This window comes from Micromonospora sp. NPDC047465, from assembly GCF_040643125.1.
Classification (GTDB): domain Bacteria; phylum Actinomycetota; class Actinomycetes; order Mycobacteriales; family Micromonosporaceae; genus Micromonospora.
Genome location: NZ_JBEYTP010000036.1, coordinates 1 through 54,762, shown reverse-complemented (window position 1 = coordinate 54,762; position 54,762 = coordinate 1). Strand labels below are relative to the sequence as shown.

Below are 54,762 nucleotides of genomic sequence, written 5' to 3'. Positions count from 1 at the left end.
CGATGCCGGCGGTCGGGCGGCCCCGGGCGCCGCTCCCCCAGCCCAAGCCCCTGCGCGGGGCGGACACCCCGGAGCAACTGCTGGCCTCGGTGGCGCGGCAGGAGGGCCGGCAGCGCGACCCGTGGCCGGAGCGGGACGTGGCGGTGCTGGCGTTGGCGCTGTGCGCGGGGCTGCGGCTGTCGGAGCTGCTGGCGTTGCGGGTGGGTTCGCTGGCGGGTCGCCCGGGTGAGCGGCGCGTCGACGTCGCCGGCAAGGGCGGGCGTCCACGCGTGGTGCCGGTGGAGCCGGAGCTGGACCGGGTGCTGGTGGACTACCTGGACAGCCGCGCCCGCCGGTTCGGGTCGCGGACGGTGCGGCCGGACGCGCCGCTGCTGGTGGACCGCCGGGGTGAGCCGCTGCGCCGGGGCGGACTGCAGTATCTGGTGGAGTCCTGCTACCGGCGGGCCGGCATCACCGACCGGGTGCCGCGCGGGGCGCGGTTGCACGCGTTGCGGCACACGTTCGCGACGCGGTTGGCGGAGGACGGGGCGAGCGCGGCGGAGATCATGCGGCTGCTGGGGCACGCGTCGCTGGCGTCGTCGCAGACCTACATCGAGGTGACGGCCGGGCAGCAGCGGGAGGCGGTGCGGTCCAACCGTACCAACCGGGCGTTGGCGGCGCTGGCCCCGGCGGAGCGGGGGGCGGGGTTGTGAGGGCGGGTGCGGCGCGCGCGGTGGCGGCGGCGTGGGTGCGGGCGTACGCGGCGCGGGAGCCGGGTGTGGAGGGCGCGGTGCTCAGCGGGTCGGTGCTGGGGATGGCGGCGGGCGAGGTGGTGCCGCCGTGGTCGGACGTGGACGTGCTGGTGGTGCGGTCGGAGCCGGCGGAGAAATTGGGGAAGTTCCGCTGGGGTGGGGTGCTGCTGGAGGTCACGTTCGTGACGTGGGAGGACCTGGGGTCGCCGGAGGACGTGTTGGGCTCGTTCGTGTTCGCGGGGTGTTTCCGGGGCGACGGGGTGCTGTTGGATCCGACGGGGCGGCTGGCGTGGTTGCGGGCGCGGGTGTCGGCGGGGTTCGCCGACGCGGTGTGGGCGCGGCGGCGGTGTGCGGGGGTGCGGGCGCGGATCGAGGCCGGGTTGCGGGGCGTGGGCGACTCGGGGGCGTTGCACGAGCAGGTGACGGGGTGGTTGTTCCCGACGTCGTTGACGGCGGTGTTGCCGCTGGTGGCGGGGTTGGTGGAGCCGACGGTGCGGCGGCGGTACGTGGTGGCGCGGGAGGTGTTGGCGGCGTACGGCCTGGTGGACCGGTATGGGGCAATGCTGAACCTGTTGGACGGTGGTGGGGTGTCGGCGGGCCGCGTGGCGGGGCATCTGGCGGGGTTGGCGCGCACGTTCGACGTGGCGGCGGAGGTGGCGCGGACGCGGTTCTTCTTCAGTGCGGACATCACGCCGGCGGCGCGGGTGGTGGCGGTGGACGGCAGTGCGGCGTTGGTGGCGGCAGGGCGGCACCGGGAGGCGATGTTCTGGATCGTGGCGACGTACGCGCGGTGTCATGCGGTGCTGGCGGTGGACGCGCCGGAGCGGGGGGTGGAGTTGGCGCCGGCGTTCGAGGCGGCGGTGGCGGATCTGGGGGTGTCGTCGGCGGCGGATCGGCGGCGGCGGGCGGACGAGGTGTTGGCGTTCCTGCCGGGGTGGTGGGCGACGGTGGAGCAGATCGTGGGCCGGTGAGCGCCTCGCGGCGGGTCAGCGGGTGGCGCTGCGGTGTCGGTCGTCCTGGCCGGGGCGGGGTTGGTCGCCGCCCTCGGTGGTGGCGAGCAGGCTCAGTGCGGGGCGGAGCGGGGGTCGGCGGGGTCACCGAGCTGGTGTGCGGGGCCTGCGTGGAGCGGGACGAGTTCCCGCTCCCCCGGCGCTCTGATCCGGGAACCGGGGTGCCGGCGCCGGGTGCGGCCCGAGGGTGGTCGGGGTGGACCGGGGTCACGGCGGCCGGTCCACCCGGGGTCCGTCGTGTCGGGCCCGGCGGCGAGGGCGTTCGCCGCCGGGTCGGACGGTGTCAGAGGTGGCCGGTGGCGCGGCGGGCGGCGTCGAGGGCGTTACGGAAGAGCATGGCGACGGTGGTGGGGCCTACTCCCCCGACGCGGGGGGTGATGGCGCCGGCGACGTCGGCGCAGGTCTCGTCGACGTCGGGCAGTAGGCGGCGTCCTTCGTAGCGGACGCCGCCGCCGATGACGGTGGCGCCGGGGCGGACGTGTTCGGGCTGGATGATGCCGGGGACGCCGGCGGCGGCGATGAGGATGTCGGCGCGGCGGGTGTGGGTGGCCCAGTCGGGGACGCCGGTGTGGACGACGGTGACGGCGGCGTTGGCGGTGGGGCGTTTCTGGGTGAGCAGCAGGGCGAGGGGGCGGCCGAGGGTGGCGCCGCGGCCGAGGATGACGACGTCGCGGCCGGCGACGGGGATGTCGTGGAAGGCGAGCAGGGCTTCGATGCCGGCGGGGGTGCAGGGCAGCGGGCCGGGCAGGCCGAGGGCGAGTCGTCCCATGTTGAGCGGGTGCATGCCGTCGACGTCGAGGTCGGGGTCCATGGTCTGCAGGGCCCGGTCGTAGTCGAGGTGGCCGGGGATGGGGTGTTGGATGAGCAGGCCGTGGACGTCGGGTGCGGTGTTGAAGTCGGCGATGGCGCGGTGCAGGTCGGCCTGGGTGGCGGTGGCGGGCAGGTGGACGTGGGGTGAGTCGAAGCCGAGTTCGGCGGCCTGGCGCTGTTTGATGCGGATGTAGCCGGCGCTGGCGTCGTCGTCGCCGACGAGGATGGTGGCGAGGCTGGGGGTGATGCCGGCGGCGCGTAGGGCGGTGACGCCGGCGGCGACGTCGGTGAGGATGCGCTCGGCGACGGGGGCGCCGGGCAGGAGTCGGGCGGTGGGCATGGTGCTCCTCTGTCAGCGGAGGCCCAGGCGGTCGACCTCTGCTCGTGGAGCTCCCCGATGGTTGTTGCCATCCCCTGGCCGCCAGTCGCGTCGGGTTCAGCTTGCCACAGGTGGTCAGCCGAGGTCGACCAGGAGGGGGCGGTGGTCGGAGATGGCGGACAGGGGGGTGTGTACGGCGGTGACGGGCGGGAGCCGGTCGATGGCGTGGCGGTCGGCGAGGATGTGGTCGAGTTGCACGCGGGGTTGCCCGGCGGGGTAGGTGGGGCGGCGGCCCAGGGGGCGCCAGCCGGTGAGGAGTCGGGCGGGGCCGGCGGGGAGGTTCAGGTCGCCGAGGAGGATGCGGGGCGCGGGCAGGGTGCGTAGGGCGCGGATGGTCTGGCGGAGTTGGTGGGCGTTCCAGCCGGGGACGAAGGACAGGTGGGTGGCGGCGACGGTGAGGGGGCCGTGTGGGGTGTCGAGGACGGCGGCGAGGACGACGCGGGGTTCGTCGTGCAGGAGGGTGAGTCCGCCGCCGGGTCCGGGGACGTAGACGGGTGAGCGTACGGGGGCGGGGCGCAGGCGGGTGACCTGCCAGCTGCGGACGCGGTGGCGGGTGACGAGGCCGACGCCGTAGCAGGGTTCGCCGTGTCCGTCGTCGTCGTGGCGCAGGGGGCGGAACTGTTCGCCGGGGGTGCCGACGACGGCGGCGGCGAAGCGGTGTTCGTCGGCGCCGAGGGCGCGGGCGGCGATGGCGGTGAGGTCGAGTTTGCCGCTGCGGCTCTGGTCGCGGTCGACTTCCTGCAGGGCGAGGACGTCGGCGTCGAGGGCGGTGACGGCGGCGGTGAGCCGGTCGGGGTCGACGAGGCCGTCGGTGAGGGACCGGCCGTGCAGCAGGTTGAAGGTGGCCAGGCGCACGTTTGCACCCTACGTGGCCGTGGGAGTGTTGCCGGGTGTTGAAGGTGCTGTGGTGTTCGGTGGTGCTGTTCGTGGCGTTGGGTGCGGTGGGTGTGTGGTTGCGTCGGCGGCGGGGTCGGTGACGGTGGTGCGGGCCGGTGGGTCCGGGGTGCCGGTCGAGTTTCTGGCGGATGGGCCGAGTTGCGGCGTGACGCCGCGGCGCAAATCGATGTCCTGGGACGGCGTGGTGCCGCGATCATGGAGCGGACACGGACCCGTAACCGATGGGAGTCCGTGCCTGTGCCTGCCGACCCGACGGTCCTCCATCCGATGCCTGAGCAGCCGCGGGTGGTGCTGCTCCGGCCGCATGAACGCCGACCGGCTCGTGGAACTGGGCGTGGCGCGCCGTATCGACACCCCCGAGGCCACCGCCGAGGCTCTACGGGCGGCCCTGAACGACCTGGTCACCGACGCGCAGGTCGCCCGCCGTTCGGCACTGCTACGCGTCGGCGCGCAGGCCGAGGGCGGCACCCCGCGCGCCGCCGACCTCATCGAGAACATGCTGGCCTGAGCCTTGCCCGTCACGGCCGGGGCTCGGGCTCTTTGTGCCGTGGCTGCTGGTGAGGCTGGCCACAAGGGGTCTCGTGGGGCGGTCGGCGGTGGGAAGAATGGCGGCCCGTGGACCCCCTGTCGCTGACCACCCTGCTCGCTGCGGCCGCCATGGCCGGTTGGGTCGATGCCGTGGTGGGGGGTGGGGGGCTGTTGCTGTTGCCGGCGTTGTTGGTGGCGGCGCCGGGGATGCCGGTGGCGTCGGCGTTGGGGACGAACAAGCTGGCGGCGATCGCGGGTACGACGACGGCGGCGGTGACGTACGCGCGGCGTACGAAGATCGATTGGGCGGTGGCGGGGCCGTCGGCGGGGTTGGCGGTGTGTTGCGCCGGGTTGGGTGCGGCTCTGGCGGGGGCGGTGCCGGCGTCGGCGTACCGGCCGGTGGTGTTGGCGGTGCTGGTGTCGGTGGCGGTGTTCGTGGTGCTGCGGCCCCGGTTGGGGGTGGTGGCGCAGCCGGAGCGGCGGACGCGGTGGCGGGTGGCCACGGTGGTCGCGGTGGCGGGTGTGGGGATCGCCCTGTACGACGGGTTGATCGGGCCGGGCACGGGGACGTTCCTGGTGTTGGCGTTCACCGCGTTGGTGGGTGCGGACTTCGTGCACGGTTCGGCGATGGCGAAGATCGTGAACGCGGGCACGAACCTGGGGGCGTTGGTGGTGTTCGCGGCGACCGGGCACGTGTGGTGGCTGCTGGGTGCGGCGATGGCGGTGTGCAACATCGCCGGAGCCGCGCTCGGGGCGCGGATGGCGCTGCGGCGCGGCTCCGGCTTCGTGCGGATCGTGTTGTTGGTGGTGGTGCTGGCGCTGGTGGGCAAGCTCGGCTACGACCAGTGGGTGGCGTCGACCTGACCGCTTCCCCGGGTGCGAGGCCGGCCCCGGTGCCGGTTTCCGCGGACTGGCCGCTTCCCCGGGCGCTACGGCCGGCCTCGGCGCCGGTGGGTGGTGTCAGGCGTGCCGGACGACGTCGGTGTAGCCGAGGCGGGGCAGGCGCGGGAACCAGGCGTTCTCGGCGGGCCGGCCGATGTTGACCACGAGCAGGCTCTTCCAGGTGGAGTCGGTGAAGAATTCCCGGTCGACGCCGGCGGCGTCGAATCCGCCCATGGGGCCGGCGGCGAGGCCGGCGGCGCGGACGGCGAGCAGGAAGTAGCCGATCTGCAGGGTGGCGTTGAAGCGGGCCATCTGCTCGCGGGACTCGGGGTTGCCGGCGAGGTCGTCGCGCAGCTGCGGCCGGATCGGGAACACCTGCGGGATGAACTCGTGGAAGTCGGTGTCGGCGGCGAGCACGGCGACCATGGGCGCGGTGCTGGTCTTGGCCTGGTTGCCCTCGCTCATGTGGGCGACCAGGCGCGTGCGGGCCTCGCCCGGGCCGACGAAGAGGATGCGCAGGGGCTGGGCGTTGACGGCGGTGGGCGGGAACTTGGCGAGTTCGAAGATCGCCTGGAGCTGCTCGTCGGTGACGGGTTCGTCGGTGAAGGCGTTGGCGGTCCGGGCGTCGGTGAACAGCTGTGCCTGGGCCTCGGGGTCCAGGGTGATCAGGGGCGAAAAGACGTCGGTCATCGGGGGCATCTCCATGCAACGGACTAGTTGGCTACGACGACAGTAGCAGCTAGCTTTTTAGTAGTCCCTGGTTCTGTCGGTCCCCGCCGTATCCTGGGACCATGACGGTCGAGCGGGAGGTCGACGGCGCGCGCCGGGCGTGCCACGGGGGCATCACCCGGGCCTTCGCGTTCCTCGGCAAACGGTGGAACGGCATGCTCCTGGGCACCCTCGCCGACGGCCCGGCCGGGTTCGCCGAGCTGGGTCGCGCCCTGCCCGGGATCAGCGAGTCCGTCCTGTCCGACCGGCTGGGCGAGCTGGTCCGGGTCGGGCTGGTCAGCCGGACGGTGCGGCAGGGCCCGCCGCTGGGGGTGAGCTACGAGCTGACCGAGCGGGGCGCCGCGCTGGTGCCGGCCCTCGACGCGCTGGCCCGCTGGGCGGACGAGAACCTCCCCGCCGCGCCGTCCACGGGCTGCTGACCCGCGCCACCGCGCCCACGGGACCGGCCACGGGGCCGCCCGAGCGGATGTGTGATCATCAGCGGATGCCGGTACGCGCCGAACACGACCGGGCCGTCCTCGCCGGGCTGCTGGGACGCGACCCGGTGCTGCACGCCTACCAGCTGGGCGACCTGGACGACTTCTTCTGGCCGTACACCTCCTGGTTCCGCCGGGGCGAGGAGGTGGCGTTGCTGTACCACGGGGCCGACCCGCCCACCCTGTTGGCGTTCGCGGCGCCGCCGCGGGTCGCGGAGCTGGCGGCGCTGCTGCGGGAGCTGGCGCCGGTGCTGCCGGCCCGGCTGTGGGCGCACCTGTCCCCCGGCCTGGAGCCGGCGCTGGCCGGGGCGTACCGGATGGAGCCGGCCGGCCCGCACCACAAGATGGCGCTGACCGACCCGGCCCGGCTGGCCGCGACCCCGCCCGCCGGGGTGGTGCTGGACGCCGCGGACCTGCCGGCGCTGCACCGGCTGTACGCGGACGCCTACCCGGGCAACTGGTTCGACCCGCGGATGCTGGACACCGGCCAGTACGTGGGCATCCGCGAGGGCGGCGAGGTGGTGGCCGTCGCCGGGGTGCACGTGTTCTCGCCGGCGTACCGGGTGGCGGCGCTGGGCAACGTGACCACCCATCCCCGGGCCCGGGGGCGCGGGCTGGCCGCGGCGGCGGTGGCCGCGCTGTGCGGGCGGCTGCTGACCACCGTCACGCACGTCACGCTCAACGTGAAGGCGGACAACGGGCCGGCCGTGCGGCTCTACGAGCGCCTGGGCTTCACCCGCGTCGCCGACTACGGCGAGTACGCGTTGACCGCACGCGGGCGGTGACGGCCGGTCGTCCGGCGATCCCCGGCCGCGCGGCCCGGCGCCCGCGCCGGCCGGCGCGGCGGTGCGACCGTCCGGCGCCGCGGCCCGAACGACCGGCCGAGGGCCGACGTGAGAAGCCTTTCACCTGCATGTTCGGTCGTCCAGGGGGGTCGGGAACCCGACGCTGGACGCTGCTGGTGTCGGACCGGCGGGGACCCGTGACGGCCCTAGCGTCTCCCGGCAGAGGTCGCGCGTGCGACGCGCGGCGGAGCTGAAGGAGCGACGCATGGCAACAGCAGCAGTGCCCTGGCGGCGAACACGGACGGTGAGCCTGCTCGCCGGCGTCACGGCGGTGGTGACCGCGCTGGCGACACCCGCCGCGGCGGCGCCCGGGGTGAACCCGGCCCTCGTGGACCGCGACGCCGACCCCGGCACGTCGATCGGCGTCAGCAAGGTGGTGTCCACCCCGCCGATCCCGCCGAAGCCCGACGTGGTGCTGCTGGTCGACACGACCGGCAGCATGGGCGGGGCGATCGCCAACGTACGGACCAACCTGCAGCAGGTCATCACCGACGTGCGCGCGGCGCAGCCGTCGGCGCAGTTCGCGGTGGCCTCCTACCGGGACACCGGGGACGGCGCGGAGCTGTTCCGGGTGCGGCAGGACCTGACCGACGACGCGACGGCCCTGCAGAACGCGGTGAACGCGCTGGCCGCCGGCGGCGGCGGGGACACCCCGGAGGCGTGGGTGAACGCGCTGGTCGAGGTGTCCGAGGGGGCGATCGGCTACCGGTCGGGCAGCAGCCGGATCGTGGTGCTGGTGGGTGACGCGCCGAGCCACGACCCGAGCAACGGGCGCACCCTGGCGCAGGCGACGGCGGCGTTGCAGGCCGACGAGGCGCGGCTGCTGGCGGTGAACGTCAGCGGCGGCGGTGGCGGCCTGGACGCGACCGGGCAGGCCACGGCGGTGGTGTCGGCCACCGGCGGGCAGCTGGTGGGCAGCTCCCCCGACACGGTGACCGCCGCGATCCTGGCGGGCCTGCGGGACCTGGACGTCACGGTCACCCCGACGGTGACGTCGTGCGACGCGGGCCTGTCGGTGGGCTTCGACGCGGCGTCGCGGACGCAGCAGTCGGGCACCGACGTGCCGTTCGCCGAGACGATCACGGTGGCGGCGGACGCCGCGCAGGGCGCCGAGCTGACCTGCACGGTGGACTTCCTGCTCAACGGCCTGTCCGGCGGGCCGGCGTTCACGCAGCAGATCCGCGTGCGGGTCAACGACGTCACCCCGCCGACCGTGGTCGTCGACGACCGGACGGTGGAGGCGACCAGCCCGGCCGGCGCGGTGATCGACTACCCGGCGACGGCGACCGACAACGTCGACGGTCCGCTGACCCCGACCTGCGTGCCGCCGCCCGGCTCGACGTTCCCGCTGGGCGCGACGACGGTGACGTGCACGGCCACCGACGCGGCCGGCAACACCGGCAGCGACACCGCCGTGATGCGGGTGGTGGACACCACCCCGCCGGCGACGGCGTGCGTGCCGACGAACAACCCGAGCGGCGGCACCATCCCCGGCTCGTACAACCCGGACGGGTTCTACGAGCTGACGTCGACGGACGTGGTGGACACGGCCGTGCAGGTGTTCATCGGTGACGCGGCGGACCCGAGCGTGCGGTTCGGGCCGTTCCCGGCCGGTACGAAGATCAAGCTGGTGCAGGCGCCGGGTGCGCAGTCGCGGGTGAAGGACGGCACCGGCGACATCGACTACAAGGTGACGTTGCGCGGCGACGCGCTGATCGTCGGCGTGGACGACGCGGGCAACGCCTCGTCGCCGGCGGTGTGCCTGGTGGCTCCCCCGCCGAAGTGACGACCGCCGCGCGCGGGGTCGTGCCCCGCGGGTGACGTCCCGGCCGCCGGGCCCCGTCGGGGTCCGGCGGCCGTTCGCGTACGCGTCTGAGCCGCGCCGGGTCGCAGGCGCGTACGCCGTTCAGGCACGGTGGGTCGCCACGCCTGAACGGGTTCAGCCGCGGCGGCTGGGCGAGTCGAAGCGGCCGGCGCGCATCTCGCGCAGTGCCCGGCGGCGGGTGTCCCCGCGCAGCGTGTCGACGTACAGGCGGCCGGCCAGGTGGTCGGTCTCGTGCTGCAGGGCCCGGGCGAGGAATCCACTACCGGAGATCGTCAGCGGCTCGCCGTGCTGGTCGAAGCCGTGGGCGGTGGCGTGCATCGCCCGGGGGGTCGGGAAGTAGAGCCCGGGGACGGACAGGCAGCCCTCGTCGTCGTCCTGCAACTCCTCTGACAGCTCCAGCGTCGGGTTGACCAGGTGGCCGCGGTGGCCGTCGGCGTCGTAGACGAAGACCTGCGCGTTGACGCCGATCTGGGGTGCGGCGACGCCGGCGCGGCCAGGAGCGCCGAGCAGGGTGTCCATCAGGTCGGTGACCAGGGCGCGTAGTTCGGCGTCGAAGCTGGTCACCGGCTCGCTCGGGGTGCGCAGCACGGGGTCGCCGATGATCCTGATGGGCCGCATCGTCATGTCGGCAAGGTTATCTGTCGTCGCCGGCGGTGTCGGCGCCCGGGCGGGCGGCCACGAGCACCTCGACGCCGTCGAGGATGCGGGCCAGGCCGAACTCGAACGCGCGGGCGGGGTCGCCGGCGGCCTGGTACTCCTGACCGGCGGCGCTGCCGACCCGCGCCGCGAGGGGGTAGCGGCGCGGGTCGAGGGCCTTCTCCAGGTAGGGGGCGTGGGCCTGCCACCACTGTTCCTCGGTCATGCCGGTGTGCGCGGCGGCCTGGGCGGCCTCCACGGCGCTGCGCACGGCCCCGTGGACGTACCCGGAGACGAGGGTGACGACGGCGTCCATCTCCAGGTCGGTCAGGCCGATGCCGTCGACGGCGCGCAGCTCGTACTCGTAGCGGGCGATGACGTTGGGGCCGAGCGGGGGGCGGGTGGTGGCGACCTGCAGCAGCCAGGGGTGACGCAGGTAGAGCGCCCAGGTCTCGCGGGCGATGTGTGCGAGGCGGCCGCGCCAGCCGCCGGGCACGTCGTCGGGGCGGGCGGTCTCGCCGTAGACGGTGTCGAGCATGACGTCGAGCAGTTCGCCCTTGCCGGGGACGTACGTGTAGAGGCTCATGGTGCCGACGCCGAGGCGTTCGGCGACCCGGCGCATGGACAGGGCGGCCAGCCCGTCGGCGTCGGCGACCTCGATGGCGGCGCGGACGATCCGGTCCACGGACAGGTCGGGCCGGCCCTTGCGGCTGGCGCGTTCGCGGGTGCGCCAGAGCAGGGCGAGGCTGCGCGCGGGGTCGCCGGTGCCGCTGTACTCGGTCGTCATGCCCCGGAACTCTACCGTGCGCCGTACCGTATGATGTACGGTACGCCGTACGGAACGAGCGGACGGGGGCACGGATGCACCGGGACGGACCGGCCATCGAGGCCGAGGGACTACGCAAGCGCTACGGCGACACCGAGGCCCTCGCCGGCCTCGACCTGACGGTGCCCGCCGGCACGGTCTGCGGCCTGCTCGGGCGCAACGGCGCGGGCAAGACCACCGCGGTGCGGGTGCTGACCACCCTGCTGCGGCCCGACGCCGGCACCGCCCGGGTGGCCGGCGCCGACGTGCGCCGACACCCCGACCGGGTGCGCGCCCGCATCGGGCTGGTCGGTCAGCACGCCGCCGTCGACGAGGTGCTCAGCGGCCGGCAGAACCTGGTGCTCTTCGGCCGGCTGCACCACCTCGGTGGCGCGCGGGCCCGCGTCCGGGCCGCCGAACTGCTCGCCCGCTTCGACCTGACCGACGCCGCCGACCGGCCCGCCGGCACGTACTCCGGCGGGATGCGCCGCCGCCTCGACCTCGCGGCCAGCCTGGTCCTCGACCCGCCGGTGCTGTTCCTCGACGAGCCCACCACCGGCCTCGACCCGCGCGCCCGGGCGCAGGTGTGGGACGCCGTGCGGGGCCTCGTCGCCGACGGCACCACCGTGCTGCTGACCACCCAGTACCTGGAGGAGGCCGACCAGCTCGCCGACAGCGTCCGGGTCGTCGACGCCGGCCGGGTGATCGCCGACGGCACCCCCGACGAGCTGAAGGCCGCGCTCGGCGGCGACCGGGTCGACGTGGTGCTGTCCCGCGCCGACGAACTGGACCGGGCGGCACGGGCCGTCGGTGCCGCCGTCGCGGCGAGGCCGCACGTCGACCCGGCGGCCCTGCGGGTCAGCGTGCCCGTCTCCGGGCGAGTCGCCGCGCTGGCCGCCGTGCTGCGGGCGCTCGACGACGCCGGCATGACCGCCGTCGACATCGCGGTGCGCCGCCCCACCCTCGACGAGGTGTTCCTGAAGCTCACCGACGAGGACTCCCCCGCCGAAAAGAAGGTGACCGCGTGACCGTGACCGTCCACCCGCTGCCGCACCGCCTGCGCTGGGCCGTCGCCGACGGCGTCACCCTCACCGGCCGCGCGCTGGCGCACTGGGTCCGGCAACCCGCGCAGGCGATCGTCGGGCTGTTGTTCCCGGTGCTGCTGGTACTGATGTTCGGCTACCTCTTCGGCGGCGCGATGAGCGTGCCCGGCGGCGGCGACTACCGGGAGTTCCTGCTGCCCGGCATGTTCGCCATGACGATGGCCTTCGGCATCGAGTCGACGTACGCGGCCGTGGCCACCGACACCGCCCGCGGCGTCACCGACCGGTTCCGGTCCCTGCCGATGGCGCCCTCGGCGGTGGTCACCGGCCGGGCCGCCGCCGACCTGCTGCACTCCGCCGCCGGCCTGGCCGTCATGCTGGCCTGCGGCCTCGCCGTCGGCTGGCAGTGGCACGCCGGCGCCACCGCGGCCCTGGCCGCCGTCGGGCTGCTCCTGCTGCTGCGCTTCGCCCTGATCTGGGTCGGCATCCACCTGGCGCTGGTGCTGCGCCGACCCGAGTCGGTCGTGGTGCTGCAGATCCTGGTCTGGCCCGTCGGGTTCACCTCCAACGCGTTCGTCGCCCCCGACACCATGCCCGGCCCGCTGGCGGCGGTCGCGCAGTGGAACCCGCTGTCCGCGACCGTCGCGGCCTGCCGGGAGCTGTTCGGCAACCCCGGCTGGGGCGGCGAGTCCTTCGCCGCGCAGCACGCCGTCGCCCTCGCCGTCGCCTGGCCGCTGCTGCTGATCGCCGTGTTCCTGCCCCTCGCGGTGCGCCGCTACCGCAGGCTCAGCCGGTGACCGGACGGACCACCCCGATCCACGCCGACCGGGCGCGCGAGGCCCTGCACGCCGCCACGGCGGTGCCCCCTCGCCCCCGCCGAACGCGGTCAGGTCCGCGACGACCTGCGCCGCGCCGAGAACCTGACCGTCGACCCGCACCCGGAAGGACGCCCGTGACGATCGGCTCCCACGCCGTCACGTTCACCCCCGCCGACCCGCCCCGCGCCGGGACGCTGCTCGTCTGGTCGCCCGACGGCGGCCCACCGCCCGACGGGATCGGCGAACCCGCCCAGGTGACCCTGGCGGCGCCCCCGCACGGCCACCCCACCCCGGTGTCCGCCCGGCGGACGTCGCTGGCGGCCGGCGTACCGCTGCTGCTCGCCGCGCCGGCCACCGACCCGGCGGCCGCGTTCTGGGCCGCCGCCACCCGGGAGGCCCTGCACCTGGCCGCCCACGGCCTGCTGCTGCCCGCGGTGACCCCCGCCGGGCACGACACCTGGCGCGTCGGGCCGCTCACCGCCGACGACGAGGCCCGGCAGGCGCGGCTCGCCGCCGCGATGCCCGCCACCGCGCGCGCGGTGGCGGTGCCCGGACGCACCCCCGCCTGGCTGCCCGACCCGGCACGGCTGCTCCGTGACTTCCTCGACGCCGTCGCCGACACCCTGCCCCGCGCCGACGGCGCCACCGGGGCGTGGGCCGCGCCGACACCCACACCCGTCGGGCGGCTGCGCCACTGGGCCGCCCGGGTCGCCGCCCACGCCGATGCGGCGGTACGGCTGTCGCTGCGCCTGGAACACGACGACACCGCCGACGAGCCGTGGCGGCTCGTGGCGCAGGTGCACCGCGCCGCCGCGCCGGGGCTGCTCACCGACGCCGCCGCGCTGTGGCACGCCACGGTCCCCGGGTTCCCGCCCGGCGCCCGCGACGCCGCGCTGCTGGCCCTGCGACACGCCGCGCGGGTGTGGCCGCCCCTGGCCGGGCTGCTGGACACGGCCGTGCCCGACGCGCTGGCGCTGACCGACGCCGACGTCGTCGACCTGGCCGGCGGCGCGGCCGCCCGCCTCGCCGGCGACGGGATCGACGTGCACTGGCCGGCGGGGCTCGACCGCGACCTCACCGCCTCGGCCGTGCTGCGCGCCCCGGCCCGCCGCGCCGCCGGGCCCGGGCTGCTCGCCGAGCCCGGCGACCTGGCGCTGCACTGGCGGCTGAGCCTGCACGGCGCGCCGCTCACCCCGGCCGAGCTGGCCCGGCTCGCCGACGCGCACCGGCCGGTGGTGCGGCTGCGCGAGCGGTGGGTGCTGGTGCCCCCGGAGCTGGCCCGCCGCGCCCGCGAACCGCACGCCGCGACGCTGGCCGCGATGCCCGCGCTACGGGCCGCGCTGACCGGCGCCACACACGTCGACGGCGAACGCGTCGACGTGACCACCGAGGGCTGGCTGGCCGCCGCCGCGCGGCGGCTCGCCGACGGCGCGACCGCGCCCCCGGTGCCCGCACCGCCCGGGCTGGCCGCGACCCTGCGCGACTACCAGCGGCACGGGCTGCGCTGGCTGGCCCGGCTGACCGCGCTCGGCCTCGGCGGCTGCCTCGCCGACGACATGGGGCTGGGCAAGACCGTCACCCTCATCGCCCTGCACCTGCACCGGCAGGCCGACCCCGCCACCGCCGGCCCGACCCTGGTGCTGTGTCCCGCGTCGCTGCTCGGCAACTGGGAACGGGAGATCCGGCGCTTCGCCCCCGACACCCCCGTACGCCGCTTCCACGGCCCCGACCGCCACCTCGACGACCTCGACGGCGGGTTCGTCCTCACCACCTGGGCCACCCTGCGCCGCGACGCGACCCGGCTGGCCGCCCGGCGGTGGCCGCTGCTCGTCGCCGACGAGGCCCAGCACGTGAAGAACCCCCACTCGGAGACCGCGACGGCGCTGCGCGCGATCCCCGCCGCCGCCCGGGTCGCCCTGACCGGCACCCCCGTGGAGAACGACCTCACCGACCTGTGGGCGATCCTGGACTGGACCACCCCCGGACTGCTCGGCACCCTCACCGAGTTCCGCGCCCGCTGGGTCAAGCCGGTGCAGACCGACCGCGACCCCGACGCCGGGCGGGACCTGGCCCGGCTGGTCGGGCCGTTCCTGCTGCGCCGCCGCAAGAGCGACCCCGGCATCGCCCCGGAGCTGCCCGGCAAGACCGAAACCGACCAGCCCGTCGCGCTCACCGCCGAACAGGCCGCCCTCTACCAGGCGTGCGTCGCCGAACTGCTCGACCTGATCGCCGGCACCGACGGCTTCGCCCGGCACGGGCTGGTGGTCAAGCTGCTCACCGCGCTCAAGCAGATCTGCAACCACCCCGCCCAGTACCTGCGCCAGGCCGCGCCGCCGCTGGCCGGCCGCTCCGGCAAGCTCGACCTGCTCGACGAGCTGCTCGACACGATCCTGCCCGCCGGCGGCGCGGTGCTCGTGTTCACCCAGTACGTGGCGATGGCCCGGCTGCTGCACCGGCACCTGACCGACCGGGGCGTCGGCGCGCTGCTGCTGCACGGCGGGTTGCCCGTCGCCACCCGCGACGACCTGGTCCGCCGCTTCGACGCCGGCGAGGCCCCGGTGTTCCTGCTGTCGCTGCGCGCCGCCGGCACCGGCCTGAACCTCACCCGCGCCGACCACGTCGTGCACTACGACCGCTGGTGGAACCCGGCCGTGGAGGACCAGGCCACCGACCGGGCGTACCGGATCGGGCAGACCCGGCCCGTGCAGGTGCACCGGCTCATCGCCGAGGGCACCGTCGAGGACCGCATCGCCGCGCTGCTCGCCGGGAAGCGGGAACTCGCCGAGGCCGTCCTCGACGCCGGACCGGCGGCCCTGGCCGCGCTCAGCGACACCGAACTGGCCGAACTCGTGGCCCTCGGCGGCGACCGATGAGCCCGCGCGGCTTCACCGCGTTCCCGCCCGGCCGGGCCCGCCGCCCCCGCACGTGGTGGGGTGCGGCGTGGAACCGGGCGTGGGAGGCCGACGCCCTCGACGCCGGGCCGCTGCGCGCCGGGCGCCGGCTGGCCGCCGCCGGGCACGTCGGCCCGATCACCGTCAGCCCCGGCCGGCTCGCCGCCGCCGTGCACGACGGCGACACCGAGCAGGCGTACGCCACCCGGGTACGCGTCGCGCCGCTGACCGAGGACGACTGGGACCTGCTGGCCGGCGAGGTGGCCGCCCGGGCCGGGCACCAGGCGGCGCTGCTGGCGGGACAGCTGCCCCGCGACCTGGCGGACCTCGCCGGGGTGCGGCTGCTGCCCGCGCTGGGCGAGATCACCCCGGAGTGCGACTGCCCGGAGTGGGACCACCCGTGCCGGCACGCCGCCGCGCTGTGCCACCAGGTGTCCTGGCTGCTGGACGCCGACCCCGCCCTGCTACTGCTGATCCGGGGCCGCGACGCCCGGCAGCTGCTCGCCGCCGCGCCGGCCCCGGGCGGCAGCGTGCCGCGGCCGGAGTCGACGCCGCCGTCCGGGTCACCCGGTCAGGCCCGTGTCGCGCCGGAGCCACCCGACGCGGCGGGGACGGCGGCCGTCGAGGCGTACGCCCGCCCGACGCCGCCCCTGCCGCCGCCACCGGGACCGGCGGGAGCACCGACGCTGCCGTTGCTGCCACCCGGCCCGGACGTCGACGTCGACGCGCTGCGCCACCTCGTGGCGGTGGCCGCCGAGCGGGCGGCGGCACTGCTGCGGCAGCACTGACCGCCCGGTCGGCGCCGCCGGCGGGCCTCGCGGACGATGCCGGCGGGCGGCGTGCCCCGCCGGCGGGGCGTCGCGGGCGTGCGGCGAGCGGGCGGACCGGGGGTGCCCGTCGTGCGGCGCGCCGGGGCGGCTGTCAGGCCGGCGGCGGCAGGCCCGCGTCGGCGATGCGCTGGCGCATGGGCCGCCGGCGCATCGCGGCGAGGACCTCGTGCAGCAGGTCGGCCAGCGGCACGGGCAGCTCGGCGTCCAACTCCCGCATCGCGGCGGTCGTCGCCGCCCACTCCGCCTCGATCACCGGCAGCAGCTCGCGGGCCCGGTCGGTCAGGTGCACGATGCGCTGCCGGGCGTCCGCGCCCGGGGTCAGCTCCACCAGGCCGGCGCGGGCCATCTGGGCCACGGTCTGGCTGGCCGCCGAGTGGGTGACCCCCACCCGGCGGGCCAGGTCGCGGATGGGCAGCGGCCCGTCGGCCACCAGCACCCGCAGCGGCGGCGAGAACCGGGGCCGGTAGTCGGCCAGGCCCCGCTCGACGTACACCGCCGCCACGTCTGCGTCGAGCACCTCGAGGACGTGCCGCAGCAGCGTCCCCACGGCCTCCCGGTCCGGTCCGTCAGTCACCCCGCTAATGTAACAGCGCTGTTGTATCTGGACGAGGGAGGACAGACGATGAGCCAGCGGTACCCCCTGACGGAGCCGTACGCGCACGGGATGCTCGACGTCGGCGACGACCAGCTCGTGTACTGGGAGACCTGCGGCAACCCCGACGGCAAGCCCGCGGTGGTGCTGCACGGCGGGCCGGGCTCCGGCTGCGGGCCCAGCTGGCGGACCTTCTTCGACCCGGCCCGCTACCGGGTGACCCTGTTCGACCAGCGCGGCTGCGGACGCAGCCTCCCGCACGCCGCCGACCCCACCGTGGACCTGTCCACCAACACCACCGACCACCTGATCGCCGACGTCGAACGGCTGCGCGAGCACCTCGGGGTGGACCGCTGGCTGGTGCTGGGCGCGTCCTGGGGTTCCTGCCTCGGTCTGGCGTACGCCCAGCGGCACCCGGAGCGGGTCAGCGAGCTGGTGCTGTTCAGCGTCACCGCCGGCACCCGCCGGGAGATCGACTGGATCACCCGGGACATGGGGCGGGTGTTCCCCGCCGAGTGGGCCCGGTTCCGTGACGGCGTGCCGCCGGCCGACCGCGACGGCGACCTGGCCGACGCGTACGCCCGGCTGCTGGCCGACCCGGACCCGGCGGTGCGGGACCGGGCCGCCCGGGACTGGTGCGCCTGGGAGGACAGCCACGTCGCCACCGCCCCGGGTCACCGGCCCGACCCCCGCTACGCCGACCCGGTGTTCCGGATGGCGATGGTCCGGCTGGTCACCCACTACTGGCGGCACGCCTGCTTCCTGCCGGAGGAGCAGGTGCTGCGCGAGGCGGGGCGGCTGGCCGGCATTCCCGGCGTGCTCCTGCACGGCCGACTCGACATCAGCAGCCCGCCGGACATCCCGTGGCTGCTGGCCCAGTCCTGGCCGGACGCGCGCCTGGAGCTGCTGGAGCGCGCCGGGCACGGCAGCGGGAACGGCATGGCGGAGCGGGTCGTGGCGGCGCTGGACGGCTTCGCCGACCACCGCTGACACCCCGCCCCGCCGGTCAGGTCAGGAGACCTCCGGGCCGGCGCGGGGCCAGTCGGCGGGCGGCGGTCAGCGGCCGGCGAGCGCGGCGCGGACGGGACGGGTCTTGGCTGCGGCCTCGGCGACCTCGGCGTCGGGGTCGCTGCCCCAGGTGATGCCCCCGCCCGCCCAGACGTGCACGCGGTCGGCGTCGACGGCGGCGGTGCGGATGGTCAACCCCAGGTCGATCCGTCCGGGGGCGACCCAGCCGAGGGCGCCCATGCTCGCGCCGCGCCCGACCGGTTCGAGGGCGGCGACGCGGTCCAGCGCGGCGAGCTTCGGGGCGCCGGTGACCGAGCCGCCCGGGCAGACCGCGCGCAGCAGGTCGGCCAGGCCGAGCCCGTCGGCGACCGCCGCCGACACCGTCGACTCGGCCTGCCACAGGTCGCACCAGCGGCGTACGGCGAACAGCTCGTCGACCCGCACGCTGCCGGTGCGGGCGACCCGCGCCAGGTCGTTGCGCTCCAGGTCGACGATCATCACGTGCTCGGCGCGTTCCTTGGCCGAGGCGAGCAGCTCGGCGCGGCCGACGGCGGTGGCGGGCCGGGTGCCCTTGATCGGTCGGGTGACCAGCCGCCCGTCGGTCAGCTCGACCAGGGTTTCCGGGCTCGCGCAGCCGATCGCCCAGCCCGCCCCGGTGAGGGTGCCGCCGTAGCGGGCGCCCGGCAGCGCGGCGAGCCGGCCCAGGGCGGGCAGCGGGTCGCCGGCGTACCGGGCGGCGGCGTGCCCGACGAGGTTGACCTGGTAGACGTCGCCCCGGCCGATGGCGGCGCGCACGGCGGTCACCGCCTCGGCGTGCTGCCGCGGGGTCCAGCTCTCCGCCCAGTCGCCCAGCCACCAGCCGGCGGCGGGCGCCGCGGCGGCCGGCGGGGCGGGCGGGCCGTGGCCGTAGACGACCACGGCGACCTCCGGCAGCGCGGGGGCTGGGTTGGCGGCGCCGGAGGGCGCGCCAACAAGGCCGGCGCCGGCGGCGGCGGAGACGTAGAGGGCGGCCCCGCAGGCGCCGGCGGGGTCGTGGCCGGCGGCGGGGCGGGCCAGGTCGTGCAGCGGCAGGCCGTGCGCGGCCAGGAACTCCTGCGCCAGCGCGGCCGGGTCGCCGCCGTCGGCGGGCCGCCACTGCCAGCGGGCCCGCTCGACGAGCGTACGGCGGCAGGCGACCGGCGCCGCCGGCACATCGACCCCTGCCCGTGAAAGCGTTTCCACGCCGTCCGGCCCATCCTCCCTCATCCGTTCAGTGGATTTCCCGGAAATGACGCGCATACCTGCTCGATGCCGTCCACTTTCGCTTGGTACTGTGCGTCACTGGTCATGTGAACCATGACACAGTGCCCCCACAGTCCGGAGATCCCGATGTGCCAGCACCAACCCACCTGCCCCTCCGCCGAAGCGACCGACCGGGAAGCCGCCCGCGTCCTCGCCTGCTTCCCTGAGCAGGGCTGGAGCCTGCTCTGCAACGGTGTCATCGTTTTCGAGGACACCGGCGAACTGCTCCCCGACGGCAGGACCATCGCCCCGCACCGCGGCCCGGCCCGACACGCCCTCGCCGCCTGACCTGTCACTCTCCGTCACGCAGTCTTGTGGCGTCGACCCAGGCTAGTCCCCCGGTCGGGACCGCCGCGGCCCAGGTCGACGCATCCGCCGGGGCGGCACCTCGACCGCCCCGGCGCGCCGCGACCTCAGCTCTCGAACGCTTCCGGTGACGGGCAGGAACACACCAGGTTCCGGTCGCCGTACGCGCCGTCGATGCGCCGCACCGGCGGCCAGTACTTCCCGGCCCGGTCCACCCCGGCCGGGTACGCCCCCACCGACCGCGGGTACGCGTGCGGCCACTCGTCCCCGGCCACCATCGCCGCCGTGTGCGGCGCGTTCGCCAGGGGGTTGTCGCCCGCCGGCCACTCCCCGGCACCCACCTTGTCGATCTCCGCCCGGATGGCGATCATCGCGTCGCAGAACCGGTCCAGCTCGGCCAGGTCCTCGCTCTCGGTCGGCTCCACCATCAGCGTCCCCGCCACCGGGAACGACATCGTCGGCGCGTGGAACCCGTAGTCGATCAGCCGCTTCGCCACGTCGTCGACGCTCACCCCGGTCGCCTTCGTCAGCGGCCGCAGGTCGAGGATGCACTCGTGCGCCACCAGGCCCTTGTTGCCGGCGTACAGCACCGGGAAGTGCCCGCGCAGCCGCGCCGCCACGTAGTTCGCCGCCAGCACCGCCACCCCGGTCGCCCGGGCCAGCCCCGCCGCGCCCATCATCCGCAGGTACGCCCACGGGATCGGCAGGATCCCCGCCGACCCGTACCGCGCCGCCGAGATCGCGGGCCGGCCGTCGACGTGCGCGCCCAGCGGGTCGCCCGGCAGGAACGGCGCCAGGTGCGCCCGCACCGCCACCGGCCCCACCCCGGGACCACCGCCGCCGTGCGGGATGCAGAACGTCTTGTGCAGGTTCAGGTGCGACACGTCCGCCCCGAACCGGCCCGGCTTGGCGAACCCGACCAACGCGTTGAGGTTCGCCCCGTCGACGTACACCTGACCGCCGGCGTCGTGGACCTTCGCGCACAGCGACGCGATGCCCGTCTCGTACACCCCGTGCGTCGACGGGTACGTGACCATGATCGCGGCGAGGGCGTCGCGGTGCTTGTCGATCTTCGCGTCGAGGTCGACCAGGTCGACGTTGCCGCCGTCGTCGCAGCCCACCACGACGACCCGCATCCCGGCCATCACCGCGCTGGCCGCGTTCGTGCCGTGCGCCGACGACGGAATCAGGCACACGTCCCGGTGGCCCTCCCCCCGGCTGCGGTGCCAGGCCCGGATGGCCAGCAGACCCGCCAGCTCACCCTGCGAGCCGGCGTTGGGCTGCACGCTGACCGCGTCGTAGCCGGTCACCTCCGCCAGCCACGCCTCCAGCTGGGCGATCATCTCCCGGTAGCCGGCCGTCTGCGCCTGCGGCGCGAACGGGTGCACGTGCGCGAACTCCGGCCAGCTCACCGGCTCCATCTCGGTGGTGGCGTTGAGCTTCATCGTGCACGACCCGAGCGGGATCATCCCCCGGTCCAGGGCGTAGTCGAAGTCCGACAGGCGCCGCAGGTAACGCAGCATCGCCGTCTCGGAGTGGTGGCTGCGGAACACCGGGTGGGTCAGGAAGTCCGACGTGCGGGCCAGCGCCTCGGGCAGCCGCGAGTCGGTCTCCCCGTGGGCACGCGGCACCCCGAACGCGTCGCACACCGCGTCCAGGTGCGCGTGGGTGGTGGTCTCGTCGCAGGAGATCCCCACCCGGTCCGCGTCGACCAGCCGCAGGTTGACCCCCCGCTCGGCGGCCGCCGCGACGACCTGGGCGGCCCGGCCGGGCACGACCGCGGTGACCGTGTCGAAGAACGCGACGTCGGTGACCTCGACGCCGCCGGTGCGCAGCGCGCCCGCCAACCGCGCCGCCCAGGAGTGCGTACGCGCCGCGATCGCGCGCAGCCCCTCCGGGCCGTGGTACACGGCATACATGCCGGCCATCACGGCGAGGAGCACCTGCGCGGTGCAGATGTTGCTGGTCGCCTTCTCCCGCCGGATGTGCTGCTCGCGGGTCTGCAACGCCAGCCGGTACGCCGGGTTGCCGTCCGCGTCGCGGGACACCCCGACCAGCCGGCCGGGCAGCATCCGCTCGAGGCCCGCCCGCACGGCCAGGTAGCCGGCGTGCGGCCCACCGAAGCCCATCGGCACGCCGAACCGCTGGGTGGTGCCGGCGGCGATGTCGGCGCCGATCTCCCCCGGCGGGCGCAGCAGCGTCAGGGCCAGCAGGTCCGCCGCCACGGTGACCAGCGCGCCGGCCGCGTGCGCCGCCTCGACCAGGCCCGCCTGGTCGCGCACCGCCCCGGACGCCCCCGGGTACTGCAGGTGCAGACCGAAGAAGTCCGCCGGCAGCTCCTCGCGCTCGACGTCGAGCACCCGCACGTCGATGCCGAGCGGCTCGGCCCGGCTGGTGATCACCGCGATGGTCTGCGGCAGGGTGTCGGCGTCGACGACGTACACCGGACTCCTGCTCTTCGACGCGCGGCGGGCGAGAGTCATCGCCTCCGCCGCCGCGGTGCCCTCGTCGAGCATCGACGCGTTCGCGGTGGCCAGCCCCGTCAGGTCCGTGACCATCGTCTGGAAGTTCAGCAGCGCCTCCAGCCGGCCCTGGCTGATCTCCGGCTGGTACGGCGTGTACGCCGTGTACCAGGCCGGGTTCTCCAGCACGTTGCGGCGGATCACCGCCGGGGTGTGCGTACCGTGGTAGCCCAGGCCGATCATGGACACGGCCACGGTGTTGCGGGCGGCGAGGGCCCGCAGCTCGGCGAGCGCGTCGTGCTCGGTGGCCGGCTCCGGCAGGTCCAGGGTGCCGTGCCAGCGGATCACCTCGGGGATCGCCGCGTCCATCAGCTCTTCGATCGAGCCGTAGCCGACGGCCTCCAGCATCCGGCGCTCGTCGGCCGGATCCGGGCCGATGTGGCGGGCGGCGAACTGCTCTGCGGTCATGGGTGGCGCTCCCCTGAGGCGAGGTCGACAGGTCGGCCTCCCCCTCTGTCACGCCCGCACAGCGCTCCACAGTGCCTGCCCACGAGGTCCTTTTGCCTGAGAGGTTCCGGGGAGGATTTGCCCCTTCGGCGCCGCCCGAGGTGCTGTCTGGGCGGTCTCTCCCACGTGGGTGGTACCGGCATGGTCAACGCTACCAGCGCCCCGTCGGCCGATGGATGTCGTACCCCCACGGCATGATCACGGTGAGCTGTGGAGGTGTGACTTGGTGCCCGAGCCCGCGACCCACCCGGAGGACCTCGGCCGGTTCTTCGTCGCCCGCGCCAACGCCGGCGACGTCGACGGCCTGGTCGCCCTCTACGAGCCCGACGCGGTCCTGGACACCCCCGCCGGCCCGGCCACCGGCACGCAGGCCATCCGCGCCGCGTTCACCCGGCTGCTCGCCGACCGGCCCACCTTCGTCCCCGGCGAGGCGCGACCCACCCTGCGCGCCGGCGACCTGGCGTTGACCTCCACCCGGCTCGACGACGGCAGCGTCACCGTCGAGGTGGCCCGCCGCCAGCCCGACGGCATCTGGCGGTGGGTCATCGACCAGCCCCGCGCCGCCGGCTGACCAGGCAACCGCGGTCGTCAGCGGTCGAGGACCGGGTCACCCACAGGAAGTGCTGCCGCACGAGACCCGACGGCAGCACCAGGTCGACGTGCGCGCCGGGCGTCCAGGTCGGCCGCGCCGGCCGCCGTGAGGTCCGGTACGACGGTGCCGTCGGCGATCGGCTGGACGGCACCCACCGTCACCGCGGTCTGCGCGGGCTGCCCTGTCGGGTTCTCCCTGCGCCCCCAGCGTGTCCTGCCGCCGGGCTTGAAGACGGACAGGATCGTCGCGGTCCAGAGCAGGGCGAGGAACAGCGCCATGGCGCCGACCAGCAGGATCCCGGTCCGGCCGGGCTCGGCGGCGGAGTCCTTGGTGCGCGCCGCCAGTTCGTCGATCCACGGGCCCTCGAACGTGGCGAGGACCGGAAGGCTGAGCGCGATGATCAACTTGGCCAGGACCCACCGGTGCTTGATCAGCCCCCAAGGCGTGCCGAGCGACACCACCGCGCCGGTGATGATCGCCAGGAAGACGCTCGGGATCGCCAGGACGACGTTGAACGTGCCCATGAGCACGTAGGCGCCATGCCGTACCTCGTGCCGGTCCGTGGTCACCCCCACGACGGACAGGGCGAGCATCCCGAGGGAGACGCCCAACCAGCCCACGCCGATACCGATGTGCAGCGTCAGCCACACCTTGCGAGACGTCCGCCCGAGCCGCGGGAAGCGCGGTCTCAGCCCGACCGTGATCATCGTCGACAGCAGCATGCCCAGCCACGGCATCTGGTGGGCGAGCAGGAACAGGAACTGCGCGGGGATGAACAGCAGGTGGAAGACGATCAGGAGCCGCCGGGCGCGCGCGGCGGTCGCGGCGCGGCGCAGCGCGAACCAGCTCCCGAAGGAGAGCACCGCGGCAACCGCGTACCCGACCGTCCCGGCGGTCTGGAACAGGGGGTGATGAGCGTCCTGCCGCAGCGCGACCAGGGCCCCCGCGACGAGCGCGAAGATCCCGAAGGCGAACTGCAGGTTCGTGGGGCTGAGCCACCGGCCAAGCCGTCCGTGGAAGACCATGTGACCAGCGTCGCCAACGGTGCCGTGCCGAGGCGTCGGCCGATCCGGCAAAGTCGATCAATGGATCGGCGGTGTTTCGCCGGCGTGGCGTACAACTTTCTGCTGACGCGCACACCGGTGCCGGCGCCTAGCCTGTGAGCACGATGAATACGCGCGACCCGCACCCGGCGACGCCCTGGTACCGCCGCCGCCCCGTGACCGATACGGCAGTGGCGCTCCTCGTCGCGGTGCTCACGGCGACCGGCGAGTTCGGCACCAACGACTTCTTCGGCCCGACGCTCGCCGGACTCGACGACCGCATCCCGCCGCCGTGGCTCGGCGTCCCGCTCGCCGTCGGAGCGGGGCTGCTGACCAGGTGGCGGCGCAGGCTGCCGGTGATCCTGCTGGCGGGATCACTGCTGGCCAACGCTCTCGTGTCGGCCCACGCGGCCGTCGTGGTCGCGTTGTACACGCTGGGTGAGCGCAGCACCGCGTGGCCCAGGGTCGCCGCCGCCACGCTGGCGTCCACCGTTCTGGTGGGCGTGCCGATCTGGCGGCACGCCGGCGCCGACGGCGCGCTTCCGATCAGCATGGCGGTGTGTGTCGCGCCGGTGCTCCTGGGCATGTACGTCGGCACCCGGCACGAGCTGGTGCAACGCATCCGGGAGCGGACGGAACGCCTCGAACGCGAGCAGCAGCAGCGCATCGCCCGGGCCCGAAGCGACGAACGGGCCCACATCGCCCGTGACATGCACGACGTGGTCACCCACCGGGTCTCGCTGATGGTGCTGCAGGCCACAGCCCTGCAGGTCGCCAACGGCGAGGACGCGGTCGCCATCGGACAACAGATCGGAGCGACCGGGCGCGAAGCGCTCGCCGAACTCCGCGCCCTGGTGGCGGTCCTGCGCAACGACGACGACACCCCGCTCACCCCACAGCCGGGTCTGGCCGACCTGGACGTCCTGATCGAGGAGTCCCGGCGCATCGGCATCCCCGTGACTCTCGACGTGGCGAACCCGACCGGGCAGCGGCCCCCGCTGCTCGTGGAACACACGGCCTACCGATTCGTCCAGGAGGCGCTCACCAACGTGCACAGGCACGCGCCGGGAGCACCGACCCGCGTACGCATCCAGCAGACCGCGCACCTGCTGCGACTGTCGGTCCGCAACGGCCGGGGGCGGCCGGTCACGGATGCGTCGCTGCCGGCCGGCGGCCACGGGTTGCTCGGGCTCGCAGAGCGGGTACGGCTCGTCGGCGGCGAGTTCACCGCGGGCCCCACCTGCGACGGCGGCTTCGAGGTGACCGCCGAGGTGCCGACCTGCCGAAGCGAGCAGCGATGACGACTCCCACCGCCCCGATCAGAACCCTGATCGTCGACGACGAGTGGATGGTGCGTTCGATGCTGCGCACCATCCTGGAGGCGGCACCTGACATCACGGTGACGGGCGAGGCGTCCGACGGCGTCGAGGCCGTCGACGTCGCACAGACGCTGCGGCCCGACGTCGTCCTCATGGACATCCGGATGCCACGAGGCGACGGGCTGACCGCGACCGAGCGGATGGCACGGCTCGACCCGCCGCCACACGTCGTCGTGCTCACCACGTTCGACCTCGACGAGTACGTGCATACCGCACTCCGCAACGGCGCTGTCGGGTTCCTGCTGAAGGACGCGTCGGCCGGCGACCTGCTCGCCGCGGTCCGCAGTGCGGCGCGCGGCGACGCGATGATCTCCCCACGCGTCACCCGCAGACTGCTGCGCACGTTCGCCGGGCCGGCACCGGCCCGGCGCAGCGGCGCCGAGCGGCGGCTCACCGTGCTCACGGACAAGGAACGAGAGGTGTTGGTCGCCGTCGGCGGCGGTCTGTCGAACATCGAGATCGCCGCCACGCTCTACATGAGCGAGGCGACGGCGAAGACCCACGTCAGCCGGATCCTCACGAAGCTGGGCCTCACCAACCGGGTGCAGGCGGCGATCCTCGCCCACCAAGCCGGCCTGCTCGACTGATCCCCGGTCGTCCCACCAGACGCGCTCCCGCACCCGTTGCCCGCCGGGCACCGCGACGCCGGGCGCGTAGCCGCAGCGCCCGTCGCCGTCACCGGGGGCACGCGCCGGCTACCGCACTGCGGTCAACCCGGTCGGCGCCACGCCCACGCCCCCGTCACCGGCAGCCGGCGCCCCCACCGTCCGATCGGCCAGCGCCGGCAGCAACCGGCCCAGCGGCGCGTCGAGGGTCAACGCCGCATACCCGTCGCCCCGCGTCGGCCCCTGGTTGACGATCACCACCGGGATGCCCAGCTTCGCCGCCCGCAACACGAACCGGCGACCCGACATCACCGTCAACGACGACCCCAGCACCAGCAGCAGCCGCGCCCGCTGCACCATGTCGAAACAGCGGGCCACCCGCGGCGCCGGCACCGTCTCGCCGAAGAACACCACGTCGGGCTTGAGCACCCCGGCACCGCAGAACGTGCAGTCGACCGTCCGGAACTCCGCCACCTCGTCGTCGGCGAGATCCACGTCACCGTCCGGGTTGACCGCCGAGACCCGCGCGTCGAACCCCGGGTTCGCCTCCCGCAGCCGCCGGTCCAACTCCTCCCGGGACGTCTGGTTGCCGCACCCCAGGCACACCACCTCGTCGAGACGACCGTGCAACTCCACCACCCGCGGGCTGCCCGCCGCCGTGTGCAACCCGTCGACGTTCTGCGTGATCACCCCGTCGACCAGGCCGCCGCGCTGCAACCGGGCCACCGCCCGGTGCCCGTCGTTCGGGGCCGCCCGCGCGATCACCCGCCACCCCAGGTGGCTGCGCGCCCAGTAACGCCGCCGCGCCTGCGCGTCGCGGGTGAACACCTGATAGGTCATCGGGGTGTGCCGACGGGCCGCCCCGCTGGGCCCCCGGTAGTCCGGGATGCCCGACTCGGTCGACAGGCCCGCCCCGCTCAACACCACGACACCACCGCCCGCCACCAGGCCGGCCAGCGCGTCGATCGTCTCCGTCACCCGTCCATGCTGCCTCAGCGACCCGCGCCCCGGCGAACACCCCGCGACCCCGCCACGGTGTGCCGGAGCGGCGACTAGGTTGGCAGATATGCGCGTCGTCATCGCCGGAGGCCACGGCAAGATCGCCAAACTGACCCACCGGGAACTCGCCGGGCGCGGCGACACCGCCGTCGGCCTGATCCGCAACCCCGACCACGCCGCCGCGCTGACCGCCGCCGGCGCCCACCCCGTCGTCGCCGACCTCGAACACGTCGGCGTCGAGGACCTCGCCGGCCACCTCGCCGGCGCCGACGCGGTGGTCTTCGCCGCCGGCGCCGGCCCCGGCAGCGGCGCCGCCCGCAAGGACACCGTCGACCGGGCCGCCGCCGTGCTGCTCGCCGACGCCGCCGAACGCGCCGGCGTCCGCCGCTACCTGCTGGTCTCCTCGATGGGCGTGGACGGCGAGCCGCCCGCCGGCACCGACGAGGTGTTCGCGGCGTACCTGCGGGCGAAGAAAGCCGCCGAGGACGACGTGACCGGCCGCGACCTCGACTGGACCGTGCTGCGGCCCGGCCGGCTCACCGACGACCCACCCAGTGGACGGATCACCCTGGCCCGGCACGTGCCCCCGGGCGCGGTCACCCGCGCCGACGTCGCCCGCGTGCTGCTCGCCCTGCTCTACGAGCCCCGCACCGCCGGGCAGATCCTGGAGCTGGTCGGCGGGGAAACCACGATCGCCGACGCCGTCGCCTCCGTCGCCGCCGGCTGACCGGCCCCAAGGTCCCCGCCGGACGCCGCCGGAATCGGGCGGCGCCCACCACGCCTTGTCCGGCACCCCCGGCGCGGCGTCCCACGGGGTCAGCCGTCGAGCACCGCCCGCAGCCGCGCACTGGCCGCCCCGGCGGCGTAGGCGTCGGCCCGCAACTGCTCCGACTGCGCCGACAGGTGCTCCTGCCACTGGCTCAGCTGCTGCTGCGCCGTCGCCACCGCCGCCACCAGCGCCGCGTGCCGGCCCTCCAGCTCCCGCACCTGCCGCCGCAGGTCCTCACCCCGAGGCTCCCCCTGAGGGGAAAGAGACCCCGCCCGGCGGTGCGCCTCGGCGAGGATCTCGTCGGCCTGTCGCCGGGCGTCGGCGATGATCTCCGCGCCCTCCGTGCTGGCCTCGCTGATCGTCCGGTTCGCCTCGTCCTGCGCCCGTACCGCCAACTCGACCACCAGCGGATCCGGACCCTGCGGGGCGGTGCTGGGCAGCGCGCCGTGACGCAGCATCTCCACCTGCCGCACCAGCCCGTCGTTCTCCCGCCGCAGCCGATCCACCTCACCGTCGAGCAACGCCATCCGCTCGTCGACCGACCGGGCCAGGCCGGCGACCTCGTCGGCGGACAGCCACTGGCTGCCCCGGAAACGGCGGGCCTCCAGCGCGCCCAACGCCCGGGTCAGCTCCCCGGTCGGGGCGGCGGAGACCCGGTCGCCACTATCGATGCTCATCGGACACCCGTCCAACTGAAGTCCCGCGGCGCGGCGGCCGCCGCACTCGCGAGAGGTGGATAAAGAGACTGGTCGTAACTCTCGACCAGGATCCTCTCCGGCGGCACACCGGACACCGTCAGGGCGGTGATCGTCTCCCGGGTCATCTCCGGACTGCCGCAGACCAGCACCTCGGTGTCCCGCCACGGACCCAACCGCACCGCGGTCTGACCGGCCGTACCCACCTCACCCTGCCACTGCCAGCCGCTCTCCACCGTCGGCACGTACCGCAACCAGCCGCCGCCCGCACCGGAGCGCCACGACCCCGCCGGCGGCGTCGCCGCCAACTCCCGCAACGCCCGGTCGTCGTACAGGTCGTCGGGAGTCTTACCGCCCACCACCAGCGTCGTCGCACGCCCCGACCCCTGCTGCAACGCCTCCGCCACCGCCCGCAACGGCGCCAACCCGGTGCCGCCCGCCACCAGCAGCAACGGCAACTGCGACCGGTCGTACGACGACAACGCCACCCCCACCGGCAACCCCAACAACAACTGGTCGCCCTCGCGTAGCTTCCGCACCAGATGCGTGGAGAAGCGACCCGCCGCCCGGACATGGAACTCGATCGTCCCGTCGGCGCGCGGCGCGTTCGCCGGCGACAGGTACCGCCACATGCGCAACTGCGGCACCTGCACCGGCAGCGACTGCCCCGGCAGGTAGTCGCACAGGTAGTTCGGGCGGACCGTGAACACGCACACGTCGGCGCGGCGCCGCTGCACCCACTGCACCTCCGCCTCCCAGTACGGCGGCGACGTCCGCTCCGCCTCCGCCGCCCCCGTCAGCATCAACCGCGCCACCAGCTCGTACGCCGCGGCCCACTCCGCGCGCAGAGCCGGCGTCCACCGTGGCCCGAGGAAGCGTTCCAGCGTCGCCAGCAACGCCTGCCCGACCCAGATGTAGTGCCACTCCGCCAACGGCACCGGCCGACCCTGCTGGTCCTCGCCGCGGAACCGCCGGTGGTCGGCCCCCAACCGCTGCGCGAACGCCGTCAACTCCCGCTCGTCGTCGACGTGGGTGATGATGTGCCCCAAGGCCGAGAGCAATTTGTCCTGCTGGTACTGCATGTTCGTCGGGAACATCGTGCGGGCCTCGGGCGCGATCACGAACAACGTGGCGTAGAAGTACTTCGCCGCCTCCGGACCAGCCACGCAGAACTGCGCCCAACTCTGGCGTAACGCCGCGACGTCCATGCCTCAGCCCTCCTGCCGGCGGGCGGCGTCGTGACGCTCCCGCAGGGTCAGCCCCACCACGCCCGACGCCCCGTACGCGCGGTCGCCCTGCCACAGGTTCGGATCCGGCACCCGGGTGTCGTAGTAGCGGTGGTGCACCGCGTGCAACGCCGCCCACCCCACACTGCCGTTGAGCCACGACCAGTCACCGTGCACCGGCCGGCCCGCCCGCTCCTCCTGCGCGCAGAACTTCATGAACAGCTCCGACTCGGTGTGCGGATCGGACACCCGCACCCCCGCCGCCCGGAACGAGTGCAACACCGCCTGGTTGATCACCAACACGGCGTGCTCCCGCCACAGGGTGTCCTCCCGCGAGGTGTCCAACCCCAACCCCCGCGCCACCGGCAGCAACTGGTCATACCGGTCCCGGTCAGCCATGTTCCGGGTGCCGATCTCGTCACCGAGGTAGTGCCCGTTGAACGGGGCACAGCTGTAGTCCACCCCACCGACCCGCAGGCGCATGTTGCTGATCACCGGCAGGGCGTGCCAGCGCAGCCTCAACTCCTCGAACCACGGGTACGCCGGATGCGTCAGGGCAACCTCGCGGACGAGGTCCCGCGGCACCTCCACCAGCGTCGGATCCTCGTACGCCGTCTCGATCACCCACGGCAGCAGGTCGAACCGTCCCGGCACCGCCGGCGGACGCCACCCCAGACGCCGCGCCGCGTCCGTCATCGCCACCTGCGCCGGATCACCCAGCACCGACCCGTCGTCCATCCGATGACCGCAGTAGCGGATCAACTGGTCGTTCCAGATCCGCGCCCGCGGACCCACCCCGGGCCGGTCCGGCGCGAACACCGTCATCACCGACTGGATCCGCCCACCGTTGTCAGCCACCGAAAGGTGCTGCGCCAACTCCTGCGCGATCCCCGTCACCGTCGTCACGTCACGCCGGTCCCGGACCCTCAACCCGGCCCACCGGACCCGCCCCACACAGCGCACCGACTGCCGCCACGCCACCTTCGCCCCGTACGCCAGCTCCTCGGAGGTGTGCCGGTACGTGCCGGTCAGCGCGATCTCCTCCCGCACCTCCGCGATCCGCGCGGCCACGTCCGGCAGCCGCCGCTCCGCGTGGTAGAGACGCAGGAACTCGACGGCCTCCGCCGCCACGTCCTCCATCGCAGGCGCCTGCGGCCGGGGAGCATGCGCCACCGGGCAGCCCGACCCCTCGCCGTCCACGACACGCCCGCCGGCATCCACCAACACCGCGGCGGCATGATAGTCAGTCTGCACTTTGTTCAAATCCGATCGTCGGGCAGGCGCGGTCGTCGCCTTCTGCGTCGTCCCCCGGCACGGTTTCACCGACCCGCCACCGCGCATGTCACGGACAGTGACATGCGCGCGGCAAGCCGCGCGCCGCACATAGGATTCCCGGCTACGCAAAGACTGTCAACAGCCCGACTCACGCCGAAAACGTCCACAATCGACGTTTGCCCCCGCAAGCACGCCACTCTGGACATCCCCACGCGTGCGCTTGCCCCGCATCGCCCGGTGGCCGGCGGTGGGCGTTGGCACGGCGGTGCGGGTTGCGGCGCGTGGGGTGTGGCCCGCCGGTGGTCGCGTGGGCGCTGTCGAGCCGCCCCACCTGTGGGACCACCCGTCACCGCAGGGAGTGAACACGCCGCCCCCCGGCCTGGGGCCGGGGGGCACGCGCCCCGACGCCGCGCTCAGCCCGCCCGACGCCGCGCCCGGCGCGCCGCCAACTCGTCACCCACCGGATCGCCCGCCGGCACCGATGGCGGCACCGACGTCGCGGGCTCCGCCGGCAGATGCGACAGCGAACCCTGGATCTCCTTGAACGCCCCGCCGATCGCGATGCCGAACACCCCCTGGCCGCCCTGCAACAGGTCGACCACCTCCTCCGGCGACCGGCACTCGTACACGGTCGTCCCGTCGGAGATCAACGTGATGCCCGCCAGATCCGCCACCCCACGGGACCGCAGCGCCTCGATCGCCTTCCGGATGTTCTGCAACGACACCCCGGCGTCCAGCAGCCGCTTCACCACCTTCAGGACCACCAGGTCCCGGAACGAATACAACCGCTGCGTGCCCGAACCCGACGCGTCCCGCACGCTCGGCACCACCAACCCGGTGCGCGCCCAGTAATCCAACTGGCGGTAGCTGATCCCCACCGCATGGCAGGCCGTCACACCTCGATAGCCAACGGTGTCGTCACCCTCAGTCGCCAACCCTGGCGACGTCACACCCGGCTCGTCCAGCTCCGTACCCGGATCGGGATCTCGCGGCTCGTGCATCCGGACAACCTCCCCGCCAGTGCGGTGACACGTCGTTTCCGGGACGTGCACCCCTCGACACGGCAACCCTATAGCCGCCTTCAGAGATTGCCCCGGAGGAACCGACGCGACACGCCGCGCCACGACAACGAAGATCACCCACCGCGCCGGAACGTCACCGAACGTGACGCCCGGGGAAGACACGGGACTCAGCCGGCGAAGTCCTCCGGACGCACCTGCTCCAGGAACTCGCGGAACTTCTCCACCTCGTCCTCCTGCTCGTCGGGAATCACGATCCCCGCCTCGCTGAGGACCTCCTCCGCACAACGAATCGGCGCACCGACCCGCAACGCCAACGCGATGGAATCACTCGGCCGGGCCGACACCCGCACCCCGTCACCGATCAACAGATCGGCGTAGAAGACGTTCTCCTTCAGCTCGGTGATCTCCACCGCCCGCAACGGCGCCTTCAACGCCGCCAACACGTCCCGCAGAAGATCGTGGGTCAGCGGCCGGGCCGGCTTGACCCCCTGCTGCTCGTAAGCGATCGCCGTCGCCTCGACCGCGCCGATCCAGATCGGCAGATAGCGGTCCCCCTCGACCTCCCTGAGCAGGACGATCGGCTGGTTGCTGGGCAGCTCCACCCGAACTCCGACCACGCTCAGCTCGCGCACCGCCGCCTCCGTGTCGTTGTCACCTACGCCGCACCGTGCCCTTCCCTGCACGGTACACGGACCGCGACACGGCCGTCCCATGCGCTACCCGCACCACGCCCGCGCCAGAAAGGGGTTACCCCGGCAAGCCTACGACACGCTTCCCGGGGCAGATCTTTCCCCACAACCCCGCCGGATCACCGACCCAACGTCGACCGCAACCCCACCCGCACCAACGCCGCGTGCAACTGCTGCGACAACGCCACCAACTCCCGCGCCGTCTCCGCCGCCCGCGCCCGCGCCGCCGGATCACTCTGCCGCGCCAACGGCGCCACCAACTGCGCGAACAAACCGACCTCCCGGTCCGCCGCCGTCCGGTAACCCCGCAGATGCCGCGGCTCCAACCCGTACGCCGCCAGACCCGCCACCGCCCGCGCGATGATCAACGCATCGTCGTCGTACCAACCCGGCGGATCCGACACCACCACACCGAGCCGCTCCAACTCACCCAGCGTCGACTCGTCGATCCCACTACGCGCCACCAGATCCGCCCGGCCGAGCCGCACCTGCGGCGACCCGGCCGGCTCCTCCGACACCCGCCCCGGCACCTCGCCACCCGGGCCCACCGCCACCAACGTCGGCCGCTGCCGACCCGGCGACTCCCCGGACGCGTCCCACTGCGCCAACTGATCACGGATCACCCGCAGAGGCAGATACTGGTCCCGCTGCGCGGTCAGCACGAACCGCAACCGCGCCACATCGTCCCAGCTGTACTTCCGGTAACCCGCCGCCGTCCGCTGCGGCTCCACCAGGCCCTCGGCCTCGAGAAACCGCAACTTCGAAATCGTCACGTCCGGAAAATCCACCCGCAGCTGGCCCAGCACCTCACCGATGCTCATCAACGGTCGGGCACGGGCCGCCCCGGGCGGCGTGGAGGCCGCAGGCTCGTTCACCCCCGGCCGGCCTCCTCCTCCGGGCGCGGACCGGCGATGAACACCACCCGGAACTTACCGATCTGCACCTCGTCACCGTTGCTCAACGTGGCCGCCTCGACCCGCTCCCGGTTCACGTACGTGCCGTTCAGGCTTCCCACATCCCGCACAGTGAACGTCCCACCGTCACGGTGAAACTCGGCGTGCCGCCGCGACACCGTCACGTCGTCCAGGAAAATGTCACTGTCCGGATGCCGGCCACTCGTCGTCACATCGTGATCCAAGAGGAACCGGGCACCCGCGTTCGGACCCCGGCGAACCACCAGCAGCGCCATCCCCGGCGGCAACGAACCGGACATCCGGCTCGGCACCACATCGGTATCCGGCCCCTCCAGCACTTCGTCGAGCGAACCGAGATTGAGCGTCGAAGTGACGTCGAGTGGGGGGAACTCGTCGTCTGGGCGCGTCATGGGACCACCTCACGGATCTGTTCGGTCGGCGTCGGGAAATGGCGGGTCTGGCCGCCGGGCACTCCAACACCCGGCGGCTGGCTCCCCGTGCCCGGAAAGGCAATTCCGCAACGCTCAACTATTGGGTTCTCGGTCGACTTGGCGAGCCTAGCCAGCGCCGAAATGCAGGGCAACCGGACGCGCGGACACAGCCACCACGCCCGGAGGGGACGCACTCAGCTCTCGGTGAGCTCACGATACGCGTCCGCGGACAGCAGCCCTTCGACCGCCGCCGGATCGTCCGGGGTGATCTCCACCAACCAACCCGCACCGTACGGGTCAGTGTTGATCACCTCAGGGGTGTCGCCGAGCGCCTCGTTGCGCGCCGCCACCGTACCGCCGAGCGGGGCGTAAATCTCCGACACACTCTTCGTCGACTCGATCTCACCCAACGACTCGCCCGCCGCCACCACCGCACCGACCTCGGGCAGCTGGACATACACGATGTCACCCAGGGCGTCCTGCGCGAAGTGGGTGATGCCGACCCGCACCGGGCCGCCACCGTCACCCGCCACCCACTCGTGCTCGGCGGAATACCGCAGATCCTCAGGAATCACCAGACGCGTCCTTCACCATCGACGCACCGGACACCACCGGTGCGAGCCGCGCCGGTCAGGAGACCGGACGGGCGTGTTCCAGCTTGATCGGCGCGTGCAGCGCCGAAACCTCGGCAGCCTCACGATCCTCAACGATCAACTTACCGCCGTCGCCCGTCACCGACGCCACCACCCCGCCAGGAATGTTCAACGCCGTACGCATCGTCGCCGGATCACCGATCACCGTGATCGTGAACGGACCCGTCAACCGACGCCCGTCCACCACCAACGACCCGCTCTCCCCGTCCAGGAAGTACGTCGACGCGATGATCCGCACCGTCGCCCGGTCACCGCCGGAAATCTGCATCGCCTCCGCGCCGGCGCCCCGCAACTCCTGCACCGCGTCCAACACCCGCGACGCCGAGATCGGCTTCTCACCCGCCTCGAACCGCACCGCCAACCCCGGACCCGTCGCCGGCAACGTCCCCGCCAGGATGCCCAACTCGTCGGCCCGCCGCGACGCCTCGTCCAACGCCGCCTGCCGCCCCTGCTCACCCGAACGCAACTGCCGCTGACTCTCCTCCAGCGCCGCGATGTCCTGCCGCAGCCGGACCTCCCGCGAATTCAGGTCGTACAGGATCCGGACCAGGTCCTCCTGCCGCGTCGCCGCCACCGTCGGATCCGTCGACGTCGTCTTCAACTGCACCACCAGCGTGAACCCCAGCAACGCCAGCAGCACCGCGATCATCACCCCGGCCGAGCTCACCCGCCGCCGCGGCGACCCCGCGCCCACCGACGACCCCGCGGCCGACGACGCCTCCGGCGACGACCCGCCCGACCCCTCACCGGCAGCCCGACTCAGGTCCACCGTCGCGCCCTCGTCGAACCGGTCCGGCTCCGCCACGGGCGGCTCCGCCCGCTCCGGCGCCAACGGGCTCAACTCGTCCGGATCCGGCGCGTCAGGCCGCGGGTCCGGCTCCCCCGCCGGACCCGACGGCCGCCCCGGCCCCGCCGGCTGCGGCCAACCCGTGCCCGTCTCCGTGTGCTCATCGCTGCTCATCGCCACAAACCTACGCCCGGAACAGGTGCCGGCGGATCGCCGCCACGTTCCCGAAGATCCGCACCCCGAGCACGACCACCACACCCGTGGACAACTGGCCACCCACCCCGAGCTGGTCACCCAGGTACACGATCAGACCCGCCACCAGCACGTTGGAGATGAACGACACCACGAACTGCTTGTCGTCGAAGATCCGGTCGAGCTTCGCCCGCACCCCACCGAACACCGCGTCCAACGCCGCCACCACCGCGATGGGCAGATACGGCTGCAACCCCGCCGGAACCGTGGGGTCGAGCCAGACCCCGAGGACCACACCGGCGAGCAACGCCAGCACCGCGATCATCGACCACCTCCGGAGGGGCTGGGAGACGTCCTCGAACCGGACGGCTGAGAACTGGCGGAACGGTCCGCCCCCGACGGCGACGGACTCGCGCTCGCCGGAGGCTCCGCGTAGCGTAGCCGCGGCTCCGGAGCGGCCGGCAGGGTGAGGTCCTCCGCCTCCCGCACCGCGAACGACAACCCGGTGTCCTCCGCCACCTTCCGCATCGTCAACGCGCTGCGACTGTCCTCGTACCGGTCCCGCATCGACCCCGGCCCGATCGCCGACACCTCGTACGGCCCCGTCACCGGCCGGAAGTCCACCAGGATCGCCTGCCCCGCCGACCGGATCGTCGACGTCGCCGTCAACCGCTGCCCGTTGATCGAGATCGCCTCCGCGCCGGCGGCCCACAGGTCGTTGGCGACCCCCTGCAGATCGCTGTAGATCACCCGGGACGGACCGACGTCCGCGCCCGTCACCGCGTCCGGATTCTGCGGCGCGTCCGCCAGCCGCACCACCACGCCGTCACCCCGCACCCGCCCCAGGCCCGTGCCCGCCTCCAGGGTGCGCAGCCGCGCCGCCTCCGAGCCACCCAGCGCCGCGGCCCGCTGCCGCGTCACCTCCGCCCGCAACTGGTCCGCCCGCTCCGACAACCGGTCGGTCTCGCTCTCCCGCTGCTTGATCTGCGCCACCAGGCCGGAGCGGGCCTGACTGCGCCCCGGCTCGGCCTCCAACGTCTGCCGGTACGCGACCGCGAACAGGAACCCCAGCACCACCGCCAGGACCAGGCTCACCGACCGCGCCGACCAGTGCCGCCACCCCGCCGGCGGGGCCTGCCGCTCCCGGCGCCGGGCCGCCGCGTCGGCGTACCCCGGATCCAGCGGGTTACGGAACAACTCGGTGAGGAAGTCCGGGGCGTACACCCGGTCGGACCGTCCCCGGCCCTCGCCCGGCGGCGTCGTCATGCCGACGCTCCCTCGGCGCGCACGGCCCTGACCAACCGGCTCGCCTGCACCACGTACATCGCGCCGGCCACCCAGTAGAGCACCAGTCCCCACCAGGCCAGCCCCCAACCGATCGGCCCGGCCACCGCCTCGACGCCGGGAACCGCCGCGGCGAGCAGCAGGACCGGGAAGGCGGCCAGCAACAGGAACGTCGCGGTCTTGCCGACGTAGTGCACCGGCGGCGGGCCGTACCCGTACCGCCGCAACACCGCCAGCGAACCCAGCAGGAGCAGCTCCCGGGCCAGCAGCGCCGCGGTGAACTGCCAGGGCACCACGCCCCGGGCGGTGAACCCGACCAGGGTGGCGAGGATGTAGAGGCGGTCGACGGCCGGGTCGAGCAGCTCCCCCAGCCGGCTGACCTGGCGCATCCGGCGCGCGACCCACCCGTCCACCCAGTCCGTCGTGCCGCCGACGGCCAGCACCACGATCGCGGCCACGTCGGCGTGCGCGACGAGCAGGAGATAGAGGAAGAGCGGGACGCCCAGCAGCCGGACGAAGCTGATCAGGTTCGGCAGCGTCAGGACGCGGTCGCCCGCTGCCGGTGCGCTCGTGCCGGCGCTGGCCTCCGCGTGTTCCGAGCGAGCCGGCCGACGCGACACCGAACCTCCTCCGCCACACGCTCCGACCGCCCGGCCGAGGACGGGCACCGCGAAGTTCCGTGCGCGCTGTCGGGCCGGCTGACGCCGGCACCCCCTGCGATCCCCGTACGGGACCGCCGCCTGACTCGGCCCGCGATCACGTTGATCGCGGGCCGGCTGACTGCGCTGCCACTATATCGGGCTCTTGGCCGCCTCCCCGGGTTCAGGTGTCCGGTTCTGTCGGTGCCGTTCGGGTGTCGTCGGGGCGGTCGCCACCCCTAGAGCGTCCTAGGACACTAGAGGGAAGTGGGTGGCCGCGTGGCGGGACGGGCGGCGCGCGGGGAAGGTCGTCAGGCGGTGCGGACCGAGGAGTCCGACTGCGACTCCGCCGTCGCGGCCTGCTCGAAGGCCCGCAGGGCCAGCAGCAGGTCGTGCTGCACCCGACCCGGCATCCGGTCCAGCACCGCCTGCACCGCCCGGTGCCGGCGTTCCTTCAACTCGCGCAGCAGCGTCTCGGCGGCGGCGGTCGGCACCAGCCGCACCTCCCGCCGGTCCCGGGGGTCGGCCACCCGGCGCAGCAGGCCGGTGGCCTCCAGCCGGTCGCAGAGCCGGCTCGCCGAGGACGGCACGACGTCCAACAACTCGGCCAGGCCGTTGACGTTGGTCTCCGGCCGGCTGCTGATCAGCGACAACACGCGCAGCTGCGTCGGCGAGACGGCCATCTGGTGCCGGGAGGCGGCGGAGTCGAGCACACCGACGAGCGCCTCGGCGGCGGCGTCGATCGCCGCAGCGAGATTCGGAGGTCGCTCCACCAGGTGTCCCCTGCGATCGTCCCGCTCGTGCCCGGCCGTTCCGGCGACGATCCTCACCCGTCGCCCCGGCCACCCGTGCCACGCCAGTCCAGGCAGACCACGACCGCGTCGTCGCGGAGATCCGCGTCCGCATGCCAGGCGTGCAGTTCGCGCATCACCGTACCAACCGCCTCGGTCGGCGGTTGCAGCCGCGTGGCGCGCATCGCCCGCGCCATCGCCCGCTCGCCGTACGCCCCCCGGTCACCGGGATCGGCGGCCCACACCCCGTCGCTGACCACGAAGATCCGGTCCCCGGGCGCCAGGTCGAACTCCTGGACGTCGTAACGGGCCTCGGCGAACATGCCCAGCGGCAGCTGCTGCTCCAGCGTGATCGGCGTGACGGTGCCGCCGCGCAGCCGCAGCAGGCGCGGGGAGCCGGCGTCCACCGCCCGGACCCGACCGGTCGCGGTGTCCAGTTCCAGCAGCAGCGTGGCCACGTACCGACGCCCGCGATGTTGGTAGAAGACCGTGTCGGAGGCCAGCTCGGCCTGCTCGACGAGGCTGCCGCCGGAGCGCCGGGCGTTGCGCAGCGCGTTCACGGTGACGGCCGTGAGCAGCGCCGCCGCCAGGCCGATGCCGGCGCCGTTCAACACCGTCGCCGTGAGCCGGTCACCGTCCACCGACCAGTCGAAGTGGTCCCCGCCGACCGTGTACGCCGGCTCCAGCTGGCCGGCCAGCTCGAACTCGCCGTGGCTGACGCTGCGCCCCGGCAGCAGCTCCCACTGCATCTCGGCGGCCATGCTGAGCCGCTCCCGCCGGCGCACCCGGCGGTACCGGTCGGTCTCCCGGTCCGCCGCCCGCAGGACGACCGCCAGCTCGCCGGCGATGTCCGCGACGTGGTCGACGGTCTCCGGGCCGAGCGGGGCCGGCAGCTCGACCAGGAGCACGCCGAGGCGCTCCCCCCACACCGACAGCGGCAGGTAGAGCCGGCACCGCCCCTCGTCGTCGGCGTCGGTCACCGGCTGCTGGCTGCTGAAGCAGCGCTGCGCCATGCTGCGGCAGGCGAGGAAGCCCCCGTCGGGCAGCTCCGGGTCCAGCACCGGCCACAGCCCGCTGATCCGGTAGTCGGCGATGAACACGTCCGTCCGGGACGCGCCGAGGCCGGCCCGGATGGCCCGGTCCGCCGCCTCCACCACCTGGTCGGGCGGCGCCGCACGCAACGCACGCGAGACCTGGGCCGGTGCCTCCACCATCGATCGTCCTCCGGAATACTTGCCGTAGGGCAAGCATCATACGGAGGTGTCGTCGACGGCCGGGCGGCCGGGCGGCCCGACGCCGACGGGGCGGCGTACCCGACCCGGACGGACGACCCGACGGCACGCTGCCGCCCCCGCGCGGCCTCGCGGCGGCGCGGACGGCGGGCGGGGCCGGTCAGCCGGCCGAGCGGACGGCGACCGCGCCGTGGAAGGCGTCCGGAACCTGCGCCGGCGAACCGTCGGGACGCCACCGGGTGATCGGCACGATGCCGTCGGCGGTGGGCGTCCAGCGGCCGAGCAGCGGCGCGAACGCGGCCGGCGGGCGCATCCGGAACGCCGGGCCCATCATCGCGAGGGCCTCCGGGTAGCCGGCCAGCTCCTCGGTGTCGAAGTCGACCGCCAGCAGGCTGCCCGGCGCCGTCGCCTCGTAGAGCTCGTCGAGGGTGCGGGCCAGCGTCTCGTCGTCGAGGAACGCGGCCAGGCCGAGGAACACCACCCCGACGGGCCTCCTCCCCCACCCCGGCACGAACCGGTGCAGCTGGGCACGGTCCACCGTGCCGATGTCGGTGGCGTCGCCGTAGCCGTAGCCGGCCCGGTCGCTGCCGGCGAGCAGCCGCTGGCCGAGGCGGATGGTGACCGGGTCGACGTCGGTGTAGAGCACGGTGGCGTCCGGGGCGACCTCGTGCACGTTGCCCATGGTGGGCACCCCCGCGCCGAAGACCAGGAAGCTGTCCACGCCCTCCGCGACCATCGCCCGGACCGCCCGGCCCAGGAAGGCCCGCAGCTCCCGGAAGACCGGCGCGCACGGCCCGTACGCCTGCTCGAAGGCGCGGGCCGCCGCCACGTCGACCGGGAAGTGGTGCTCCCCGCCGAGCCAGAAATCGATCATTCGCGCGGTGCTCGGCTGGTCCGGCTCCACCATCGACGACGCTCCCTCCCCGGCGGTCGTCGACAGCGTACCCACCGGTCGTCCTGGGCGGTATCGCCTCGCCGACCGGGCACCGGCCGCGATACTGGCCGGGAATCGGCGGGAGGTGGGCGGTGAACTCGGCGAACGGCGCGGCGGTGGTCGTCGGCGTGGACGGCTCGGAGGCGGCGCTGCGCGCCGTCCGGCTGGCCGCCGTCGAGGCGGCCCGCCGGAACCGGCCGCTGCGGATCGTGCACGGGTTCATCTGGCCGCTGCTGCGCGTGCCGGTGGGCCCGCCCGCCGGCGGCCCACCCGGCGCCGGCCTGCGACACCAGGCGGAGCAGCTCGTCGCCGCCGCGACCACCGAGGCCGAGGCGACGGTGCCCGGGCTGCGCGTCTCCGGCGAGATCATCGACGGGGAGGCCGCCGCGGTGCTGCTCGGCGAGTCGCCGGCCGCCGCGATGATCGTGCTGGGCGACCGGGGGCTCGGCGGGTTCTCCGCCCTGGTGGTCGGCTCCGTCGCGGTGCAGGTCGCCTCGTACGCCGACTGCCCCGTGCTCGTCGCCCGGGGCACCGACCGCCCGGACGGACCCGTCGTGGTCGGGGTCGACGGCTCCGAGACGTCCCGGCTCGCCGTGGAGTTCGCCGTCGAGGAGGCGTCGGTCCGCGACGCCCCGCTGGTCGCGCTGCACGCCTACCGGCACCCGGCGTCCACCGCGCCGGGCGACATGCAACCCCTGGTGTACGACGACACCGAGCTGCGCTCCGAGGAGGAGCGGGTGGTGGCCGAGTCGCTGGCAGGGCTGACCGAGCGGTGGCCGGACGTGCCGGTCAGCCGGGAGGCCGTGCGGGGCCGCCCCACCACCGTGCTCGCCGAGGCGTCCCGGCGGGCCCAGCTGCTCGTGGTGGGCCGGCAGGGCCGCGGCGAACTGACGGGGCTGCTGCTCGGCTCGGTGAGCCAGTCCGTGCTGCACCACGCCGACTGCCCGGTCGCCGTCGTCCACGCGCCCCGCTGAGTCGAGTGCGGGGGTTGGCCCCGACGTAGGCGGGTAGACGACCGCGGTACGCCAACGGCGAGGACGACCGGAGGAGGCAGTGATGCCAGGACCACGGCCGGGCAGCAACGCGTACGACAAGCAGCGGGCGCGCATCCGTGACGTGATCGACGACTCGGGACGACGGGTGTCGGACCGCAAGGCGAACGACGTGGCAAACCGGATCCTGCAGTCCGATCGCGGACAGCGGGGCGTCGTCCGCGGTGAGCGGGTCTACGGTCCCAAGGGCGAGCGCGAACCGGGCGACCCGAAGTGAGGGCGACGCACCTGGCCGACGGGGCGATCGCCGGCGCGGTCGGCAGCGCCGCCCTGAACGTGGTCAGCTACCTGGACATGGCGCTGCGCGCGAGGCCGGCGAGCAGCACCCCGGAGCACACCGCCGGGCGGCTGGCCGGGGCGGCGCACGTGAACCTGGGGCCCGAGGACCAGGCGGCGAACCGCCGCTCGGGCCTCGGGCCCCTGCTCGGCTACGGGATGGGCATCGCCGCCGGCGTCGGCTACGCCGTGCTCACCCGGGGCCGTCGGATGCCGCTTCCCCTGGCGGCCGGGGTGCTCGGCGGCGGCGTGATGACGATGTCCGACGGGTCGATGACCCTGCTGGGAGTGACCGACCCGCGCCGCTGGCGCCGGTCGGACTGGGTCGCCGACATCGTGCCGCACGTCGCGTACGGCATGGCGGCCGCAGCCACCTGGAACCGGCTGCGGCCGCCCGTGTCGGGCCGGGGTCGTTAGCCCCGGGCGCTCTCGTCGTCGGCGACCGGCTCCATCGCCGGGCCGTACGGCGAGACCTGCCCCCGGGGCACCGGCCGGCCCTCGTCGCCGCCGGACGAGCCTCGGTTGCGCGGGTGGCCGCCCGGGTTCGGGACCTTGCTGTACTGGCTGGTGGCGCCCTTGTCGTTGCGGCGCAGTTCCTCCTGCTGCGGATTCACCACGGGTCTTCTCCTTCCGGGGTTCGACCGTGTCCCACCTCGGTTACCCGGCGCCGTGGGTGGCATGCCGGCCCGGGCGGACGGTCGCAGGGCTGACCCGGCACCCAGCGGGTACACCCCGAGGATGGGCGACGACCGGAGGATGGCGCGGGTCCTGCTGGACCGGCGGGGCACCACGTACGCCGAGGAGGCGGGCATCCGGCTCGCCGACCGGCCCGCCCCGCTCTACCAGTTGCTGGTGCTCGCCACGCTGCTGAGCACCAGGATCCGGGCCTGCGTCGCGGTGTCGGCCGCCCGGGAGCTGTTCGCCGCCGGCTACCGGACCCCGCAGGCGATGGAGGCGGCGAGCTGGCAGGATCGCGTCGACGCGCTGGGCCGGGGCCACTACCGCCGCTACGACGAGCGGACCTCGACGATGCTCGGCACCGGCGCCCGGCTGTGCCTGGACCGCTGGCGGGGCGACCTGCGCCGGCTGCACCGCGAGGCCGACGGCGAGCCGCCCGCGCTGCGCCGGCTGCTGACCGAGTTCCCCGGCATCGGCCCGACCGGCGCCGACATCTTCCTGCGCGAGGCGCAGGTGGTCTGGCCGGACCTGCGCCCGTACGCCGACCGCCGCGCCCTGTCCGGCGCGGAGCGGCTCGGCCTGCCCCGCTCGCCGGACAAGCTGGCCGGGCTGGTCGAGCCGGCCGACTTCGGCAGGCTCGCCTCGGCGCTGGTGCGGGTGTCGCTCGGCGAGGAGTCCGCCGGCGAGGTCACCCGCGCCGCCGGGCGGTGAGGCAGGCTCACTTGACCGGCTTGTCGCCCGGCTTCGTCAGGTTCCACACCAGCAGCGCCGCCAGCAGCGCGAGCACCACGAGCCCGCCCGACACGCCGCGACCGTCCTCCTCGCTGCGGCCGGTGGTGCCGAAGTAGATCACCGCGAGCCCGGCCAGCACGGTGACGAACGTCCGCATCCCTCGGTCCTTCACGTACCGGACGGTACGACCGCCCCAGGCCCGGCGTGGCCGGTTCGTCCGGATTCACCCGACCGTGGCGGCCCCGGGTCAGGCCCCGGTGGCGACGCCCCGCAGCCGGACCCGGCGGATCGTCCGGCCGGACACCTCCACCACCTCGACGGTCAGCCCCGGCAGATGCACCGTCTCCCCGGGCCCGGTCGGCAGGTGCCCCAGCCCGGCCAGCACCAGCCCGGCCACCGTCGTGTACTCCCGCGACGGCCGGAAGTGCAGCCGCACCCCGACATCGGCCAGGTCGTGCAACGGGAAGTCGCCGGGCAGCAGCAGCGAACCGTCCGGCTCCCGGGCCACCCCGGTCACGTCCCGGTCGGTCTCGTCGTACAGCTCCCCCACCACCTCCGCCAGCAGGTCCTCCAGGGTCACCAGGCCGTCGACCCCGCCGTGCTCGTCGACGACCAGGGCGAGCTGCTGGTGGCACAGCCGCAGCCGGCGCAGCGCGTCGGACACCGGCAGGGTGCCGGGCAGCAGCAGCGGCGGGCGCGCCCGGTCGCCGACCGCCGCCGCGCCCGCCGCGACGAGGTCCCGGATGTGCACCACGCCGCGCACGTCGTCCAGCCCCCCGGGCCCGACGACGGGGGCACGGGACCGGCCGGCGGCGGCGAGCCGACGCAGCCCCTCGTCGGCGGGCAGGGTCGCGGGGAGCGCGGTCACCTCCAGCCGGGGGACGAGGATCTCCCGCAGCGTCCGGCCGGCGATGTCGAACGCTCCGGTGAGGATCTCCCGCTGCTGCGCGGACAGGCCCCGCTGGCTGACCACGATCTCCCGCAACTCCTCCTCGGTCATCTCCGTACGACTGGCCCGCGGGTCCCCGCCGGCGAGCCGCACCACCACGTCGGTGGCCTTGCTCAGCAACCAGACCGCCGGTCGGGACAGCCGGGCCAGCAGGTCCAGCGGGCCGGCGCTGAGCAGCCCCCACCGCTCCGCGCGCTGCATCGCCAGCCGCTTCGGCGCCAGCTCGCCGACGACCAGGGTGACGAAGGTGAGCAGCACGGTGACCAGGACGACCGCTGCGCCCCGCGCGGCTTCGCCGAGGAAGCCCAGCGGCCCGACCAGCGGCTCGGCCAACGAGACCGCGGCGGCGGCGGAGGCGAGGAACCCGGCGAGGGTGATGCCGAGCTGGATGGTGGCCAGGTAGCGGTTGGGGTCGCGGACCAGCCGCGCCAGCCGCTCCCCCGAACGGCTACGCCGACCCAGCTGCCGCACCTGCCCCTCGCGCAGCGTCACGAGCGCCATCTCGCTGCCCGACAGGGCCGCGTTGACGAGCACCAGCACGGCCACCAGCGCGAGCTGCCCGAGCGGTGCCCCCATGTCAGTCGACCTCCAGGTCGTCGAGGGAGATCTTGTGCGTCATCAGCCACCGCGCCAGCGCCGACATCCCGAACAGCCACAGCGGCGCCGACTCGGTGGTGCCGTTCGTCGCGAAGATCGCGAAGCGCAGGTCCGGAGCGCGGTACGCCTCGATCCGCCATTTGTGCTGCTTGTCCCGCCAGACCGCGGAAGGGTCCATGGCGCCACGCTAGGCGACCGGCCGCCCCGCCGGGGCGGCTTCAGGACGGGGCCGCGACCACGACCCGGGCGTCGTCGGGCAGCCGCCGGGTGGCGCCCCGGCGGTCCAGCAGCTCCAGCAGCGGCACGGCGACGCGGCGGGTGGTGTCCAACGCCTGCCGGGCGGCGCTGAGCGTGAACGGCTGCGGCAGCCCGGCCAGCACCCGCACGGCCTCGTCGACCGCGCCGGGCAGCAGCACCACGTTCTCGGCGACCCGCAGCAGCGCACCGGCCCGCACCGCCGCGCCGATCTCCCGGGGCCCCAGACCCAGCTCCGCCAGGCGCTCGGCCTCGGGGGCCCGGAACGGGCGGTCGGCATACTCGGCGCGGACCCGGGCGACGGCGCGGGCCACCGGCTCCGGCAGCGCGTCGGCGGCGGCCGCGGTGACCCGGCCGGCGTGCAGCCGCAGCGGCGGCCGGACCAGCGCCTCTACCAGCGCCCGGTCGGGCAGGTCGAGGCGCTGCCGCAGCAGCTCCACCGGCGCGCCCGGCTCCAGCGGGTGCTCCCGGGCGTGCCGGGCCACCTCCCCGCCCAGCCGGGTGCCGAGCCGCCGCCAGTGCTCCGGGTCGGCCAGCCAGTCCCCGACGACGGGCTGCCCGGTCACCTCGACGCCGGTGCGGACCAGGTCGGCGGCGCGGGCCAAGCCCCGGCGGCGCAGCTCGCCGGCCAGGTCGGGCCGGCCGTCCACGGTCGCCAGCACGGCCGCGCGGGCAGCCGCCGCGCCCCGGCGGGTCAGCGGCGGCGGCGCGACGTCCAGCACGGTCACGCCGCCGGCCACGTGGTGCCGGCCCGGGTCGCGCAGCAGCGCCCGGTCGCCGACCAGCAGCGGCAGCGGCCGGGCCAGCCGCAGCCGGACGGTGTCCGCGCCCAGCGGTCGCACCCGGGCGGGCACCGCCGCCGCGCCGACGTGCAGGGTCAGGGTGGCGGGCAGCTCCGCCGCGGGGTCGCCGGCCAGCCGGACGTCCAGCAGGTCGGTGCGGTGGAACCGGCCCGGGGTGAGCAGGGCGTCGCCGCGGCCGACCCGGCCCCGGGGCGTACCGCGCAGGTTGACCGCCACCCGGGCGACCGCGGTGACCTCCGACCGGGCCTCGCCGAGGCGGTGCAGGCCACGCACCCGCACCGGCTCGCCGGTGGCGGCGAGTTCCAGCTCGTCGCCCACCCGCAACCGGCCGGCGCCGAGCGTGCCGGTGACCACCGTGCCGGCGCCGCGCACGGTGAACGCGCGGTCCACCCACAACCGCACCGGGACGTCCGCCGCCGGGGCGGGCAGCCGGGCCGCGAGCCGGTCCAGGGCCGCGCGCAGCTCCGGCAGGCCGGCGCCGGTCACCGCGCTGACCGCCACCGTGTCGACCGCGCCGAGGGAGGTGGCCGCCAGCTCGACCCGGGCCCGGGCCGCCGCCGGCCCCGGGTCCGCCAGGTCCGCGCGGGTCACCACCAGCAATCCGTACGACACCCCGAGCGCGTGCAGCGCGGCCAGGTGCTCGGCCGACTGCGGCATCCAGCCCTCGTCGGCGGCGACCACGACCAGCGCGGCGGGCACCGGGCCGACGCCGGCGAGCATGTTCGGCACGAAACGCTCGTGCCCCGGCACGTCGACGAACGCGACCGTCCCACCGGACGGCAGCGTGCTCCAGGCGAAGCCGAGGTCGATGGTCATGCCCCGGCGGCGCTCCTCCGCCCACCGGTCGGGTTCCATCCCCGTCAGCGCCCGGACCAGGGTCGACTTGCCGTGGTCGACGTGCCCGGCGGTGGCCACCACGAACACGTTCAGCCGTCCCCCGACACGCGCAGCACGGCGGCGCGGACGGCGGCGTCGGCGTCGGCGGGCACGCAGCGCAGGTCCAGCAGCAGCCGCCCACGGACGACCCGGCCGAGCACGGGCGGGTCGCCCACGCGCAGCGGCTCCGCGTACCGCTCGGGCAGGCTCAGCGCCCACGAGTCCAGCTCCACGCCCGGGGCGCCGCCACCGCCGACGACCGCGCCGGCCGGCACCACCTCCGCCTTGCACCCGTCGGCCGCGAGGGCGTCCCGCAGCCGCTCGGTACGCGCCCGCAGCGCGCCGGGGTCGGCGTGCAACGCGGCCCGCGTGGGCGTGACCGGGTCGGCGAGGGTGGCCGCGAGCGCGGCCAGGGTCAGCTTGTCCACCCGCAGCGCCCGGGCGAGGGGGTGCCGGCGCAGCCGTTCGACCAGGTCGGCGGCGCCGAGCAGCAGCCCCGCCTGCGGCCCGCCGAGCAGCTTGTCGCCGCTGGCGGTGACCAGGGCCGCCCCGGCCCGCAGGGTGCCGGCCGCGTCGGGCTCGTCGGGCAGCAGCGGGTCGGGGGCGAGCAGCCCCGAGCCGATGTCGGCGACCACCGGCACACCGAGGGAGGCGAGCCGCCGCACCGGCACCGCCGAGGTGAAGCCGGTGACCTGGAAGTTCGACGGGTGCACCTTCAGCACGAAGCCGGTACGCGGGCCGAGCGCCGCGGCGTAGTCGTCGAGCGTGGTGCGGTTGGTGGTACCCACCTCGCGCAGCCGCGCGCCGGTGCTCTCCAGCAGCTCGGGCAGCCGGAACCCGTCGCCGATCTCCACCAACTCGCCCCGGCTGACCACGATCTCGGCGTCGGCGGCGAGCGCGGTGGCGGCGAGCACCAGCGCGGCGGCGCCGTTGTTGACCACGTGCACCGCGCCGGCGGCGGGCACCGCGGCGGCGAGCGCGTCGAGGGCGTCGCGGCCGCGCCGGGCCCGCCGGCCGGTGCGCAGGTCCAGCTCGACGTCGGTGTGTCCGGCGGCGGCGGTGACCGCCGCGACGGCGGCGGGCGACAGCGCGGCCCGGCCCAGGTTGGTGTGCAGCACCACCCCGGTGGCGTTGAGCACGGCCCGGGGCGCGGGCGCCGGCAGGGCGGCCAGCGCGGCGTCGCGTACGGCATCGGGGCTGATCTCGCCGCGGCGGGCCCGCTCCTGCGCCCGCCGGACGGCGGCCTTGACGCGGTCCCGCCCGAGGGTCTGCGCCGCGGCGGTCAGCCGGGGGTCGGCGAGCAGCGCGTCGGTGCGCGGCACCCGCCGGCGCGGATCGGCTGCGACGTCCCCCATGCCCCCTCTTCCGGCAGTTTGGCGGAGACGGACGGGAATCGAACCCGCCTGACCCGGGTCCCGGGCCACACCGGTTTTGAAGACCGGGAGGGGCACCAGCCGCCTGAACGCCTCCAGGCAGCAGTGAACCACAGGCCGGGTGGGCGTGAACGGTGGGGCGTCAGCCCTCGGCGGCGCGCCGCCGGCCGAGGCGTTCCCGCTGCGGCACCACCGTGTACTTCGGATCCTTTGCCGAGGCGACGCCGCCGTAGAAGATGCCGAACCGGGTGGCCACCGACGCGACCAGCAGGGCCGTCCCGGACAGGGCGGAGACCGCCCGGCTGCGCCGGCCGAGCAGCGCGCCGGCCACCCCGGCCGCGGTCAGGGCCCGCCCGGCGCGCAGCAGCCGGCCGGGCCGCCCGGTGCGGTAGGGCTCGCTGAGCAGCCCGAGCCGGGTCTCCACCCGGTGCGCGCCGAACAGTTCCAGGGCGGCGCCCGCCACCGCCATCCGGCGGGCCGGGCCGGCCTGCGCGGTCGGCGCGGCGATCAGCCCCACGCCGGCGCCGCTGGCCAGCGCGCTGCCCGCGAAGACCGTCGGCAGCTCCGGGTACGCCTCGTGCCAGGACGGCACGGCCGTGTCGGCCAGCAGCACGCCGGTGTACGTGGCCAGCGCCGGCGCGGTCGCCGCGGCGGCCAGCCCGGCGGCGTGCCCCACCGGCGGCAGCAGCCGACGGGCGAGCCCGAGCGGCCCCCGCTCGGGCAGCCACGCCGCGCCCTCGGCGACCGCCGCGATCCCGGCGGCCGGGCCGTACGCGCTGAGGATCCAGGTGCCCACGGACATCGGCGAGGTCGGCTTGGCCACCCGCAGCATGTGGTGGAACCGGGCCGGCCGCCCCAGGTCCTTGACCAGGAAGACGGCGCTGGCGGTGACCGCCACCAGCGCGGTGACCCGGCCGGCGCGGCGCAGCGCGGGCCGCCCGGTGACCTGCCCGCCCGCCGCCAGCAGCGACGAGCCGGCCGCCAGCCCGCCGGTGAACAGGTACGCCGCGATGTCCCACTTCCAGACGGGCGCCTTGAGGATCGGCCGGCCGTAGTAGGAGGTGAACTCGGCCTCCGGGACGGTCAGCTCCTCGCCGCCGCGCCGGCCGCCGCCCCGCCGCCGGGGCCGTCCTGGCGCACGGGTCGACGCCGGCGCGGCGGACCCGCCGGGTGGCGCCCCTGGCGAGCCGGCGGCGACCTCGCCGGGGCCGGCCGGTCCGCCGGGAACGCCGGCGTCGAGGCGATCGCGGAAGCGGCGGAACAGGTCTCCCACCGGGCGGTCCGGACTCATGAGGAACCTCCGACGAACGCGGCGACGGCCGCCGCCGCCATGGCCAGGGCCGCCAGGCCGGCCCGCTTCCACATCCTCGGCAGGTCCCGGGTGGTGACCACCGGGTCCGGGGGCAGGCCGTACACCTCGGGCTCGTCGAGCAGCAGGAAGAACGCGCCGTCGCCGCCGACCCCGTCGTCGGGGTCGTGCCCGTAGAGCCGCGCCTCGGTGACGCCGCGCTCGTGCAGGGTCGCCACCCGGGCGGCGGCCCGCTCCCGCAGCTCGTCGAGGGGACCGTACTGGATGGACTCCGTCGGGCACGCCTGCGCGCAGGCGGGGACCTTCCCGGCACCGATCCGGTCGTAGCACAGCGTGCACTTCCACGCCCGGCCGTCGCCCTTGCGCTGGTCGATGACACCGTAGGGGCAGGCGGAGATGCAGTAGCCGCAGCCGTTGCAGATGTCCTCCTGCACCACCACCGTGCCGAACTCGGTGCGGAACAACGCCCCGGTGGGGCAGACATCCAGGCAGGCCGCGTGGGTGCAGTGCTTGCAGACATCGGACATCATCAGCCAGCGGAAGTCGCTGCGCCCCTCCGCGCCGCCGGCCCGCCCCGGCGGCTGCGCCCCGGGCATGCCCAGGAACTCCGGCCCGGCGCTCCGACCGGCCGTCGCGGCGCCGGCGAGCGGCGGCCTGCGGTGCCCGGCCGGGCGGGGCTGCTCGACGAACGCCACATGCCGCCACGAGTTCGCGGTCAGCGCGCCGGTGTTGTCGTACGACATGCCGAGCAGGTCCAGCCCCGAACCGGGGACGTCGTTCCACTCCTTGCAGGCCACCTCGCACGCCTTGCAGCCGATGCAGACGCTGGTGTCGGTGAAGAAGCCCATCCGGGGCGGGGCGTCGACCCAGCCCGCGTCCGGGGCGGGATCGAGCGGCCCGGACAGGCTGTTCGGGTCAGGAAGCATCACGGTCCTCCCCGGCGCCGTCGGTCGGGGCCGGCGCCGGAAACGCCCCCGGGGTGAGGGTCGAGGGCGGATGGCCGGGGACGATACCCGCCCGCCGCCGGTAGTCCGCCACCATGTCCCGCAGGGCTGCCCCGGTGGGCCGCCGCCCCGGGCGCACGTCGCAGGTGCCGACCTTGCTCTCCTGGATGAGCACGTTCGGGTCCAGGGTGATCCCGAACAGGTCGTTGGCCGAGTCGCCCGTCACCAGGCCCTCGAACCCGAAGTGGTACGGCAGCCACACCTGGTGGATCACCCGGCCGTCCACCCGCAGCGGGGCCAGCCGGTCGGTGACCAGCACCTTCGCCTCGATCACCGCCCGCCCACTGACCAGGTGCGCCCAACCCAGGTGCGCCAGGCCCCGCTCGGCCGCCACCTCCGGCGACACCTCCACGAACATCTCCGGTTGCAGCTCCGCCAGGGTCCGCACCGTGCGGCTCATCCCGCCCGCCGTGTGGTGCTCGGTGAGCCGGCTGACCGTGAACACGTACGGGAAGACCGCGCTGTGCTCCTGCGGCGGGCTCGGGTTCACCGAGTTGACGGGGTGCGCGTACACCTTGCGGGTGGGGTTGGCCTGCTGCCGGTAGAGCGGGTTGCGCACCGGCGACTCGGCCGGCTCGTAGTGCGTCGGCAGCGGCCCGTCGAGCACCCCGCTGGGCGCGTACAGCCAGCCCTTCCCGTCGCCCTGCATGACGAACGGGTCGTCGCCCGCGATCCCCTCCGGGCCGGTCGCGCCCTCCGGCGGCCGGTACGTCGGCGGCTTCGTCTTCTCGAAGTCCGGCACGTCGTAGCCGGTCCACTCCCCGGCGTCGGGATCCCACCAGACGTAGCGCTTGCGCTCGCTCCACGGCCGGCCCTGCGGGTCGGCGGAGGCGCGGTTGTAGAGGGTGCGCCGGTTGGCCGGCCACGCCCAGCCCCACTCGGCGGCCACCCAGTCCTGCTCGTGCCGGGGCTTGCGCCGGGCCGCCTGGTTGACGCCGTCGGCGTACACGCCGGAGTAGATCCAGCAGCCGACGGCGGTCGAGCCGTCGGCGCGGGCCTCGGTGAACGTGGACAGCGGACGGCCCGTCGCCACGTCGTACCCGTTGATCTCGCGCAGCACCGCCTCGGCGCTCGGCTCGGCGTGCGGACCGTGCGTGGGATAGTCCCAGGCCAGGTCGAGCAGCGCCCGGTCGCGCGGCAGATCGGAGCCGGCCAGCTTCTCCCGCAGCCGGCGCCCCAGGTGGTAGAAGAACCACAGGTCGGAGCGGGCGTCGCCCGGCGGGTCGACGGCCTTCTCCCGCCACTGCAGCAGCCGCTGGGTCTGGGTGAAGGTGCCCTCCTTCTCCACGTGCGACGCGGCCGGCAGGAAGAACACCTCCGTCCTGCACTCGGTCGGCACGATCTCGCCCGTGGCCACCTCCGGGCCGTTGCGCCAGAACGTGGCGCTCTCGATCATGAAAAGGTCGCGGACCACCAGCCAGTCCAGGTTCGCCATGCCCAGCCGCTGGGCGCGGCCGTGCGCCGAGCCCACCGCCGGGTTCTGCCCGAGCAGGAAGTAGCCCTTCACCTTCCCGTCGATCATGTTCAGCACCTGCTGGTACGTCCCGTGGTCGCCCGTCATCCGGGGCAGGTACCCGTAGCAGAAGTCGTTCTCCGCCGTCGCCGCGTCCCCCCAGTACGCCTTGAGCAGGCTGGCCGCGTACGCGCCGGCGTCGCCCCAGGAACCCTTCTGGCCGGGGCGGCGGAAGCTGTCCACCCACCGCCGGAAGGTGGTGTGATCGGCGCGCGGCATCGGCAGGTAGCCGGGGAGCAGGTTGTACAGCGTCGGGATGTCGGTGGAGCCCTGGATGCTGGCGTGCCCGCGCAGGGCCAGGATCCCCCCGCCGGGGCGGCCCATGTTGCCCAGCAGCAGCTGGATGATCGCGCCGGTGCGGATGTACTGCACGCCGACGCTGTGCTGCGTCCACCCGACCGAGTAGATCAGCACGCCGGTGCGCTCGCGGCCGGAGTTCTCCGCCCACGCCCGGGCCAGCTCCAGGAACCTCTCCTGCGGGATGCCGCAGACCCGCTCCACCATCTCCGGCGTGTAGCGGGCGAAGTGTCGCCTGAGGATCTGGTAGACGCAGCGCGGATGCTGCAACGTCTCGTCCCGCTCCACCCGACCGCTCACCTGCGCGCCGTGCGACTCGTGGAGCAGCCCGGCCGCGCTGTCCCGCTCCTTCGCGGTGTGCCCGCTGCCGGAGTCGGTCTCGTGGCCCGCGTACTGCCAGGAGTCCTGCACGTAGCTGCCGGTCTCCGGGTCGAAGCCGGAGAAGAAACCGTCGCCGTCCTCGGCGTCGACGAACTGGTCGCTGACGATCGTCGCGGCGTTCGTGTAGGCCAGCACGTACTCCCGGAAGTCCAGCTCGTTCTCCAGGATGTACCGCACCACCCCGCCGAGCAGCGCGATGTCGGAGCCCGCGCGGATCGGCAGGTAGGTGTCGGCCAGCGCGCTGGTGCGGGTGAACCGCGGGTCGACGTGGAACACCCTGGCGCCGCGCCGCTTGGCCTCCATCACCCACTGGAAGCCCACCGGGTGGGCCTCGGCCATGTTCGAGCCCTGGATGACGATGACGTCAGCGTTGGCGACGTCCTGCTGGAAGTCCGTCGCGCCACCGCGACCGAAGCTGGCCCCCAGACCGGGGACGGTGGCGGAGTGTCAAATGCGCGCCTGATTCTCGATCTGGAGCGCCCCCATCGCCGTGAACAGCTTCTTGATGAGGTAGTTCTCCTCGTTGTCCAGCGTCGCCCCGCCCAGGCTGGAGATCCCCAGCGTGCGGTTGAGCGGCCGGCCCTTGGGGTCGACGTCCTCCCACGTCTCGGCGCGGGCGGCGAGGATCCGGTCGGCGATCATGTCGACCGCGACGTCGAGATCCAGGTCCTCCCACTCCGTGCCGTAGGGGCGCCGGTAGCGGACCTTCGTCTGCCGCAGCGGGCTCGTGACGAGACTCCTGCTGGCCGAGCCCTTCGGGCAGAGCCGGCCCCGGGAGATCGGGCTGTCCGGATCGCCCTCGATCTGGGTGACCCGGCCGTCCGAGACGTAGACACGTTGGCCGCAGCCAACCGCGCAGTAGGGGCAGACCGAGCGGGCCATCCGGTCGGCGGTCTCGGTGCGCGCGGTCAGCCCGGCCGAGCGCGCCGACTGCGCGGCGGCGCCCCGGCCCAGCGGATCGGTGCCGGTGAGCTGCCGGTAGACCGGCCAGCCCTCGATGAAGGTCCGCAGACCCATCCCGCGACACCCCCTCCCTCAGCCCGAACGCCGTCGACCCCTCGCACACTAGGGCAGCCCGCACCCCGGCCGCGACCCGAGACCCCGATCACCACCCGACGGTCACCGTCCGCGCCCGCGACGTCGCCATTGGCGTACGCAGACAGCCCCACCCCCGAGCCGGATCGGCTCGGGGGTGGGGCGAGGTCGGGTGGATGTGCCGCTGGCCGGCGCCCGTGTCGGGTGCCGGCCAGCGTTCCCCCTTGTGGTGAAAGTCTGTCTCTGTGGGTCAGTTGTTCCAGTGCTTGGCGACGAGGTCGGCGGCCTGCTGCTCCCACTGGGCGTAGTGGTCCGGGTACGCCGACACCTGCACGGTCTGCGCGGCCTCGGTCAGCGGCATGTCCTGCCACCCGTCGACCTGCTTCAGACCCTTCAGGAACGCCATCGTCGAGTACTCGGGGTCGGTGATCTGCTCCACCGTGCCCCAACCCGAGGACGGGCGCTGCTGGAACAGGCCCTGCGAGTCGTGGTCGTTGCGGTCACCCAGATGACCCAGGTTCTCCAGCTTCGACTCCTGCAACGCCGTCGCGATCGACACCACGGCGGCCCGCTCGTCCATGCCGGCCTTCTTCGTCGCCGCGATGATCGCCTTCACGTTACCGACCTGCTCGTCCGACAGGTCGATGCGCGACTGCGCACCCTGCACACCGTGCGGGATCAGCTTCGCGGTGTCCACGGCCGGCTTGTCCGCCGCCACGGCCACGGCGGTGATCGGGGTGCTCTCGACCGTCGGGGCGGCGTGAGCAGCGGCCGGACCGGCGAACACACCACCGGCGAAGGCCAGACCAGCAATACCGAGAACGCTCTTACGCATGATCGTGTTCATCAGATGCTCCATTCGGGGGTTGGCACCACACGCCGAAGGGGGGTTCAGCGGGGCGCAAGCACCGTCCGGCGCTCAACAAACTCGGGGGATCCGGCGCGTGCCGCGCCGGGAAGAATCAGACCGGCCATATCTGGAGACCACGGGAGTGGCCTGTGTCGCGGGGCGAGGGGGTCGCCCCTTCACTGGCCGGGACCATGTGTAACGACGGCGGCCCACCATCATTCCGGGGCCGGGGCCGGGGCCGGGGTCCGCATACCAACCCCTGTCGGGGCGGCGGCGTGGTCGTGCTCGGTCGTACGCATGGTGTAACGACCCCGGCCCGGCCACGATTCCGCGCCCACGAT

The 54,762-nt window shown here is 74.6% G+C and carries 56 protein-coding genes, 1 tRNA gene and 2 riboswitches (1 of these 59 only partly in view); of the genes, 21 read left to right on the top strand and 36 right to left on the bottom strand.

Translation table 11 applies throughout. From position 1 onward, the window contains the following. Both ABZ793_RS26535 and ABZ793_RS26530 read left to right on the top strand, forming a co-directional pair. Positions 1-692, top strand: partial view of a tyrosine-type recombinase/integrase gene (locus ABZ793_RS26535; RefSeq protein WP_357461923.1) — the 3' portion only. It extends 319 nt beyond the left edge of the window; 692 of the gene's 1,011 nt are visible here — the last part of the coding sequence; its start codon lies off the left edge, out of view; it ends in the stop codon at positions 690-692. After that, a complete protein-coding gene (locus ABZ793_RS26530; RefSeq protein ID WP_357461922.1) occupies positions 689-1,702 on the top strand; it encodes a hypothetical protein in 1,014 nt (337 codons plus the stop codon). The genes ABZ793_RS26535 and ABZ793_RS26530 overlap by 4 nt, the downstream gene beginning before the upstream one ends. Before the next feature lie 322 nt (positions 1,703-2,024). Here ABZ793_RS26530 and ABZ793_RS26525 read toward each other — a convergent pair whose 3' ends face one another. Next, positions 2,025-2,891 (bottom strand): tetrahydrofolate dehydrogenase/cyclohydrolase catalytic domain-containing protein, encoded by an 867-nt coding sequence (locus ABZ793_RS26525; protein ID WP_357461921.1) that lies wholly within the window; start codon positions 2,889-2,891, stop codon positions 2,025-2,027. Between the two features lie 14 nt (positions 2,892-2,905). Next, a riboswitch (ZMP/ZTP riboswitch) is annotated at positions 2,906-2,990 on the bottom strand. A 15-nt stretch (positions 2,991-3,005) separates the two neighbouring features. Continuing rightward, the gene (locus tag ABZ793_RS26520; protein ID WP_357461920.1) at positions 3,006-3,785 is read right to left on the bottom strand and encodes an endonuclease/exonuclease/phosphatase family protein; all 780 of its coding nucleotides are present in this window, start codon (positions 3,783-3,785) and stop codon (positions 3,006-3,008) included. A gap of 346 nt (positions 3,786-4,131) precedes the next feature. On the opposite strand from ABZ793_RS26520, the gene ABZ793_RS26515 reads away from it, so the two are divergent. Together ABZ793_RS26515 and ABZ793_RS26510 are read left to right on the top strand one after the other, a co-directional pair. Beyond that, entirely contained in the window at positions 4,132-4,335 is a 204-nt protein-coding gene (locus ABZ793_RS26515) for a hypothetical protein (protein WP_357461919.1), read from the top strand. Positions 4,336-4,442: 107 nt separating this feature from the next. After that, positions 4,443-5,219 (top strand): TSUP family transporter, encoded by a 777-nt coding sequence (locus tag ABZ793_RS26510; protein WP_357461918.1) that lies wholly within the window; start codon positions 4,443-4,445, stop codon positions 5,217-5,219. Between the two features lie 96 nt (positions 5,220-5,315). Here the strand turns inward: ABZ793_RS26510 and ABZ793_RS26505 are convergent, their stop codons facing one another. Further along, complete coding sequence (locus tag ABZ793_RS26505; protein ID WP_357461917.1) at positions 5,316-5,927, bottom strand: malonic semialdehyde reductase; 612 nt, start codon at positions 5,925-5,927, stop codon at positions 5,316-5,318. 101 nt (positions 5,928-6,028) lie between these two features. Here ABZ793_RS26505 and ABZ793_RS26500 point away from each other — a divergent pair, with 101 nt between their 5' ends. The 3 genes from ABZ793_RS26500 (at position 6,029) to ABZ793_RS26490 (ending at position 9,073) form a co-directional block, all read left to right on the top strand. Next, a complete protein-coding gene (locus ABZ793_RS26500; protein WP_350705627.1) occupies positions 6,029-6,385 on the top strand; it encodes a helix-turn-helix domain-containing protein in 357 nt (118 codons plus the stop codon). Between the two features lie 65 nt (positions 6,386-6,450). Next, the gene (locus ABZ793_RS26495; RefSeq protein WP_357461916.1) at positions 6,451-7,227 is read left to right on the top strand and encodes a GNAT family N-acetyltransferase; all 777 of its coding nucleotides are present in this window, start codon (positions 6,451-6,453) and stop codon (positions 7,225-7,227) included. Positions 7,228-7,492: 265 nt separating this feature from the next. Further along, a complete protein-coding gene (locus ABZ793_RS26490) occupies positions 7,493-9,073 on the top strand; it encodes a VWA domain-containing protein (RefSeq protein WP_357461915.1) in 1,581 nt (526 codons plus the stop codon). 153 nt (positions 9,074-9,226) lie between these two features. On the opposite strand, the gene def is transcribed toward ABZ793_RS26490, so the two are convergent. Continuing rightward, on the bottom strand, positions 9,227-9,736 hold the full coding sequence (gene def / locus ABZ793_RS26485) for a peptide deformylase (protein ID WP_350705633.1): 510 nt from the start codon (positions 9,734-9,736) through the stop codon (positions 9,227-9,229). A gap of 10 nt (positions 9,737-9,746) precedes the next feature. Continuing rightward, entirely contained in the window at positions 9,747-10,535 is a 789-nt protein-coding gene (locus ABZ793_RS26480) for a TetR/AcrR family transcriptional regulator (RefSeq protein WP_357461914.1), read from the bottom strand. Between the two features lie 74 nt (positions 10,536-10,609). Here ABZ793_RS26480 and ABZ793_RS26475 point away from each other — a divergent pair, with 74 nt between their 5' ends. From ABZ793_RS26475 to ABZ793_RS26460, 4 genes are all read left to right on the top strand, one after another. After that, on the top strand, positions 10,610-11,581 hold the full coding sequence (locus ABZ793_RS26475; RefSeq protein ID WP_357461913.1) for an ATP-binding cassette domain-containing protein: 972 nt from the start codon (positions 10,610-10,612) through the stop codon (positions 11,579-11,581). Positions 11,582-11,583: 2 nt separating this feature from the next. Beyond that, positions 11,584-12,393, top strand: coding sequence for an ABC transporter permease (locus tag ABZ793_RS26470; RefSeq protein ID WP_357461942.1), 810 nt, complete (start codon positions 11,584-11,586; stop codon positions 12,391-12,393). A gap of 155 nt (positions 12,394-12,548) precedes the next feature. Continuing rightward, positions 12,549-15,287, top strand: a complete 2,739-nt coding sequence (locus ABZ793_RS26465) for a DEAD/DEAH box helicase (protein WP_357461912.1) — start codon at positions 12,549-12,551, stop codon at positions 15,285-15,287. Next, positions 15,284-16,093 (top strand): SWIM zinc finger family protein, encoded by an 810-nt coding sequence (locus ABZ793_RS26460; protein WP_357461911.1) that lies wholly within the window; start codon positions 15,284-15,286, stop codon positions 16,091-16,093. The genes ABZ793_RS26465 and ABZ793_RS26460 overlap by 4 nt, the downstream gene beginning before the upstream one ends. 133 nt (positions 16,094-16,226) lie before the next feature. Here the strand turns inward: ABZ793_RS26460 and ABZ793_RS26455 are convergent, their stop codons facing one another. Beyond that, on the bottom strand, positions 16,227-16,709 hold the full coding sequence (locus tag ABZ793_RS26455; RefSeq protein ID WP_357461910.1) for a MarR family transcriptional regulator: 483 nt from the start codon (positions 16,707-16,709) through the stop codon (positions 16,227-16,229). Between the two features lie 48 nt (positions 16,710-16,757). On the opposite strand from ABZ793_RS26455, the gene pip reads away from it, so the two are divergent. Continuing rightward, positions 16,758-17,717, top strand: coding sequence for a prolyl aminopeptidase (pip, locus tag ABZ793_RS26450; RefSeq protein ID WP_357461909.1), 960 nt, complete (start codon positions 16,758-16,760; stop codon positions 17,715-17,717). Positions 17,718-17,783: 66 nt separating this feature from the next. Here pip and ABZ793_RS26445 read toward each other — a convergent pair whose 3' ends face one another. Next, entirely contained in the window at positions 17,784-18,980 is a 1,197-nt protein-coding gene (locus ABZ793_RS26445) for a chorismate-binding protein (protein WP_357461908.1), read from the bottom strand. A gap of 123 nt (positions 18,981-19,103) precedes the next feature. Between ABZ793_RS26445 and ABZ793_RS26440 the strand changes: the two genes are divergently transcribed. Continuing rightward, a complete protein-coding gene (locus ABZ793_RS26440; RefSeq protein WP_357461907.1) occupies positions 19,104-19,304 on the top strand; it encodes a DUF5999 family protein in 201 nt (66 codons plus the stop codon). A gap of 125 nt (positions 19,305-19,429) precedes the next feature. Here the strand turns inward: ABZ793_RS26440 and gcvP are convergent, their stop codons facing one another. Then, positions 19,430-22,252, bottom strand: coding sequence for an aminomethyl-transferring glycine dehydrogenase (gene gcvP / locus ABZ793_RS26435; protein WP_357461906.1), 2,823 nt, complete (start codon positions 22,250-22,252; stop codon positions 19,430-19,432). A gap of 74 nt (positions 22,253-22,326) precedes the next feature. Beyond that, positions 22,327-22,426, bottom strand: a riboswitch (glycine riboswitch). A 91-nt stretch (positions 22,427-22,517) separates the two neighbouring features. Here gcvP and ABZ793_RS26430 point away from each other — a divergent pair. After that, the gene (locus ABZ793_RS26430) at positions 22,518-22,862 is read left to right on the top strand and encodes a nuclear transport factor 2 family protein (RefSeq protein ID WP_357461905.1); all 345 of its coding nucleotides are present in this window, start codon (positions 22,518-22,520) and stop codon (positions 22,860-22,862) included. Positions 22,863-22,879: 17 nt separating this feature from the next. On the opposite strand, the gene ABZ793_RS26425 is transcribed toward ABZ793_RS26430, so the two are convergent. Beyond that, positions 22,880-23,908, bottom strand: a complete 1,029-nt coding sequence (locus tag ABZ793_RS26425) for a hypothetical protein (protein WP_357461904.1) — start codon at positions 23,906-23,908, stop codon at positions 22,880-22,882. Positions 23,909-24,102: 194 nt separating this feature from the next. On the opposite strand from ABZ793_RS26425, the gene ABZ793_RS26420 reads away from it, so the two are divergent. Continuing rightward, complete coding sequence (locus ABZ793_RS26420; protein WP_357461903.1) at positions 24,103-25,227, top strand: histidine kinase; 1,125 nt, start codon at positions 24,103-24,105, stop codon at positions 25,225-25,227. Next, positions 25,224-25,892 carry a response regulator transcription factor gene (locus ABZ793_RS26415; protein WP_357461902.1) on the top strand — a complete coding sequence of 223 codons (669 nt, stop codon included), beginning with the start codon at positions 25,224-25,226 and terminating at the stop codon, positions 25,890-25,892. Before ABZ793_RS26420 ends, ABZ793_RS26415 begins: the two co-directional genes overlap by 4 nt. Before the next feature lie 108 nt (positions 25,893-26,000). Here the strand turns inward: ABZ793_RS26415 and ABZ793_RS26410 are convergent, their stop codons facing one another. Next, the gene (locus ABZ793_RS26410) at positions 26,001-26,888 is read right to left on the bottom strand and encodes an NAD-dependent protein deacetylase (RefSeq protein WP_357461901.1); all 888 of its coding nucleotides are present in this window, start codon (positions 26,886-26,888) and stop codon (positions 26,001-26,003) included. A gap of 88 nt (positions 26,889-26,976) precedes the next feature. Here ABZ793_RS26410 and ABZ793_RS26405 point away from each other — a divergent pair, with 88 nt between their 5' ends. Then, positions 26,977-27,636 (top strand): NAD(P)H-binding protein, encoded by a 660-nt coding sequence (locus ABZ793_RS26405; protein ID WP_357461900.1) that lies wholly within the window; start codon positions 26,977-26,979, stop codon positions 27,634-27,636. A gap of 89 nt (positions 27,637-27,725) precedes the next feature. On the opposite strand, the gene ABZ793_RS26400 is transcribed toward ABZ793_RS26405, so the two are convergent. From ABZ793_RS26400 to ABZ793_RS26330, 15 genes are all read right to left on the bottom strand, one after another. Further along, complete coding sequence (locus ABZ793_RS26400; RefSeq protein ID WP_357461899.1) at positions 27,726-28,355, bottom strand: hypothetical protein; 630 nt, start codon at positions 28,353-28,355, stop codon at positions 27,726-27,728. Then, positions 28,352-29,581 carry a globin domain-containing protein gene (locus ABZ793_RS26395; protein ID WP_357461898.1) on the bottom strand — a complete coding sequence of 410 codons (1,230 nt, stop codon included), beginning with the start codon at positions 29,579-29,581 and terminating at the stop codon, positions 28,352-28,354. The genes ABZ793_RS26400 and ABZ793_RS26395 overlap by 4 nt, the downstream gene beginning before the upstream one ends. A gap of 3 nt (positions 29,582-29,584) precedes the next feature. Beyond that, positions 29,585-30,739: a nitric oxide synthase oxygenase gene (locus ABZ793_RS26390; protein ID WP_357461897.1), complete on the bottom strand. Its 1,155-nt coding sequence runs from the start codon at positions 30,737-30,739 to the stop codon at positions 29,585-29,587. Positions 30,740-31,287: 548 nt separating this feature from the next. Continuing rightward, positions 31,288-31,875 carry a MerR family transcriptional regulator gene (locus tag ABZ793_RS26385; protein ID WP_357461941.1) on the bottom strand — a complete coding sequence of 196 codons (588 nt, stop codon included), beginning with the start codon at positions 31,873-31,875 and terminating at the stop codon, positions 31,288-31,290. A 188-nt stretch (positions 31,876-32,063) separates the two neighbouring features. Then, the gene (locus ABZ793_RS26380) at positions 32,064-32,528 is read right to left on the bottom strand and encodes a bifunctional nuclease family protein (protein WP_089014393.1); all 465 of its coding nucleotides are present in this window, start codon (positions 32,526-32,528) and stop codon (positions 32,064-32,066) included. 176 nt (positions 32,529-32,704) lie between these two features. After that, positions 32,705-33,406, bottom strand: coding sequence for a MerR family transcriptional regulator (locus tag ABZ793_RS26375; RefSeq protein WP_350712558.1), 702 nt, complete (start codon positions 33,404-33,406; stop codon positions 32,705-32,707). A gap of 50 nt (positions 33,407-33,456) precedes the next feature. After that, positions 33,457-33,909, bottom strand: coding sequence for an FHA domain-containing protein (locus ABZ793_RS26370; RefSeq protein WP_007071101.1), 453 nt, complete (start codon positions 33,907-33,909; stop codon positions 33,457-33,459). 215 nt (positions 33,910-34,124) lie between these two features. Further along, positions 34,125-34,505, bottom strand: a complete 381-nt coding sequence (gene gcvH, locus ABZ793_RS26365; protein WP_357461896.1) for a glycine cleavage system protein GcvH — start codon at positions 34,503-34,505, stop codon at positions 34,125-34,127. Between the two features lie 55 nt (positions 34,506-34,560). Next, a complete protein-coding gene (locus tag ABZ793_RS26360) occupies positions 34,561-35,544 on the bottom strand; it encodes a DUF881 domain-containing protein (RefSeq protein WP_357461895.1) in 984 nt (327 codons plus the stop codon). Positions 35,545-35,554: 10 nt separating this feature from the next. Continuing rightward, complete coding sequence (locus ABZ793_RS26355) at positions 35,555-35,887, bottom strand: small basic family protein (RefSeq protein WP_091106953.1); 333 nt, start codon at positions 35,885-35,887, stop codon at positions 35,555-35,557. Further along, positions 35,884-36,828, bottom strand: a complete 945-nt coding sequence (locus tag ABZ793_RS26350; protein WP_357461894.1) for a DUF881 domain-containing protein — start codon at positions 36,826-36,828, stop codon at positions 35,884-35,886. The genes ABZ793_RS26355 and ABZ793_RS26350 overlap by 4 nt, the downstream gene beginning before the upstream one ends. Then, positions 36,825-37,388, bottom strand: a complete 564-nt coding sequence (locus ABZ793_RS26345) for a CDP-alcohol phosphatidyltransferase family protein (RefSeq protein WP_357461940.1) — start codon at positions 37,386-37,388, stop codon at positions 36,825-36,827. The genes ABZ793_RS26350 and ABZ793_RS26345 overlap by 4 nt, the downstream gene beginning before the upstream one ends. Before the next feature lie 407 nt (positions 37,389-37,795). Further along, positions 37,796-38,257, bottom strand: coding sequence for a MarR family transcriptional regulator (locus tag ABZ793_RS26340; protein WP_357461893.1), 462 nt, complete (start codon positions 38,255-38,257; stop codon positions 37,796-37,798). Between the two features lie 53 nt (positions 38,258-38,310). Then, entirely contained in the window at positions 38,311-39,489 is a 1,179-nt protein-coding gene (locus ABZ793_RS26335; RefSeq protein ID WP_357461892.1) for a PP2C family protein-serine/threonine phosphatase, read from the bottom strand. 178 nt (positions 39,490-39,667) lie between these two features. After that, positions 39,668-40,414 (bottom strand): SAM-dependent methyltransferase, encoded by a 747-nt coding sequence (locus ABZ793_RS26330; RefSeq protein WP_357461891.1) that lies wholly within the window; start codon positions 40,412-40,414, stop codon positions 39,668-39,670. Between the two features lie 119 nt (positions 40,415-40,533). Between ABZ793_RS26330 and ABZ793_RS26325 the strand changes: the two genes are divergently transcribed. The 3 genes from ABZ793_RS26325 to ABZ793_RS26315 all read left to right on the top strand — a co-directional run bounded on the left by ABZ793_RS26325 (position 40,534) and on the right by ABZ793_RS26315 (position 42,186). Further along, positions 40,534-41,415, top strand: a complete 882-nt coding sequence (locus ABZ793_RS26325; RefSeq protein WP_357461890.1) for a universal stress protein — start codon at positions 40,534-40,536, stop codon at positions 41,413-41,415. A gap of 82 nt (positions 41,416-41,497) precedes the next feature. Then, on the top strand, positions 41,498-41,710 hold the full coding sequence (locus tag ABZ793_RS26320; protein WP_350683982.1) for a phosphatidylethanolamine-binding protein: 213 nt from the start codon (positions 41,498-41,500) through the stop codon (positions 41,708-41,710). Further along, positions 41,707-42,186 carry a hypothetical protein gene (locus ABZ793_RS26315; RefSeq protein WP_357461889.1) on the top strand — a complete coding sequence of 160 codons (480 nt, stop codon included), beginning with the start codon at positions 41,707-41,709 and terminating at the stop codon, positions 42,184-42,186. Before ABZ793_RS26320 ends, ABZ793_RS26315 begins: the two co-directional genes overlap by 4 nt. Here ABZ793_RS26315 and ABZ793_RS26310 read toward each other — a convergent pair. Continuing rightward, entirely contained in the window at positions 42,183-42,386 is a 204-nt protein-coding gene (locus ABZ793_RS26310; protein WP_357461888.1) for a hypothetical protein, read from the bottom strand. The genes ABZ793_RS26315 and ABZ793_RS26310 overlap by 4 nt on opposite strands. Positions 42,387-42,507: 121 nt before the next feature. Here ABZ793_RS26310 and ABZ793_RS26305 point away from each other — a divergent pair, with 121 nt between their 5' ends. Beyond that, positions 42,508-43,158 carry a hypothetical protein gene (locus tag ABZ793_RS26305; RefSeq protein ID WP_357461887.1) on the top strand — a complete coding sequence of 217 codons (651 nt, stop codon included), beginning with the start codon at positions 42,508-42,510 and terminating at the stop codon, positions 43,156-43,158. A 7-nt stretch (positions 43,159-43,165) separates the two neighbouring features. On the opposite strand, the gene ABZ793_RS26300 is transcribed toward ABZ793_RS26305, so the two are convergent. From ABZ793_RS26300 to ABZ793_RS26255, 10 genes are all read right to left on the bottom strand, one after another. Continuing rightward, positions 43,166-43,336 carry a hypothetical protein gene (locus tag ABZ793_RS26300; protein WP_357461886.1) on the bottom strand — a complete coding sequence of 57 codons (171 nt, stop codon included), beginning with the start codon at positions 43,334-43,336 and terminating at the stop codon, positions 43,166-43,168. 90 nt (positions 43,337-43,426) lie between these two features. Then, positions 43,427-44,704, bottom strand: a complete 1,278-nt coding sequence (locus ABZ793_RS26295) for a hemolysin family protein (protein WP_357461885.1) — start codon at positions 44,702-44,704, stop codon at positions 43,427-43,429. Between the two features lies 1 nt (position 44,705). Then, positions 44,706-44,903 (bottom strand): hypothetical protein, encoded by a 198-nt coding sequence (locus ABZ793_RS26290; protein ID WP_350687479.1) that lies wholly within the window; start codon positions 44,901-44,903, stop codon positions 44,706-44,708. 40 nt (positions 44,904-44,943) lie between these two features. Next, on the bottom strand, positions 44,944-46,707 hold the full coding sequence (selB, locus tag ABZ793_RS26285) for a selenocysteine-specific translation elongation factor (RefSeq protein ID WP_357461884.1): 1,764 nt from the start codon (positions 46,705-46,707) through the stop codon (positions 44,944-44,946). A 2-nt stretch (positions 46,708-46,709) separates the two neighbouring features. Then, positions 46,710-48,014: an L-seryl-tRNA(Sec) selenium transferase gene (gene selA, locus ABZ793_RS26280; RefSeq protein ID WP_357461883.1), complete on the bottom strand. Its 1,305-nt coding sequence runs from the start codon at positions 48,012-48,014 to the stop codon at positions 46,710-46,712. 19 nt (positions 48,015-48,033) lie between these two features. Further along, positions 48,034-48,129: transfer RNA gene (locus ABZ793_RS26275), tRNA-Sec, on the bottom strand. A 45-nt stretch (positions 48,130-48,174) separates the two neighbouring features. Further along, positions 48,175-49,323 carry an NrfD/PsrC family molybdoenzyme membrane anchor subunit gene (gene nrfD / locus ABZ793_RS26270; RefSeq protein WP_357461882.1) on the bottom strand — a complete coding sequence of 383 codons (1,149 nt, stop codon included), beginning with the start codon at positions 49,321-49,323 and terminating at the stop codon, positions 48,175-48,177. Beyond that, positions 49,320-50,267: a 4Fe-4S dicluster domain-containing protein gene (locus ABZ793_RS26265; RefSeq protein WP_357461881.1), complete on the bottom strand. Its 948-nt coding sequence runs from the start codon at positions 50,265-50,267 to the stop codon at positions 49,320-49,322. Before ABZ793_RS26265 ends, nrfD begins: the two co-directional genes overlap by 4 nt. Then, positions 50,257-53,553, bottom strand: a complete 3,297-nt coding sequence (gene fdh, locus ABZ793_RS26260) for a formate dehydrogenase (RefSeq protein ID WP_357461880.1) — start codon at positions 53,551-53,553, stop codon at positions 50,257-50,259. The genes ABZ793_RS26265 and fdh overlap by 11 nt, the downstream gene beginning before the upstream one ends. A gap of 268 nt (positions 53,554-53,821) precedes the next feature. Next, the gene (locus tag ABZ793_RS26255; RefSeq protein WP_357456212.1) at positions 53,822-54,418 is read right to left on the bottom strand and encodes a hypothetical protein; all 597 of its coding nucleotides are present in this window, start codon (positions 54,416-54,418) and stop codon (positions 53,822-53,824) included. Between the last annotated feature and the right edge of the window lie 344 nt (positions 54,419-54,762).

Excerpts from the sequence above, each read along its gene's own strand:
- ABZ793_RS26525 (WP_357461921.1), bottom strand. The coding sequence starts at position 2,891 with ATGCCCACCGCCCGACTCCTGCCCGGCGCCCCCGTCGCCGAGCGCATC.
- ABZ793_RS26515 (WP_357461919.1), top strand. The coding sequence starts at position 4,132 with ATGAACGCCGACCGGCTCGTGGAACTGGGCGTGGCGCGCCGTATCGAC.
- ABZ793_RS26505 (WP_357461917.1), bottom strand. The coding sequence starts at position 5,927 with ATGACCGACGTCTTTTCGCCCCTGATCACCCTGGACCCCGAGGCCCAG.
- ABZ793_RS26500 (WP_350705627.1), top strand. The coding sequence starts at position 6,029 with ATGACGGTCGAGCGGGAGGTCGACGGCGCGCGCCGGGCGTGCCACGGG.
- ABZ793_RS26495 (WP_357461916.1), top strand. The coding sequence starts at position 6,451 with ATGCCGGTACGCGCCGAACACGACCGGGCCGTCCTCGCCGGGCTGCTG.
- ABZ793_RS26490 (WP_357461915.1), top strand. The coding sequence starts at position 7,493 with ATGGCAACAGCAGCAGTGCCCTGGCGGCGAACACGGACGGTGAGCCTG.
- def (WP_350705633.1), bottom strand. The coding sequence starts at position 9,736 with ATGACGATGCGGCCCATCAGGATCATCGGCGACCCCGTGCTGCGCACC.
- ABZ793_RS26480 (WP_357461914.1), bottom strand. The coding sequence starts at position 10,535 with ATGACGACCGAGTACAGCGGCACCGGCGACCCCGCGCGCAGCCTCGCC.
- ABZ793_RS26475 (WP_357461913.1), top strand. The coding sequence starts at position 10,610 with ATGCACCGGGACGGACCGGCCATCGAGGCCGAGGGACTACGCAAGCGC.
- ABZ793_RS26460 (WP_357461911.1), top strand. The coding sequence starts at position 15,284 with ATGAGCCCGCGCGGCTTCACCGCGTTCCCGCCCGGCCGGGCCCGCCGC.
- pip (WP_357461909.1), top strand. The coding sequence starts at position 16,758 with ATGAGCCAGCGGTACCCCCTGACGGAGCCGTACGCGCACGGGATGCTC.
- ABZ793_RS26445 (WP_357461908.1), bottom strand. The coding sequence starts at position 18,980 with ATGAGGGAGGATGGGCCGGACGGCGTGGAAACGCTTTCACGGGCAGGG.
- ABZ793_RS26440 (WP_357461907.1), top strand. The coding sequence starts at position 19,104 with ATGTGCCAGCACCAACCCACCTGCCCCTCCGCCGAAGCGACCGACCGG.
- gcvP (WP_357461906.1), bottom strand. The coding sequence starts at position 22,252 with ATGACCGCAGAGCAGTTCGCCGCCCGCCACATCGGCCCGGATCCGGCC.
- ABZ793_RS26425 (WP_357461904.1), bottom strand. The coding sequence starts at position 23,908 with ATGGTCTTCCACGGACGGCTTGGCCGGTGGCTCAGCCCCACGAACCTG.
- ABZ793_RS26415 (WP_357461902.1), top strand. The coding sequence starts at position 25,224 with ATGACGACTCCCACCGCCCCGATCAGAACCCTGATCGTCGACGACGAG.
- ABZ793_RS26405 (WP_357461900.1), top strand. The coding sequence starts at position 26,977 with ATGCGCGTCGTCATCGCCGGAGGCCACGGCAAGATCGCCAAACTGACC.
- ABZ793_RS26400 (WP_357461899.1), bottom strand. The coding sequence starts at position 28,355 with ATGAGCATCGATAGTGGCGACCGGGTCTCCGCCGCCCCGACCGGGGAG.
- ABZ793_RS26395 (WP_357461898.1), bottom strand. The coding sequence starts at position 29,581 with ATGGACGTCGCGGCGTTACGCCAGAGTTGGGCGCAGTTCTGCGTGGCT.
- ABZ793_RS26390 (WP_357461897.1), bottom strand. The coding sequence starts at position 30,739 with ATGGAGGACGTGGCGGCGGAGGCCGTCGAGTTCCTGCGTCTCTACCAC.
- ABZ793_RS26385 (WP_357461941.1), bottom strand. The coding sequence starts at position 31,875 with ATGCACGAGCCGCGAGATCCCGATCCGGGTACGGAGCTGGACGAGCCG.
- ABZ793_RS26375 (WP_350712558.1), bottom strand. The coding sequence starts at position 33,406 with ATGAGCATCGGTGAGGTGCTGGGCCAGCTGCGGGTGGATTTTCCGGAC.
- ABZ793_RS26370 (WP_007071101.1), bottom strand. The coding sequence starts at position 33,909 with ATGACGCGCCCAGACGACGAGTTCCCCCCACTCGACGTCACTTCGACG.
- ABZ793_RS26360 (WP_357461895.1), bottom strand. The coding sequence starts at position 35,544 with ATGAGCAGCGATGAGCACACGGAGACGGGCACGGGTTGGCCGCAGCCG.
- ABZ793_RS26355 (WP_091106953.1), bottom strand. The coding sequence starts at position 35,887 with ATGATCGCGGTGCTGGCGTTGCTCGCCGGTGTGGTCCTCGGGGTCTGG.
- ABZ793_RS26350 (WP_357461894.1), bottom strand. The coding sequence starts at position 36,828 with ATGACGACGCCGCCGGGCGAGGGCCGGGGACGGTCCGACCGGGTGTAC.
- ABZ793_RS26335 (WP_357461892.1), bottom strand. The coding sequence starts at position 39,489 with ATGGTGGAGGCACCGGCCCAGGTCTCGCGTGCGTTGCGTGCGGCGCCG.
- ABZ793_RS26330 (WP_357461891.1), bottom strand. The coding sequence starts at position 40,414 with ATGGTGGAGCCGGACCAGCCGAGCACCGCGCGAATGATCGATTTCTGG.
- ABZ793_RS26320 (WP_350683982.1), top strand. The coding sequence starts at position 41,498 with ATGCCAGGACCACGGCCGGGCAGCAACGCGTACGACAAGCAGCGGGCG.
- ABZ793_RS26305 (WP_357461887.1), top strand. The coding sequence starts at position 42,508 with ATGGGCGACGACCGGAGGATGGCGCGGGTCCTGCTGGACCGGCGGGGC.
- ABZ793_RS26300 (WP_357461886.1), bottom strand. The coding sequence starts at position 43,336 with ATGCGGACGTTCGTCACCGTGCTGGCCGGGCTCGCGGTGATCTACTTC.
- ABZ793_RS26295 (WP_357461885.1), bottom strand. The coding sequence starts at position 44,704 with ATGGGGGCACCGCTCGGGCAGCTCGCGCTGGTGGCCGTGCTGGTGCTC.
- ABZ793_RS26290 (WP_350687479.1), bottom strand. The coding sequence starts at position 44,903 with ATGGACCCTTCCGCGGTCTGGCGGGACAAGCAGCACAAATGGCGGATC.
- selA (WP_357461883.1), bottom strand. The coding sequence starts at position 48,014 with ATGGGGGACGTCGCAGCCGATCCGCGCCGGCGGGTGCCGCGCACCGAC.
- nrfD (WP_357461882.1), bottom strand. The coding sequence starts at position 49,323 with ATGAGTCCGGACCGCCCGGTGGGAGACCTGTTCCGCCGCTTCCGCGAT.
- ABZ793_RS26265 (WP_357461881.1), bottom strand. The coding sequence starts at position 50,267 with ATGCTTCCTGACCCGAACAGCCTGTCCGGGCCGCTCGATCCCGCCCCG.
- ABZ793_RS26255 (WP_357456212.1), bottom strand. The coding sequence starts at position 54,418 with ATGAACACGATCATGCGTAAGAGCGTTCTCGGTATTGCTGGTCTGGCC.